Below are 40,694 nucleotides of genomic sequence, written 5' to 3'. Positions count from 1 at the left end.
CCTCGATATACTGCTGAAACCGCGCACGAAGCGCCTTCGGCAAAGGTGCTGACATGATCCGATCCTCCCAGGGAGAGGGAAGCACAATCAGCGTCTTCTGGGAATCCCCGGCGATTCAGGTTTTCATAGAAACGCTCTAACGGCTCACATGTTGGGATAGTTCGGGCCGTCGCCCCCCTGCGGCGTGACCCACTTGATGTTCTGGGGCGGGTCCTTGATGTCGCAGGTCTTGCAATGCACGCAGTTCTGGAAGTTGATCACGAACTCCGGCCCGTTTTCCTTCTCGACCACCTCGTAGACGCCGGCAGGGCAATAGCGCTGCGCCGGTTCGTTGAACTTCGGCAGGTTGTGCTCGATCGGTACGCTCGGATCCAACAGCCGCAGGTGACAGGGCTGGTTTTCTTCGTGGTTGGTCATCGAGTAGCTGACATTGGTCAGCCGGTCGAAGCTCAGCTTGCCGTCGGGCTTGGGGTAGTCGATCGTCTTGTGCTTGTCGGCAGGCTCGGTCGCCTCGGCATCGGTCTTGCCATGCCCCAGCGTGCCGAACAGCGAAAAGCCCAGCGTGTTGGTCCACATGTCCAGCCCGCCGAGGCTGAGGCTGGCCAGCAGCCCGTATTTCGACCACAGCGGCTTGACGTTGCGGACCTTCTCGAGGTCCTTGCCGATCGCGCCCTCGCGCACCTCGGTCTCGTAATCGTTCAGCTCGTCGCTGGCCCGGCCCGCCTCGATCGCGGCATGGGCCGCTTCGGCCGCGGCCATCCCCGACAGCATCGCGTTGTGGTTGCCCTTGATCCGCGGAACGTTGACCATGCCCACCGCACAGCCCAGCAGCGCCACGCCCGGTGCGACCATCTTCGGCATCGACTGATAGCCGCCCTCGGTGATCGCCCGGCCGCCATAGGCCACGCGCTTGCCGCCTTCCAGCAGTTCCTTGACCATCGGATGATGCTTGAACCGCTGGAACTCCATGTAGGGATACAGGTTCGGGTTCTTGTAATTCAGGTGAACCACGAACCCCACGTAGACCTGGTTGTTGTCGAGGTGGTAGATGAACGATCCGCCCCCGGCGTTCGACCCCAGTGGCCAGCCCATCGTGTGGGTCACGCTGCCGGGCTTGTGCTTGGCCGGGTCGATTTCCCAGATTTCCTTCATGCCGAGGCCGAATTTCTGCGGCTCCTTGCCTTTCGACAGGTCGTACTTGGCAATCACCTCCTTCGACAGGCTGCCGCGCACGCCTTCGCCAAGGAAAACATACTTGCCATGCAGTTCCATCCCCGGCTCGTAGGACGGGCCCGGCGTACCATCGGGGTTTCGCCCGAACTCGCCGGCCACCACGCCCTTCACCTCGCCATTCTCGCCATAGATCACTTCCGAGCACGCCATGCCCGGGAACACCTCGACGCCCAGCGCCTCGGCCTGCTCGGCCATCCAGCGGCAGACATTGCCCATCGAGACGACGTAGTTGCCGTGGTTGTTCATCAGCGGCGGCATCGGGAAGTTGGGGATGCGCACCTTGCCCGCCTCGCCCAGCATGAAGAAGTTGTCATCCTTCACCGGCACGTTCAGCGGCGCGCCCTTCTCCTTCCAGTCCGGGATCAGCTTGTTAAGCCCGCACGGGTCGAGCACGGCGCCCGACAGGATATGCGCGCCCACTTCCGACCCCTTCTCCAGCACCACCACCTCGCGCGAGGGGTCGAGCTGCTTCAGCCGGATCGCCGCGGACAGGCCCGCCGGGCCCGCCCCCACGATCACGACATCGTATTCCATGGCTTCGCGTTCGATCTCGGACATGTATCTTCCTTCCAAAGGCGCGGCACAGGGCCGCCGGAATTCGTTCCGCACGTGGTTATCGTCTCGGAAACACCCGCGTCAATTGGAACACGACGTTCCAGACGGGGAAAAACGGCAATATGCCGCGATTCCGCCAACGGAATGTAACCCGTTCAAGGATCGGCTATTGCAAAAACCTAGAGCATCGGGGCAATCTGTCGCGACATCTGAAAAGGGAAAAGGCCGGGGCCGACACGCGCGGCCCCGTCAGCATGAAGGGCATTCCGAATGGAAAAAATCCCGATGACACGCAAGGGTTACGAGGCCATCGAAGCCGAGCTGAAACAGCTCAAGTCGGTGGAACGCCCTGCCATCATCAAGGCGATCTCCGAGGCGCGCGAACATGGCGACCTGTCGGAGAATGCCGAGTATCATTCGGCCAAGGAGAAGCAATCCTTCATCGAAGGCCGGATCAAGGAACTGGAAGGCGCGATCAGCCTCTCGGACGTGATCGACCCCGCCAAGCTGTCCGGGCCGATCAAGTTCGGCGCGACCGTCACGCTGGTCGACGAGGACACCGACGAGGAAAAGACCTATCAGATTGTCGGCGAATACGAGGCGAGTATTGAAAAAGGCCTGCTGAACATCAAATCGCCCATTGCACGGGCCTTGATCGGCAAGGAAGAGGGCGACAGCGTCGAGGTGCACACGCCCGGTGGTGACAAGGCCTACGAAGTGCTAAAGATCGCCTATATCTAGCAGGTCCAGACCATGGCCGACCGTCAACAGACCCCGCCCACGCCGCTGGGGATCTACGACAAGTCACGCAGCGAACGGGTCTCGGGGGTCGAGGTGGCCGCCGCGGTACTCTCCGTCGTCTGGCTGGTTCTGGCGGCTGTCTTCTTTCTCTTCATGGATGCCGGGGCGCTGATCGGCGACGCTGGCGGTGCGGCGTGGTTCATCCTAGTGATGTTGCTGGTCTTCATGCCGGTGGCGATGATCTGGGTCGCCGCCACTGCCGCGCGCTCATCGAAGGTGATGCGCGAGGAAAGCCAGCGGTTGCAGGTCGCCATCGACGCCATGCGCCACGCCTACATCACGCAAAGCCAGAACCGGAACGCCGTCAGCGAACCGTCGGTGACCAAGAAACTCGAAGAGATCGCCGCCGCCCAGCGCAAGACCGAAACCGCGCTCGCCACCTTCTCCTCGACCCGCCACGCGCTTGCCCCGCCGCAGCCGCCGAAACAGATCGAGGCCGCCCCGCCCCAGGGCGAAGACCAGGTCGCCCTGCCCCTGGGCACCCCGGCCGAGGACATGCGGCCGCCGCTGGCCAGCTCCGATTTCATCCGCGCGCTGAACTTTCCCGAAACCGCCGAGGACAAGGAAGGCTTCGCCGCCCTGCGCCGCGCGCTCAAGGACCGGCCCACGGCACAGCTTATCCAGGCCGCGCAGGACGTGCTGACGCTGATGTCGCATGATGGCATCTACATGGACGACCTGCGCCCCGATCTCGCCCGCCCCGAGGTCTGGCGCCGGTTTGCCGCCGGCGAACGCGGCCGCTCCATCGCCCAGCTTGGCGGCATCCGCGACCGGTCCTCGCTTGCGCTGACGGCCGCGCGGATGAAGAGCGACCCGATCTTCCGCGACGCCGTCCACCACTTCCTGCGGATCTTCGACCGGATGATCTCGGCCTTCACCGAAACCGCCAGTGATTCCGATCTGACCGAGCTGTCGAACACCCGCACATCGCGCGCCTTCATGCTGCTCGGGCGGGTCACCGGTACCTTCGACTGAAGGCGCAAACCGGCGCCGCGTATCCTGATATTGCCAGCACCCGGTGTTCCGGGCATCATGCCCAACGGGCGAGGAGTGAGACCATGCGCAAGTTTCTTGTGGTTCTGGACGACAGCAGGGAGTGCCTGAACGCCATGCGCTTCGCGGCGATGCGGGCAGCCCATACCGGTGCGGGCGTCGAGGTTCTGGCGGTGATTCCTCCCGAGGAATTCAACCACTGGATCGGTGTGGGCGACATCATGCGCGAAGAGGCGCGCGAGCGCATCCACGCGCATTTCGAGGTCTTCGCCAAGTGGATGCGCGACAAGCAGGGGGTCGACCCAGAACTGGTCATCCGCGAGGGCGAACCGGTGACCGAGATCATGGCACAGGTGCAGGAAGACCCGGAAATCGGCGTTCTGGTCCTCGGTGCCGGCACCGACAAGAAAGGCCCCGGCCCGCTTGTCACGCAGCTTTCCAAGAACTCCGGCACGCTGACGATCCCGCTGACCATCGTCCCCGGCGACCTTTCGAAGGAGCGGCTGGAAGCCATCACCTGAGGGCAAGGCGGCGGGAAAACCCCGCGCACGGCCGGCAAGAGCGCCCGTGACACCGCGGCCAGCGGCGCATTTTTCTTGATTTACGCGTCACTTGGCGCAACTCTGACGGCATGACATTCCAATCCACACCGTTTCCCGCGCAACACGACCCCGCGCAGGTGGCGTTCCAGAGATCGGAACTCGGCATCATCCTGTCCCTTTATGGCCGCATGGTCGCCGCCGGCGAATGGCGGGACTACGGCATATCGTGCCTGCGCGAGGTGGCCGTGTTCTCGGTGTTCCGGCGCACGGCGGAAAACCCGCTATACCGCATCGAAAAACGCCCGCGCCTGCGCGGGCGGCAGGGGCAGTATGCGGTGATCGGCATGGACGGGCAGATCTTGAAGCGCGGGAGCGACCTGAAAACCGTTCTGCGGGTGCTCGAACGCAAGCTGATCCGGCCGGTGGAATAGGCCGAACCGGCGGGCCGACCCACGATTTAGAATCGTTCCAAACCTTGACAGGCGAAGCCATGGGGCGCATATCCGTTGCATCTATGGAAAGGCGTGACCCATGTTCATTCAGACCGAATCCACCCCGAACCCCGCGACGCTGAAATTCCTGCCCGGCCAGACCGTGCTGGATGCCGGCACCGCCGACTTCCCCACCTCGGAAACGGCAGGCAAGTCGCCGCTGGCCGAGCGCCTGTTCAAGGTGCAGGGTGTGACGGGTGTGTTCTTCGGCAATGATTTCGTCACCGTCACCAAGGCCGATGAGACCGAGTGGGACCACATGAAGCCCGCCATCCTCGGCGCTATCATGGAACATTTCCAATCGGGCAAGCCGGTGATGACGGGCGAGGCCGACGCCTCTTCCGGCCATGCCGACCATCACGGGGAAGATTCCGAGATCGTCGGCCAGATCAAGGAACTGCTCGACACCCGCGTCCGTCCGGCCGTGGCGCAGGACGGGGGTGACATCACCTTCCACGGGTTCGAACGCGGCGTGGTCTATCTGCACATGCAGGGCGCATGCGCGGGCTGCCCCTCGTCGACCATCACGCTGAAGATGGGCATCGAGAACCTGCTGCGCCATTACATCCCCGAGGTGACCGAGGTGCGCCCCGTTGGGATCTGACGCCCTCGTCCTGGGGTTCGACACATCGGCCGCGCATTGCGCGGCCGCTTTGCTGTCCGGCGACCGGGTTCTAAGTGTACGTGCCGAGGAAATGGGACGTGGGCAGGCGGAGAGGCTGATGCCCCTGCTGGAAGAGGTGCTTGGCGAAGGCGGTGTAGCCTGGCGCGATCTGTCCCGGATCGGCACCGGCGTGGGGCCGGGAAATTTCACCGGCATTCGCATTGCCGTCTCGGCCGCGCGAGGGCTGGCGCTCGCAATGGATATCCCCGCGATAGGCATTTCCACGTTCGATGCGGTCCGCCTGGCCACCGACGGGGGAGGTATTCCGGCTGTACCTGCCCCGCGCGACCAGGTCTACATCCGGCCGGACGGCTCAGAGCCACGCCTCGTTCCGGTGGAGGAGGCCCAGCGCCTCGGTCGGCTCGCCTACCCGCCGGAGCCCGGTCCACTGGCGCTGGCCATCGCCCGGGCGGCGGCCGCGGCCGATGTGCCGGCGCCCGCCCCTGCCCCGCTCTACATCCGGCCGGCCGACGCGGCCCCGCCGCGCGAGGCCCCGCCGCTCATCCTAGACGATGACGCCTGAAGAGATGGCCGCCTGCCACGCTCGTGCCTTTGCCGGCCACGGGCGGGCATGGTCGGCACGGGAGTTCGCCGACCTTCTCGACAGCCCGCACGTTTTTGCCGTGGGCGATGGGCGGGCCTTTGCCATTGGCCGCGCGGTCGCGGACGAGGCGGAATTGCTGACCATTGCGACCGATCCGGCGCGCCGCCGGCAGGGGCTGGGGCGCGAAACGCTGACCGCCTTCGAGATCGGCGCGGCCGAGCGTGGGGCAAGCCGGATCTTCCTTGAGGTCTCTGCCGGGAACGCGGCCGCCATCGCGCTTTACCGCTTCGCCGGATACGACGAGACCGGCCGGCGCAAGGGCTATTACCAGGGGCCGGACGGACGGGAGGATGCCGTGCTGCTGGAGAAGCAGCTCGACTGATCCCGGGTGCTGCCCCACGTCGCCCTGTCGGACGCCTCCCGCGGGAATTTTTTCGAGAAAGATGAACGTCGGGGCGCCTTCCGTCGGGCGCCATGGCGGCGGCAGGGGTTTGACGCGGGGGCAGGCCGTATCTTCTATTGACCCGAGACGGCAAACGCGGGCTTACTTGCCGCCATCACATCGCGACCGCGCACGCGAAGAGGCCGAACCGCCCGGCGTGTGCAGTCAGGTTCAGGGAGAGACAGAATGACGATGATGAAGCACATCCTTGGCGCGGCGGCGACGCTGGCCCTCGGCGCGGGCGCCGCACTGGCCGACCCGGCGCTGATCTTCGATCTGGGGGGCAAGTTCGACAAGTCGTTCAACGAAAGCGCCCATAACGGGGCACAACGCTGGGCAGAGGAAACCGGCGGCAGCTACAACGAGGTCGAACTGCAATCGGAAGCCCAGCGCGAACAGGCACTGCGCCGCTTCGCCGAGGCAGGCAACAACCCGATCGTCATGGTCGGCTTCGCCTTCGGCGAATCGCTGGGCGAGGTCGCGGCGGATTATCCGGACACCAAGTTCGCCATCATCGACATGGTGGTCGAAGAACCCAACGTACGCTCGGTTGTGTTCAACGAGCACCAGGGCAGCTACCTTGTCGGCATGATGGCCGCGCAGGCCAGCGGAAGCGGTACGGTGGGCTTCATCGGCGGGATGGACATTCCCCTGATCCGCAAATTCGCCTGCGGCTACGTGCAGGGCGTGAAGGCCGTGAACCCGGATGCCACCGTGATCCAGAACATGACCGGCACCACGCCCGCAGCCTGGAACGACCCGGTGAAGGGCTCGGAACTGACCAAGGCGCAGATCAGCCAGGGCGCCGACGTGATCTATCACGCCGCCGGGGGCACCGGCACAGGCGTGCTGCAGACGGCCGCCGACGAGGGTGTGCTCGGTATCGGCGTGGACAGCAACCAGAACCACCTGCATCCCGGCTCCGTCCTGACCTCGATGGTCAAGCGGGTCGACAACGCCGTGTACGAGGCGATGTCGGCGGGGCCGGAGATGGAAACCGGCATCGAGGTCATGGGCATCTCGAATGACGGCGTCAGCTATGCCATGGACGAGCACAACGAAAGCCTTGTTACCGACGAGATGAAGACAGCCGTCGACGAGGCCGCCGAGAAGATCGCCAGCGGCGAGCTCGAAGTGCATGACTACATGTCCGACAATACCTGCCCGGTCGAATAACCGAGCATGACAAGCGAGCACGATACGGGGCGGCAGGCATCTGCCGCCCCGGCCATTGAACTGAGGGGCATCTCGAAGGCCTTCGGCCCGGTTCAGGCGAACAAGGATATCTCGATCACCGTGGCGCCCGGCACGATCCACGGGATCATCGGCGAGAACGGGGCGGGCAAATCGACCCTGATGTCGATCCTCTACGGGTTCTACAAGGCTGACAGCGGCAAGATCTTCGTCAAGGGCCGCGAAACGCGTATCCCCGACAGCCAGGCCGCCATCGCGGCGGGCATCGGTATGGTGTTCCAGCACTTCAAGCTGGTCGAGAATTTTATCGTCCTGGAAAACGTGATCCTCGGCGCCGAGGACGGGCGGTTGCTGAAGCCCAGCATCGCCAAGGCGCGCAAATCGCTCGAAGAGCTGGCCGACGAATACGAACTGCACGTCAAACCCGATGCGCTGATCGAGGATATCGGCGTCGGCATGCAGCAGCGGGTCGAGATTCTCAAGGCGCTGTACCGGCAGGCCGATATCCTGATCCTCGACGAGCCGACAGGCGTGCTTACCCCCGCCGAGGCGGACCAGCTTTTCCGAATCCTCGCGCGGCTGAAGGAAGAGGGGAAGACGATCATCCTGATCACCCACAAGCTGCGCGAAATCATGGAAATCACCGACACCGTCAGCGTCATGCGCCGCGGCGAGATGGTGGAGACCGTCAAGACATCCGAAAGCAGTCCCGAGCAGCTGGCCGAGCTTATGGTGGGGCGCAAGGTCCTGTTGCGGGTCGAGAAATCTCCCGCCAGGCCAGGCAAGCCGGTGCTGGAGGTCGAAGGTCTGAAGGTCACCGACAGCCAGGGCGTGGAGCGGCTGCGCGGCATCGACCTGACCGTGCGGGCGGGCGAGATCGTGGGCCTGGCCGGCGTGGCCGGCAACGGTCAGTCGGAACTGCTGGAGGTGCTGGGCGGCATTCGCGAGGCGCGGGGCGAGATACGGGTGAACGGCCAGCCATTGACCCTGAGCGGCAGCGGGGCCAACGGGCGCGACAGGCGGGCCGCCGGCATCGGCCACGTTCCCGAGGATCGCCAGCGCGAAGGTCTGATCATGGATTATACCGCGTGGGAGAACATGATCTTCGGCTATCACCGCGACCCGGCGACCGGCGGCGGCGTGCTGATGAACAACGCCGCCATCATGGCCGAGGCCCGCGACAAGATGGGCCGCTTCGATGTGCGCCCGCCCGACGAGAAGCTGTCGGCCAAGAATTTCAGCGGCGGCAACCAGCAGAAGATCGACCTTGCCCGCGAGATCGAGCGCAACCCTGATCTCCTGCTGATCGGCCAGCCGACACGGGGCGTCGACATCGGCGCGATCGAGTTCATTCACAGCCAGATCATCCGCCTGCGCCACGAGGGCAAGGCGATCCTGCTTGTCAGCGTCGAACTGGACGAGATCATGGCTCTGTCGGACCGCATCGCCGTGATGTTCGATGGCCGGGTCATGGGCGAGCGGCGCCCAGACGAGACCGACGAGACGGAGCTGGGCCTGCTGATGGCCGGGATCGAAGGCAAGCCTGAGGATGCCTTCAGGGCCGTCGAGGAGGCGCAATTCGCCCAGGCCGCAGAGACCGAGGAGGAGAAGCATCATGGATAGGATGCCGGCCTGGGCCGATGCGGTGCTGGTGCCCCTTATTTCGATCATCCTGGCGGCGCTGATTTCGGCGCTGGTGATCCTCTTCATCGGTGAAGACCCGATCGCGGCGGTCAAGCTGATGGTGACGGGGGCGCTGGGGTCGACCTATGGCTGGGGCTACACGCTCTATTACGCGACGAACTTCCTGTTCACCGGGCTGGCCTTTGCCGTGGCGAGCCATGCGGGATTGTTCAACATCGGCTCGGAGGGGCAGGCGATGATCGGGGGCTTGGGCGTGGCGCTGGTCTGCCTGGCGATCCCGTGGCCGCACTGGGCGCTGGCCCTGCCCGCCGCCATTGTCGGCGGGGCGGTGTTCGGAGCGCTCTGGGCGCTGATCCCGGCGTGGCTTCAGGCCAAACGCGGCAGCCATATCGTGATCACCACCATCATGTTCAACTTCATCGCGGCCGCCGTGCTGAATTACATGCTGGTCAACATCCTGCGCCCCGCCGGCTCGATGGACCCGGCGACGGCGAAATTTCCCGAAGGCGCGCATTTGCCGACCCTGCACGACCTTCTGGCGCCCTTCGGCATCGCCTTCTCGAAATCGTCGCCCGCCAATATCAGCCTTGTGGTGGCGGTCGCTGCCTGCGTGCTGGTGTGGCTGTTGATCTGGCGCACCCGGCTGGGCTTCGAGATCCGGGCGCTGGGACATTCGCAAAGCGCCTCGCGCTATGCCGGGATTCCACCGGTGAGGATCGTGGTCATCGCGATGCTCATTTCCGGCGCGCTCTCCGGCTGCATGGCGATCAACAACGTGATGGGCGAGGCCGAACGGCTGATCCTGAACGCGACCGAAGGGGCGGGCTTCATCGGTATCGCCGTGGCCCTCATGGGGCGCAATCATCCGCTGGGCGTGTTTCTCGCGGCGATCCTGTTCGGATTTCTCTACCAGGGCGGAGCGGAGCTGGCCCTGTGGACAACGATCCCCCGAGAGCTGATCATCGTCATCCAGGCGCTGGTGATCCTGTTCACCGGCGCGCTCGACAACATGGTACGGATGCCGCTGGAACGGGTCTTCATGGCGATGCGCAGGCGGAGGCGGACATGATCGACCTTGCCCCTTACCTTCCCGGGTTCATCGCGGCCTATGCCATCCTGCTGGTCGGCGCGGCCTCTCCCGGCCCGGCCGTGGCGATGCTGTTGGGAATTTCCACGGTGCAGGGGCGCGGGCCCGCGCTGATTACCTGCGCGGGGATCGCCACGGGCAGCATGACGATCAACCTGTTGACCATGATCGGCATCGGGCTGCTGTTGTCGCAGGCGGCATGGGCCATGAACCTCTTGCGGCTTGTCGGCGCCGCCTACCTGCTCTGGCTGGCCTGGGGGGCGTTCCGCAAGGCGATAAATCCGCCGAAGGTGACTGTGGAGGCCGCGCCGGTACAATCTGCCGCCACGCTCTTCACCAAGGGTTACCTGTTGCAGGTGACCAACCCCAAGGCCATCGCCTTCTGGTTGGCCATTGCGGCAGTGGGCGCGGTGAACGGGGCACCCACGTCGGTGATCGCGGCATTCGTGGCCGGCGCCTTCGTCATTTCCTTCGCGATGCATGCGGCCTGGGCTTTGGTGCTCTCCTCGCGACCGGTGCGCGCGGCCTATGCCGGCGGGCGGCGGTGGATCGAGGCGGGGCTCGGCAGCTTTTTTACCTTCGCCGCGTTCAAGCTGGCCACGGCAGAGAGGTAGCGCGATGGATTTCATGACCGTCCTGCAGGTGCTCGACAGCACGGTCCGGCTAGCCACGCCGCTTCTGCTGGCCTGCCTTGCCGGGCTGTTCAGCGAGCGGGCGGGCATTTTCGACATCGGGCTGGAAGGCAAGATGCTGATTGCCGCGTTTTTCTCGGCGGCGGTCGCCTATGCCAGTGGATCGGTCTGGCTGGGCCTGCTGGCCGGGATCGGGTCGTCGATGCTGCTGTCCGGGCTGCACGGGCTGGCCTCGATCACCTTCCGGGGGAACCAGCTGATTTCCGGAGTGGCAATCAACTTCCTTGCGGCGGGCATGACGGTGCTGATCGCGCAGGACTGGTTTGCCGAGGGCGGGCGCACCCCGTCGCTCATCGGGGCCGCGCGGTTCGAGCCGATCACCCTGCCGCTGGCCGAGAGCCTGAGGGGCGTGCCGCTGCTCGGGCCGGTCTATGCCGAGCTGATCTCGGGCCACACGATCCTTGTCTATCTCGCGGTCTTCTGCGTTCCGGCGACGTGGTGGGTGCTGTTCCGCACCCGTTTCGGCCTGCGGCTTCGCGCGGTGGGGGAGAACCCGGCAGCGGTCGACACGGCCGGCATTTCGGTCGTGGGGATGCGTTTTGCGGCCGTCATGATCTGCGGCGTGCTCTGCGGCATCGCCGGGGCCTATCTCGCGACCGCCCTGCAGGCCGGGTTCGTCAAGGACATGACGGCGGGCCGGGGCTACATCGCGCTTGCCGCGTTGATCTTTGCCAAATGGCGGCCGTGGTACGCGCTGTGGGCCACCCTGCTGTTCGGCCTGCTTCAGGCGGTGGCCCTGCGCTATCAGAACATCGAAGTGGGCGGGCTGATCATCCCCGTGCAGCTCATGGATGCGCTGCCGTACATCCTGACGGTCATCATCCTTGCCGGGTTCGTGGGCCGGGCGATCCCGCCACGGGCCGGCGGCCAGCCCTATGTGAAGGAGCGTTAGTCGCTCTGGCGGTCCGCATCGGCCGTCAAAGCATACACAAGGCGGACCATCGGGACACAAATTGGTACGATGGTCGGCGCGTGGATGAACATCGGATACGTGCGGCGCCTGCTGATGCTTCTGATAGCGGAAGCCTGTCCCGAACTGAATGTCTTCGCGTATTGATGCCGGTCGACCTCTGTTCAGGCAGCCGGCGACCGTCAGATCGCGGGCGCATTTTCACGCAATTGTAAAGCCAGTTCACAACATGTGATCCGACCAGAAAGGCTTGCAACGGCGTGCCCGCTTGCAAAGAACAGGGACATGGGGCTAAGGGGCTTCATGCTGATATACCTTCCGATCGCCGAGGTCTCCGTCAACGCCTTCCTTCTGCTGGGGCTGGGCGGGCTGGTCGGTGTCCTGTCGGGTATGTTCGGCGTTGGTGGCGGCTTCCTGATGACGCCGCTTCTGTTCTTCATCGGTATTCCCCCCGCCGTCGCCGTGGCGACAGAGGCGAACCAGATCGTCGCCTCGTCCTTCTCGGGCGTATTGGCGCATTTGCGGCGAAAAACCGTCGACCTGCGCATGGGCACGGTGCTGCTGATCGGCGGTCTGATCGGGGCGGCACTCGGGGTGGTGGTGTTCAACTACCTGCGCTCGCTGGGCCAGGTCGATCTGCTGGTCCGGCTTTGCTATGTCGTCTTCCTGGGCGTGATCGGCGGGATGATGTTCTTCGAAAGCCTGCGCGCGATTCGGAAATCGCGCCGCGGCGGCGGGGCACCGGCCCGACGGAAGCATACATGGGTGCAGAAGCTGCCGTTCAAGATGCGGTTCCGCACCTCCGGCCTTTACATCAGCGTCATCCCCCCGGTGATCGTCGGCATCCTTGTCGGTATTCTCGCGGCCATCATGGGCGTCGGCGGCGGCTTCATCATGGTGCCGGCGATGATCTATATCCTCGGGATGCCCACCAAGGTGGTTGTCGGCACGTCGCTCTTCCAGATCATCTTCGTCACCGCCTTCACCACCATGCTGCACGCCACCACTAACTACACGGTCGACGTGGCGCTTGCGGTGCTGCTGCTGGTGGGCGGCGTCATCGGTGCGCAGATCGGCACCAGCATCGGCACCAAGATGAAGGCCGAGCAGCTGCGTATCCTGCTGGCCCTGATGGTGCTGGCCGTCTGCTTCAAGCTGGCCCTCGACCTTCTGTTGCAGCCGAGCGAGCTGTATTCCATCGGCGCGCTAGGGGGGCACTGACCGATGGCGCGGCTCCTGGTCATCCTCCTGCTCTTCGCCCTGCCCGCCCGGGCCGAGGAAGTCGTGCTCGGCCTCAGCCAGAGCGAAGTGGCGATCACCGCCAATTTCGACGGCTCGCACATCCTTGTCTTCGGGGCGGTGAAACGCGAGGTGCCGATCCCCGCGGGCCCGCCGCTTCAGGTGGTGGTCGCGGTCTCCGGACCCTCTAAGCCGGTTCTGGTCCGCCGCAAGGAACGGCGGTTCGGCATCTGGGTGAACACCGACAGCGTCCTGGTCGACAGCGCGCCCAGCTTCTACGCCGTCGCCACCAGCGGACCGTTCGAGGAGGTGCTGACCGATGTCGAGGACCTGCGCCACCGGGTATCCATCGAACGGGCGATCCGTTCTGTCGGGGCGGCGATGCATATCCGCGGGGCTCAGGATTTTGCCGATGCAGTGGTGCGCATCCGCGAACGCTCGGGGCTTTACAAGATCGTCGAGGATTCGGTGGCCGTCGATCAGCAGACGCTGTTCCGTACCGCCATCGACATGCCGGCGAACCTGACCGAGGGGGAATATTCCACCCGCATTTTCCTGACCCGGGAAGGCAGGGTGGTTTCGGTCTACGAGACCACCATCGACGTGCGCAAGGTGGGGCTGGAACGCTGGCTTTACAACATGTCCAGGAATCAGCCGCTGATCTACGGCCTGATGTCCTTGGCCATCGCCATTGCTGCCGGCTGGGGTGCTTCGGCGGGGTTCCGGATGCTGCGGCAGGGGTGATTTCCCGTCAGTACCGGAACAGGCGCCGCTGCCCTGCGTTTTTTCCCGGATGACGCCCCTACCCAACCGTGCTACCTCACTCCCATGAGCCAGATGCCCTCGAAGGACGAAATCCTCAAGTGGATTTCCGACAACCCGACCCTCACCTCGAAACGCGATATCGCCAAGGCTTTCGGGATCAAGGGCGCTGCGCGGATCGACCTGAAACGCGTGCTCAGGGAACTCGAGGACGAAGGCCATCTCGAGAAGCGCAAGAAGACCTATCGCGACCCCGACAAGCTGCCGCCGGTGAGCGTGCTTCAGGTGTCGGGCCAGACCAGTGACGGCGAGCTGCTGGCCAAGCCGCTGGAATGGCATGGCGAGGGGGTCGAGCCGGTCGTCCTGCTGATCCCGCGCGCGTCGGACCCGGCGCTGGGCGAAGGCGACCGTATCCTGGCGCGTTTGCAGGAGGTGAAGGGCGAGGATCACCATTACGACGCCCGCCTGATCCGCCGCATCGGAACCAACCCCCGCAAGATCCTCGGCGTGTTCCGCAAGGGGGCCGAGGGCGGGCGGATCGTGCCCATCGACAAGGGCGACGGCAAGGAATGGACGGTGGCGGCCGATGCGGCAGGCGGCGCCAAGGATGGCGAGCTGGTCGAGGCCGAACAGGCCGGGCCCAAGGGCCGGATGGGCCTGCTCAAGGCGCGCATCGTCGAACGGCTGGGCGATCCCTCTGCCCCCAAGGCCGTGTCGCTGATCGCCATTCACCAGCATGGTATTCCCGACGATTTTCCCGACGAGGTGATCACCGAGGCCGACAGCATGAAGCCCGCCGGCCTGTCGGGGCGCGAAGACCTGCGCGACATGCCGCTCGTCACCATCGACCCTTCGGACGCGCGCGACCATGACGATGCGGTCTGGGCCCATGCCGATGACGACCCGAAGAACGAGGGCGGCCACGTGCTATGGGTCGCCATCGCGGACGTGGCGCATTACGTGACCCCCGGTTCGGAACTGGACGCCGAGGCGCGCAAGCGGGGCAATTCCAGCTATTTTCCCGACCGCGTCGTGCCGATGCTGCCTGACCGTCTGTCAGGCGACCTGTGCAGCCTGCACGAAGGCGTGCCGCGCGCCTGTATCGCCGTGCGGATGCAGATCGACGCGAACGGGCAGAAGGTCGGCCACCGCTTCGTGCGGGGGCTGATGCGCTCCGCTGCCTCGCTGAGCTACGAGGAAGTGCAGCGGGCGATGGACGGGGAGCCCAGCGACAAGTGCGGCCCGCTGATGGACGAGGTGATCAAGCCGCTCTACGCCGCCCACGCCGCCTTGCAAACGGCCCGCAATACCCGCCAGCCGCTCGACCTCGACCTGCCGGAACGCAAGGTCGTACTGAGCAACGAGGGCAAGGTGCTGTCGGTCAATTTCGCCGACCGGCTGGATGCCCACAAGCTGATCGAGGAATTCATGGTGCTGGCCAACGTGGCCGCCGCCGAGACCCTAATCGCCAAGAAATCCCCCCTGCTCTTCCGCGTCCACGAAGAGCCGCCGCCCGAAAAACTCGACACCCTGCGCGAGGTGGCCGAGGCCGCCGGGCTGGTGCTGGCGAAGGGTCAGGTGCTGCGCACGTCACACCTGAACCAGCTTCTGCACGCCGCCGAGGGCACTGACCATTCCGATGTGATCAACATGTCGACCCTTCGCGCCATGACCCAGGCCTATTACAATCCGTCGAATTTCGGTCATTTCGGGCTGGCACTGCAGGCCTATGCGCATTTCACTTCGCCGATCCGGCGCTATGCCGACCTCGTGGTACACCGGGGGCTGATCTCGGCCCATGGCTGGGGCGATGACGGGCTGAGCCGGGCCGACGAGGAGCGGCTGCAGAGCACCGCCGAGCATATCAGCGAAACCGAGCGCCGCTCGATGACCGCCGAGCGGGACACGAACGACCGCTACCTTGCCGCCTACCTGTCGGAACGGGTGGGCGAGGAGTTCACCGGCCGGGTCAGCGGCGTGGCCCGGTTCGGCGCCTTCGTTCGGCTGGACGAGACCGGCGCCGACGGGCTGATCCCGGTGCGCGCGCTGGGGCGGGAGTTCTTCCATTTCGATCGGGATGCCGGTACGCTGATGGGGGCCGATACCGGCCTCACTATCGGGCTCGGCCAGAGGGTTACCGTGCGCCTGTCCGAGGCGGCGCCGGTGACGGGGGGCATCGCCCTCGACCTAATCAGCATCGACGGCAAGACCGTGCAGCAGGGCCAATCGGCCAAGCGCGGCAAGTCCCGCGGCAAACCGGTCAAGCGCAAACCGGCACGTGCCGCGAAGAAGGACGCCAAGGTTAAGCGGAAGGTCAAGCGCAGCCGGCGTTAGACCGTGAGGATCAGCCAGCCGATATAGACCACGTAGGCCGTGACCAGCGCGGCCCCTTCGCGCCGCCCGACGCGCCAACCGGTGCGCGCGAAGACCAGGAACACCACGGTCGCGGCCAGCATGACCCAGATGTCGAACCCGGCGATGCTTTCGGGCACGGCAAGGGGCGACACGATGGCGGTGATGCCCAGAATGCCGAGAATGTTGAAGATATTGCTGCCGACGACGTTGCCGAAGGCCACGTCACCCTGCCCCTTGCGCGCCGCGATGACAGAGGTGACGAGTTCGGGCATCGACGTGCCGATGGCGACAATGGTCAGGCCGATCACCTCCTCCGGCATGCCGAACCGTTGGGCCAGCCCGATGGCCCCGTCTACCAGGAACCGCGCGCCAAGCAGGGTCGCGGCCAGACCGGCGAACAGGATCAGCCCCGCGCGCCAGATGGTTCCACGGGGTACGGCAAGAACGTCCGCCTCGTTCTCGTACATTCCTGCCGCGGCGGTGTGGCGGCGGCGTTCGATGACGATCGTCGCGATCAGATAGGCCAGAAGTGCGCCGACGAAGACCGTTCCGGCCAGCCGACCCACGTTGCCGGCGAACACGACACCGACGCAGGCGAGCGATGCCAGCAACAAGACCGATCCGTCGCGGCGAAGCACCTCGGGCGCGACGCCAATGGGGGCGATCAGGGCGCCGATGCCGAGGATCAGAAGGATATTCCCGCTGTTGCTGCCGACGATGTTGCCGATGGCGATGCCGGGCGAGCCGGCAAAGGCCGCCTGAAGGCTGGTGACAAGCTCCGGCGCCGAGGTGCCGAAGCCCACGATGGTCAGACCGATCAGAAGGGGCGAAACGCCGAACCCCCGCGCCAGCGCCACGGCGCCGCGCACCAGCATGTCGCCACCGACCAGCAGCGCGACCAGTCCGGCCAGAACGAGGACAATGTCCATTCCCGTGCTCCCTTGCGTCTTGGCGCCCGGAGACTGGGCGTTCAGACTCGGCACATGCGCCTGCAGCGGGCGCCTTTCAAGGGGAGGCGGCGGCGATATTTCGACGGCGCCGGCGCTGTCAGAGGTGATAGGTCAGCGCATGCCGAACTAGGTGTGCCAATCTCTCGGGTTCGACCTGGGACGGTGTGTCGAACAGCACCGCGCGATCTCCGTCGAGCCTGTCCCATGCCGGAAAGGTTTCGCCGTAGGTCGAGATGATCGTGATCTGGCAAGGGGCGAAGAGCGCGAACCGCGCTTCCTTGTGAAGGCCGATCCGAAGGGTGGTTCCAGTCCTCGGTCGCCGGGGCAGATAGGCGGGCTGACCCCATTTGAGCGTCTCGTCGAGCGGCCCGACCTCGGGCAAGCGGCTGGCCACCGCCAGGATCAGGCCGCGCAATGCCAGAACGCCCTTGCGCGCCTCGGGCGGATAACCGTCGATGACATCGCGCACCGGGTCGGGGATGCCGTCGAGGCTCATGAAGGGTAAAGTGCGGCCGCGGCACGGTCGAGATACGCACCGATGCGATCGTCGTCACGGACCAGCGCCTTCAGCTCCGTTTCGCAAGGCAGCGCGCGGATCATGTCGAGCACCGGCACAACGGCCGCATCGGCGGAACTGGGCGCCGGGCCAAAAAGATAGTCGGTGTTTCCGAGCGTCTCGCGAATGGCCTTGAGGTCTCGCGCCATGCGGTCCAGACGGTCGGCCTCGGAAAACTGGCCGGTGCCCTGCATCTCGAGCATGCGGCGGGTGCGTTTGCGGGCGGTCCCGGCAATCGTGCCACGCAACGGCACCGGCAGCGCGCCGAAGAAATGGTCGCGCAGCACCTCCCAGCATTCGTCGCGCAGCCAGCGGTCGTGCACCAGGCCATAGCGCAACCCGTCCTCGACCATCCGCACGAGCGCGTGGCTGTGCGCCCGCTCGCCGGCGGTCAGGGCATCGTCGAAGGCAGCGCCACGTTCCTCCAGCCAGAGCTGGATACGGCCGCTGTCGGGGATCAGTGCTTCGGCCGTCTTCAGCACCGGCAGGCGGCCATAGGGCATTTTCGACGGATCGGTCGTGAAGCTCGGCTCCCAGTCCTGCCCGGACATGTCGAGCAGGCACATCGCCTTCAGGCAAAACGGGCTGAAGCTCGGGTGCCGGTCGTCGCCGGGAAAGGAAAGCAGGGTCAGCATGGGCGCTCTGAAACAGTCAGGATCATCTGGACGCTATCACCCATTAATGACAGTATCTGTCAGGAGTTCCAGCGATACTGACGCAATGAGCCGCACCGACAGATTGTTCCAGCTTATGCAGGCGCTGCGCAGCGTTCCGCCGCCGGCGACGGCGGCGCAACTGGCCACCATGCTCGACGTCACACCGCGCACCATCTATCGCGATATCGACGCCCTGCGCGGGCTGGGCGCGGTGATCGATGGCGCGTCGGGCTTCGGCTACACGCTGATCGAGGATGCCGCGCTGCCGCCGCTCAGCTTCGATACTGACGAGTTGGAGGCGCTGGTGCTGGGGCTGCGCGAGGTCGATCAGGTGGGTGACCCGGTGCTGGCCGCCGCCGCCCGCTCGGCGCTGGCCAAGCTGGGCGCACGGCTGCCGGCCAGCCAGGCGCATCGCCTGAAACACGCCGTCCTGACGGCGCAGCGCTTCACCCCCCTGCCCGAGCCCGGCATCGACGTGAGTCTGTTGCGGCAGGCCACGTGGGACGAGCGCACGATCCGCTTCGACTATACCGATGCCGAGGGACGCGGGACACAGCGCGAGGTCGATCCGCTGTCGGTGATCTACATGCAGGCGTCGCACTGTTTGCTGGCGTGGTGCCACCTGCGCAACGACTTCCGCGCCTTCCGGCTGGACCGGATGCGCGAACTGTCGCTTACCGGGGCGTCGTTCCGACCCCGCCGTGTGCCGATGCTGCGCGCCTATCTCGCCGAAATGAGCACGCATGCAAAGGAACGGGCGGCGGGATAGGCCTTCGGACCGCTCCGCGATGGACAGCACGCTTTCGCAAAAGGCGTCTTCGCGTTACGATACGGCAAAACACCCAGGAAAAGGGTCAGGCATGAGCAGCGGATTGATAACGGGAATAATTGCGGCGTTGGCGACGGCCGGGATGGCCTTGGCATCGCCGGTCGACACGTCCTTGCGGCCCAAGGCGCGGCCCGACGGCAGCACCGAGGCCGATGCGGTGCCGGCGGTCGCGGATACGCAGGCCACGGTCTATGCCGGGCTGGCCCGCAGCATCCGGCCGCTCGCGCGGCCGAACGATCTCGACACGGCCGAAGGCGCCCCGGCGGCCACGTCGAACCCCGCGTTCGACAGGTGGGTGCGCGGCTTCCGCGGCCGGGCGCTGGCACAGGGGATCAGCCCGCGCGTCTTCGACGCGGCTTTTCAGAATGTGCGCTATACCCCCGACGTGATCGCGAAGGACCGCAACCAGACGGAATTCAAGAGCAATATCTGGGATTACCTCGATAATGCGGCGGCCCCGCCGAAGGTCGAGGAAGGCCAGCAGGCGATGCGCCGCCACGACAGCACCCTGAGCCGGGTTGAACAGCGCTACGGCGTCGAAAAGGAGGTCGTCGCGGCGGTCTGGGGGCTGGAAAGCCGGTATGGCACCCGGATGGGGACCTATCCGATGATCGACGCCCTGGCGACGCTTGCATTCGACGGGCGGCGGGGCAGCTTCTTCGAGAAGCAGTTGGTAACCGCTCTGAAGATCGTGCAATCGGGCGACGTGACCCAGGGCGACTTCAAGGGGTCCTGGGCCGGGGCGATGGGGCACACGCAGTTCATCCCGACCTCCTACATGGCCTACGCGGTCGATTTCGACGGCGACGGCAGGCGCGATGTCTGGTCGGACGATCCCGGTGACGCGCTGGCATCGACTGCCGCCTACCTGCGCCGGTTCGGGTGGATCTCGGGCCAGCCCTGGGGTGTCGAGGTGCGGGTACCCCGCGGCCTGGGCAACACGGGCGGTCAGCGGATGCCGTCGCAATGGGCACAGCTTGGCGTGGTGGGCATGGATGGCCAGCCGGTGCGCGATTATGGCAGCGCGTCGCTGCTGATGCCCGCGGGGCGGAACGGGGCCGCCTTCCTCGTCTTCAAGAACTTCTCGGTCATCAAGCGCTACAACAACTCCGACGCCTATGCGCTTGGCGTCGGTCACCTGTCGGACCGCCTGAAGGGCGGACCGCCGATCCAGGGGGCCTGGCCGCGCGGATACGAGCCCCTGTCCTTCACCGAAAAGATGGAGTTGCAGCGCCAGCTCAAACAGCGTGGTTACGATCTCGAGAAGATCGACGGCCTGATCGGGCCGAACACGCGCTCTGCCATCGCGGCCTACCAGCGCTCGGCCGGCATGACCGCGGACGGCAACCCGTCTCAGGAAGTGCTCAAACGCCTGAAGGGTGGGTAGGCGGGGTCAGATCCGCAGGAACGGCTGCGCGATCCGCGGCAGCCAGCTGTTGAAGCGAAGCGGCGCGTCGGTGGCGGCGAGGCAGATGCAATCCTCACCGATATCGGCAATCGGCGTGTGATCGAGGTCTTCATTGGCGACCTCGATATCGCCAGGGCCGAAATGGTCGACCTTGTCCTCGAAAGCGCCCCGGAGCACCAGCGTCAGCTCGGTGCCCCTGTGGCCGTGGTCCGGCACGGCGGCCCCGGCGGGGATATACAACAGCCGCGCGGTCGCCTCCCCTTTCGTGGGCAGGATCGCCTGTTTGACACCCATGCCCACCGGCCGCCAGCGCACCGCATCGAGATCGCCGCCGACATAGGCGCGCACCGGCGCGGGCAGCACGCCGCCATCGGCGGTCACATTCCGTTCGACAGGCTGCGCTTCAGCCAGGTCGATCTTCGCCAGTGTCGCGCCAAGGCTGTCGGCCGACATCTCGGCCGCATCGCAATTCGCCATCAGAGCGCCGCCGACGGTATCGAACGCCCCCAGCCGGGCCCGGCATTCGTCGCACATGGAGATATGGGCCGCCACGGCCAGGCTGAACGCCTCGGGCAGCGTGCCGGCAGAATAAGCCATCAGCAGAGCGTCGGTCAGGTGATGTTTGATCGTGTCGTGTGTCATCGTCTTCTACTTCATCGCGTGGCGCAGTCGGTCCAGCGCCAGCCTTATCCTCGATTTGATCGTGCCGAGCGGCAGCCCGGTTTCCTCGGCGATTTCACGGTGGCTCAGGTCGCCGAAATACGCCTTCTCGATCAGGTCCCTCTGTTTTGCCGGAAGCGCGGCAACCGCCTGTTCCAGCTTCTCGCTCTCCTGTTGCAGGGCCAGGCTGTCCTCCTGGTCCGGCTCTTCCTCGGGGCCCCATGGAAGGTCTTCCGGTTCGGGCCGCTTCATCTTGCGCAGCGCATCGATCTTCCGATTCCGCGCGATGGTGAAAATCCAGGTCGCCGCGCTGGCACGGGAGGGGTCGAACAGGTGGGCCTTCTGCCAGACGGCGGCCATCACCTCCTGCGTGCATTCCTCGGCCATGGCCGCATCGGCGCCAGAGCGCATCAGGAACGCCTTCACCCGCGGCGCGAAATGGCGGAACAGGGCGGCGAAGGCAGCCCTGTCGCGCGTCTCGCGGATGCGCAGGATGCATGCCGACCATTCCAGCCCTGGGTGTTCTTTCTCTTCCTTCACTTTCACCGGTTCCACTACCGTCCTCTGGCGTCCCCGGGGAATAGCACGCCCGATCACGACGGGCGAGACTATCGGTTCTTCCAACGGTGCGGATTGACTGTACATGGTCAATCTACGGACGTCCCGGCGCGGCGGATCACCGCCGAGAAATAATTTTCCGTTTTCATCCGATCCCCGACCGGCTGCGTAGAACCCTCAAGAACAACGAAACAAGGTATTGGGGAACGGATGCCGTTTGAGAGTGGCGCGATGACGCGCAGACGAGTTGCCGTGGTCGGAGCAGGCATATCGGGCATGGGCGCGGCCTATGCCCTTTCGCAATCGCAGGACGTGACCCTGTTCGAGGCAGAGCCACGGCTGGGCGGTCACGCCCGCACGGTCATGGCCGGCAAGAACGGCGATCAGCCGGTCGACACCGGCTTCATCGTCTTCAACCATGCCAACTATCCCAAGCTGACCCGCCTTTTCGATGACCTTGGCGTGCCGGTCACGGAAAGCGACATGAGCTTCGGCGCCTCGGTGCGCGGCGGCGCGGTGGAATACGGCCTTGCCGGGGCGGCGGCGTTCTTTGCCCAGAAACGGAACGTGCTGAACCCGTGGTTCCTGTCGCTTCTGCGCGATATCTTCCGCTTCAATGCGCGCGCGCTGGATACAGTGGGCGCTTGCCCCGACCTCTCGATCAACGAGTTTCTGCACCATGTCGGAACGGGCCGCTGGTTCCGCGAGTATTACCTCCTGCCGCTGACCGGTGCGATTTGGTCGACCCCGACGCAGCAGGTGGGCGCCTTTCCGGCAAAGGCGATGGTCCGGTTCCTGAAGAACCACGGCCTTCTGTCCTATGACGGGCAGCACCAGTGGTACACGGTCAAGGGCGGCTCGGTGCAGTATGTGGAGCGGGTCAATGCCGCGTTGCTGCGGCAGGGCGCAATCATCCGGCCCGGCTGCCCGGTGCAGGGGGTGCGGCGCGATGCGACCGGCGTTTTCGTGAAGACCCGTCGCGAGGATTGGGAGCATTTCGACGATATCGTTTTTGCCACCCATTCCGACGACAGCCTCGCCCTGCTGAATGATCCCACGCCCGAGGAAAAGGCCGCGCTCGGCGCGGTGCGCTACCAGCCGAACGACGTTGTCCTGCACGCCGATGCCAGCGTGATGCCACGCCGCCGCCCGGTCTGGTCCTCGTGGAACTATTCCGAAAGCCCAGCAACGCGCGACGGCCAGATCGACATCACCTACTGGATGAACCGCCTGCAGCCGATCCCGGCGGATGACCCGCATTTCGTGACGCTGAACTCCAACCGCCCGATCCGGGAGGAGCTGATCTATGACCAGGTCACCCTGCGCCATCCGGTCTATGACCTTGCCGCCTTCGACGCGCAGGCCAAGCTGCGGGCGATGAACGGGGCGCGCAACACGTGGTATTGCGGCGCGTGGATGCGCGACGGCTTTCACGAGGACGGGCTGGCCTCGGGGCTCGAGGTGGCCGACGCGATCGTTGCAAAGAACGCGATCCCGATGGCGGCGGAATGAACCGGGTCGACCATATCGCCGGCCACACGTGGCACGGGCGCAAAGGCGCGGTCGAAAACGCCTTCCGCTACGGGATCGACTACGTGCTGCTCGATGCCGAGGGCGCGCCGGAGGCGCCCCGGCTGTTCGGGCGCAACCGGGCCGGGCTGGCGTCGGTCTGGGACAGCGATCATGGCGGGCCGCCAAAACATGGGCGCGGCCCGGCATGGGTGCGCGAGGTGCTCGAGACGCACGGGCTGGGCAGCCCCGCGCGCATCGAACTTCTCGCGCAGCCCCGCATCCTCGGCCACGTCTTCAACCCGGTGGCGTTCTGGCTCTGCCGCAACGGAGAGGGCAACGTGCCCGTGGTCATCGCCGAGGTCACCAACACCTATGGCGATCGCCATTGCTATCTCTGTCATCGCGAGGATCTTGCCCCGATCGGCGCGCAGGATCGTCTGACAGCCCGCAAGGTCCTGCACGTGTCGCCATTCCAGCGAGTCGAGGGGACATACGAGTTCCGCTTCGACCTGCGCCCCGATCACATTGGGATCTGGATCGATTTCTCCGGCGGCAATGGCGGCGTCACGGCGACTCTGGTGGGCAAGCGGCAACGCCTGAGCAACTGGAGCCTGATCCGGGCCTGCCTTCGGCGGCCCTTCGGCTCTCGCCGGGTTCTGGCGCTGATCCACTGGCAGGCACTGAAGTTGTGGTGGAAGGGCGCGCAGTTCCGCCCGCGCCCCGAACCGCCGAGGCACGAGGTCAGCCGGTGAATACCGCGCCGCGCCTGCCTGCCTTCGGCCTGTTTGCCGCCATGCTCGCCGCGGCCGGGCTGCCGCTCTATATCCACGCGCCGAAATTCTATGTCGACGAGCATGGCGTGTCGCTGGCCGCGCTTGGAACGGTGCTGTTCGCGCTGCGGCTGATTGACGTGTTGCAGGATCCGCTGCTGGGCCGTCTGGCGTCGCGGCTTCAGAACCGGCGGGCCGTTTCGGTGGCCGTCGCCGTTATCACCATGGCCGCCGCGATGCTGGGCCTTTTCGCAGTTGCACCGCCCTTCGCACCGCTCGCCTGGTTCGCGCTCATGCTGACGCTGATCTTCTCCAGCTTCAGCTACCTGACCATCTGCTTCTATGCCGAAGGTGTGTCCTCCGCCGCCCGATTGAGCGGCCAGGGCCACCTGCAACTCGCCCGCTGGCGGGAAACCGGCGCGCTTCTGGGCATCTGCGCCGCATCGGTCGCGCCGGTGCTGATCGGGGGATATGGCGGGTTCGCTGTCGCCTTCGCCCTGCTGGCCGCGGTGGCGATCCGGGCGATGCACCGGGAATGGCGCGGCGCGGCGGTTGGCGGCACCACGGGGTTTCTCACCGTCCTGCGCGACCCGGTGGCCCGTAGGCTGTTGCTGGTGGCGCTGTTCAACGCCGCCCCGGTCGCGGTCAGCTCGACCCTCTTCCTGTTCTACGTGGAAAGCCGCCTTCAGGCGCCCGGCTGGGAAGGCCCGTTCCTGTTGCTGTTCTTCCTGTCCGCCGCTCTGGCCGCACCCTTCTGGGGCAAGCTGGCCGAGACGGCGGGCGCAAGACGGGTTCTGCTGATCGGCATGCTGCTTTCGATCCTCTCCTTCGGCAGTGCGATCTGGCTGGGCGCAGGCGATACGTTGGCCTTCGGCCTGATCTGTCTTGCCTCGGGCGCGGCGCTCGGGGCCGACATGACGCTGCTGCCTGCCCTCTTCGCCCGGCGCATGGCCGAGATATCGCCGGGCGCGAGCGAGGCGTTCGGCCTGTGGTCCTTCGTGTCGAAATTCACGTTGGCCTTCGCGGCGGTCACGCTCCTGCCACTCCTCGAAGCGGGCGGTTTCACCGCCGGCGGAGAAAACGTTGCCAGCGCGCTCTGGCTGCTCAGCCTGCTTTACGGGGCAGTTCCCTGCGTTCTGAAGCTGCTGGCGATCGGGCTGTTGGCAACGACGGACTTCGGGGAACGGGAGGTTGCGGCATGACGCCTGTCACCTGCTTCCTTCTCGGGGTCATCGCGGCGCTGGCGGGCGTTCTGCTCTTCAACCGGGCCACGGGTTTCGCGGCACAGCGCACGGCCGATTACGCCGGGCAGGAGCCGGCCTTCGACCTGCGCACGCATCTTAGCGGACCGATCAAGTGCGAGGGCGTGATCTATGGGCCGACCGGCCGCGTCGCCTCTCGTTTCGTGGGGGATTTCGAGGCGACCTGGGAGGGCAGCCGGGGCGTGATGACCGAGTATTTCCTGTATGACAGCGGCACCACCCAGACCCGCCAGTGGCGGCTGCAACTGGGCAATGACGGCCGCATCAGGGCCGAGGCCGACGACGTGATCGGAACCGGCCGCGGGCAACAAGAGGGGCCCAGTGTGAATCTCAATTACACGATCCGCCTTCCGCGCGAGGCCGGGGGCCACGTGCTGAACGTGACCGACTGGATGTACCTTGCGCCAAACGGGGTGATCGTGAACCGCAGCCAGTTCCGCAAGTTCGGGATCAAGGTGGCGGAACTGGTGGCAACAATGCGAAGGGTAGACACGGTTTGACCGAATTTTCTGGCAAGACATACTGGCTGGTCGGCGCCAGCGAAGGGCTGGGCGAGGCGCTGGCCCACAAGCTCAGCATCGAGGGGGCGAGCCTGATCCTGTCCGCGCGCAACCACGAACGGCTGGAGGAGGTGGCGGCCGCCCTGCCCGGCCGCGCCCGGGTGGTGACGATTGATGTCAGCGACGAGGACAGCGTGCGCAACGCCGCGCAGGAGGTCGGGCAAGTCGACGGGCTGGTCTATCTGGCCGGTGTCTACTGGCCCATGCCGGCGACCGAGTGGAATACCGAGCATGGCATCAAGATGGCCGACATCAACTTCACCGGCGCCTTCCGCGTGCTGGGGCAGGTCGTGCCCAAGATGGTCGAGCGGGATCACGGTCACATCGTTCTGACCGGCTCGCTGTCCGGCTTTCGCGGCCTGCCCGGCGCGGTGGGCTATGCCCCGTCGAAGGCCGGGGTGATGGCGCTGGCCCAGTCGATGCGGGCCGACCTGTGGCGCACGGGCGTGCGGGTGCAACTGGCCAACCCCGGCTTCATCAAGACCCGGCTCACCGACAAGAACGATTTTCGCATGCCGTTCCTGATGTCCCCGGAGCAGGCGGCGACCGAGGTGATCACCCTGATGCGCGACGAGAGCGCCTTTGACCGGCATTTTCCCGCCGCCTTCAGCTGGGTGTTCCGGCTGTCACGGTTCCTGCCGAACTGGGCCTACTACCGGCTGTTTGCGTGAGATCAAGGACTCCCGCTAAGCTGACAGGCGATGATCCTCGCCATATGCGTGAACGGGAGTGGAACCATGCTTGATATCAGCAGCTACAAGATCGCCCAGGTGATCCTGATGGCGCGCGAACTTGGCCGCGCCGAGGGCGAGCTTCGGGCCTTCATCGACCGCCTGACGGAGGAGGAACAGGCCAGCCTTGTTGCCGTGATGTGGATCGGCCGGGGCAGCTTCGGCGCCGACGAGTTGGAGGAGGCGAAAACCACCGCGATGAACGAGGCGACGACACCGACCGCCGATTACCTCCTCGGCTCGCCGCACCTGTCGGATCATCTCGAGAACGGGCTCGACGAGCTTGGCATTTCGGTCATCGACGACGAGGACGACCTCGTGCGGGGCGGCTGAGGCGGCAGAAACGCCTTTGGAACGATGCCGGTCCGTACTAGGCTTCTCGGGACACGCCCCAAGCCAGGCCCGGCCCATGACCGACCTTTCCCTGCCCGCCGCCCTGCGGATCATCGAAACCGCGCTGTCCGGCACCCGCTCGGGCCCGAAACGGCGAACTGGTTTCACGGTGTGCGCGAGGTGGCCCTGGCCCGCTCGGGCCTGCCGCTGACCGCGAGCAAGGGTGGCGTTTTCGTAAGGGATGCGGGCGGCAAGGTGCTCGGCGCGGTCGGCGTGGCGGGCGAGGCCGGGGACTACGACGAGGCCTTTGCCGTGGCCGGGATCGAGGCGGCCGGTTTCGTGGCGGATGCCGGGTGAGCGGCGTGGGTGATCTCGAACAGCCGATAGACTCCGTCATGCTTGCCGAGGGCCTTCGATGGGAGGACGGCTGGTTCGCGGTCGGAGCCGTCGACGCCGACACGCTGGCGATCGGGGAGCCGGCCTATCACCAGAAGAACTGGAGCTACCTGATCACCGATGGCGGCGAGAGCCTGCTGTTCGACACGGGCTCCGGCCGGCGCCCCATCGGGCCGCTCGTCGCCCGGCATGCCGCCGCGTCGACCCAGGCCTTCCCCTCGCACATGCATTTCGACCATCTGGGCGGCGTCAACGTCTTCGGCCCGGTCATCGTCGTCGACCTGCCCATGCTTCGGGCGATGGCGCCCGATGACATGCTGACCCCTTCGGCGGAGGCATATCTGGGCCATTACGAGAACCTCTCGGCACCCAGCTTTCCCGTCGGTCACTGGGCCGGCATCGGCGAGGTTCTTCAAGTGGGACTGCGCCACCTGCACGTGCTGCACACCCCCGGCCATTCGCCCGACTCGGTGTCGCTGTGGGAGCCGGCGCGGAACCGCCTGTATGCCGCGGATTTCGTCTATCGCGGGGCGCTCTATGCCCAGACGCCCGGCGCGTCCCTTCCGGCCTACCGGGCGACGCTGGAAACGCTGCTCGGCAGCCTGCCGGGGGATATCGAAATCCTGGGCGCGCATGGCCAGAGCGAGGGCGGCAGCGATGACATGCCCAGGCTGGGTTACGCCGATCTTTCGGCGCTGCACGACGCCGTGTGCGCCCTCCTTTCGGGCGAACCGAAAACGGGCGAGCGTACCGTCAACCCGCGCATGAGGTTGCTCTATTCCGAGGCCAGCTTCACCGGCTGAGCCCGGTCACATGTGATTGACCACCTGCAGATGCTGCGCCAGCCGGTCCACCTCGCCCAGGAACCGCAGCACCAGCCGCGGATCATGCGGGGCAGGCGACACGCCGGCGGGGATCTCGCGGTTCAGCACCGCCTCGATCGCCAGCGACACCGGGATCGAGACAAGCCGCGCCATCGCCGTGCCGCGCTCGTCGCCCCAGGCATCCATCACGAAGGTCTTGTGCCAGACGGTCACGCCCTCGCGCTCGGCCTTGAGCGAGACGCAAAGCACAACGCGGTCGGGCTCGCCCTCGTCATAGGCGTGCTCGTTCCAGAACTGCTCGGACATTTCGCGCAGCCGCTCATCGCCGGCCTTGCCTTCCAGCGTCTCGACCTCGGCGAAGATATCCTTCCACGCGTCGGCCCAACCGTTGAGCCGCAGCGTGCCGCGCACGAATTCCTTTACCCGCCATGACGGGTCGAAGCGGTAGTCCTCGATGAAGGGCACGCTGTCACGGTTCGGATAGACCTCGAAGGTTTCCGGCGTGGGCAGCGGCGCGTCGTAGCTGGAGATTGCATCCCACGGCCGGGCAACCTGCAACTCGGTGAAGTTCCGGATCGAACGGGAGGGCGAGCGCAGTGCCTTGAGCACGCCGAGGGGCGACCAGCTGAACTTGTAGCGGAACGCGTTGGCGTGTTTCGGGATGCCGCCGCAATAGGAGGTGAAGGACAGGTCGTTTTCGGGCGCGTATTCGCCCGACCCGCGGTAATCGGTCACGAGGTGATGCGCCATCAGGTGGTCGATGCCGGGGTCGAGCCCGACCTCGTTGACACAGCACACCCCGCGCACCAGCGCCTTGGCATGCAGCTCCCGCATCTCGGGCGCGATGTAGGAGGAGGAGACGAAATGCGCTCCGTGGTTGATGCACATCTCGGCAATCGGCACGTGCCAGTCGCCCGGCAGCATCGAGACGACCAGGTCGCCTTCCTCGGTTTCGGACGAAAGCTGATCGAAATCGAAGGCGGCGATGTTGTCGGTCAGGTCGCCTACCGCCTCGCGGGCCTTGTCGATCGTCCGGTTCCAGACCTTGACGGGATGCCCGTTCTCGATCAGCCGCCTCAGGCCGGGGATGGCGGAAAGACCGGTGCCGCACCAATGTATTGTCATGTTTCAGACCTCCTTCAGATGGGTCCGGAACGTGGCCTCGGCCCGGCCCCAGACGTTTTCTTGCAAATTGTCCAATGCCTTGAGCGAGGGCAAGAGCTGTTCGGCAAAGTCTTCCGACGATTCCAGCGGCAGAAGCGAGGGCAGGTTGTCGATCGCCATCACGTCGAGCGGTGGGGCGTCATGCACCCGGACGGCCGGCGCGGCCCAAGTGGTGGCCTCGTCGTAGACGGGCACCGGGTTGTAATCGCTGTCGGGGTCGCAGGCGATGTCGCCCACGACCGAAAGCCTGCGATCCGCCGTCAGCGCCGATTGCGGCACGAAAACGGGCGTGCCGGGGCGCGCGAGGATGCAGTTGAAGAACAGGTCGTGGTCCAGGATTTCCGGGAACGGCCCGCCCGAGGCGGTTTCCTCCATGTCCCAGCGGGTTGGGGTGATACCCATCGCCTCGCACAGGTCCGCGGCCCCGGTGCCGACCCGGCCCAGCGCGCCGATCACGATGGCGGTGGGTCGCGTGTCCCCCGCGCTGTCGAGATCCGCTGCGAGGTCGGAGAGAAGCGCGCCCTTGTCCCGCCACGTGCTGACCGGCGGGCAGAGGTCGCCCTGTTTCTGTGCCGCCCATGCCTTGAGCGACACCGCCGCCCCGGCATAACCCGCCCAGTAGCCGAATGCGGCTACGCGCCGGCCGCTCTCATCCACGAGGTATTCAAGGTCATAGAGCGTCCCGCCCCCCGCCTTGAACCGCTCCAACAGGCGGCGGCCGGAATGCTGCCCCTTGAAGGCATGGCCGAACATGATGTGCCGGTGAGGCAGCGGCGTGCCGTCATCGGGCAATTCCTTGAGCCCGAAGATGATCGCGTCGTCCGGCGCGTCGGGCCAGCTTCTCTCCGGCGCCACCTCGCAGCCGGCTTCGACATACCCGTCGATCGGCAGGATGCGCGTGGCGCTTTCCTCGACCGTCACACGAAACCCTTGGGCGATCAGTTCCGCCGCGCCGGCGGGCGTGATGCCGACACGTTCCTCGTTTTCCCGCTGCTCGGCGCGGACCCATAGATGCGTCATTCTCGAAATTCCTCAGACAAAGGTGCGGGCATGGGCCCGGTCCGGCGCGTCCAGATGCGGCGTGGCGTTGAACGTGCCCACCATCAGCATGTCATGCACGTAATGCAGCCGGTGCATTGAACTGTTCATGATCTGCAGCATCATCTTGGCCATGCCGCTGTTTTCCAGCCCCAGCGCGTGGCGCATCGCCATGCCGATCACCCCGCCGGACGTCACGATCAGGATGCGCCCGTTGCCGCCGCAGAGTTCGTCGACCACCGCCGTGACGCGTTCGGAAAACTGCGGATAGGTCTCTGGCACCGTTGTCAGGCGGCCCTCGGTCCAGTGGGTGATGACCTGCGGCAGGTGGATGGCGAACTCGGTCGGGTCGCGCGGCGCGGGAATGCCGTGCTGGGCCTCCATCGCCGTGGCCATGGCGAAATAGCTCAGCTCGTCGAGCCGCGCATCCTGTTTGGTGATGTCGAACCCCATCTCCAGCGCCGTTTCGGTCTGGCGCGACAGGGTGCCGGTGATCACGGCGTCGAAATGCGGGTTCGTGTCGCGCAGATGCGTACCCAGCCACCTTGCCTGCTCCCGTCCGAGATCGGACAGCCTGTCATAGCTCTCGTCATCGGTGGCATGGCTGTTCGCCTGCCCGTGCCGCACAAGGATTATTTCCGCCACCTGCATCCTCTCTCGTCGTTCCGCACGTTCTTAGCGGCGATCCGGCGAAGGGAAAAGCAGGTGGCGGAAATTCGTGGTCTTGTCCCGGGCCGATTACTTCGCAAGCGACTGTGCGTAGGCCTCGAGCTGGTCGGCAACGGTGCCCCAGCCGTCGAAGAAGCCCATGTCTTCATGGGTCTTGCGCGACTCCTCCGATCTGTGCCGGGCGATGGCGGTGTAGGTCGTCGCGCCGTTGCCGGCTTCCTCGAACAGGACGATGCCGGTCATGAACGGGTCGGGCGCCGGCTTCCAGCCCTCGGTATACGCGTCGGTGAAAACCAGCTTTTCCTGATCGACCACCTCGAGGAAAACTCCCTTGTTGTCCATCTTGTTGCCTTCGACCTCGAAGACGGTGTTGAACCGGCCGCCGACGCGCAGGTCGATCTCGCAATCGGTCACCTTGTGGGGCCTGGGCACGAAAAACTGCTTGATGTGCTCGGGCGTTGTCCAGCATTCCCAGAGCAGCGCGCGCGGCGCCTTCAGGGTTCTGGTAAAGCTGAGGTCAGTCTTCGGGTCGAGGGTCGTCATGTTCGCGTTTCCTTGCAAGTTGAGTGACGTAATCGTCAAACTGGTCGAGCCGCCCCTCCCACAGGGCGCGCTGTTCCTCCAGCCAGCCGGTGACCGGCAGGAAGGCATCGGGCATCAACCTGCAAATGCGGGTGCGGCCCTGTTTCTCGGTCATGATCAGCCGGGCGGCTTCCAGCTTTCGCAAGTGGCCCATGAAGGACGGCAACGCCATGTCGTGCGGCGCCGCCAACTCGCTGACGCTGGCCGGGCCGCGCGCCAGCCGCGAGAGGATTTCGCGGCGGGTCGGGTCGCCCAGCGCAGTGAAGACAGCATCGAGTTTCGCATCATACTTAGCCATAAAGCTTAGTAAATGGAGCTGCGATTCCCGTCAAGCTAAAACTTAGCCGTTCGCCTAAACATGCCCCAATTCGTTGACGATCAGAAACTTCGGTTCCGCCCCGTGGCGCAAATCCGTTGCGAGGTGTCGGGATTGTCGGACTCGAATTCGCGCGTACATGTTCTATCATGCGCGACAAAGGAGACGCCCCATGTCCGAGACGATCAAGATCACGCTGGATGGCAAGGAAATCGAAGCCCAGGCCGGCCAGACGATCTGGGAAGTGGCCCATGGCCGCGGGCTGGTAATTCCGCACCTGTGCCACAAGCCGGCGCCGGGCTATCGCCCCGACGGCAACTGCCGGGCCTGCATGGTCGAGGTCGAGGGCGAGCGCACGCTTGTCGCCTCCTGCATCCGCGAGGCGAAGGACGGCATGAACGTCACCACCAATTCCGCCCGGGCCGAGAACGCCCGCAAGCTGGTGGTCGAAATGCTGTTGGCCGACCAGCCCGAGCAGGAAGAGGCGCATGACAAGTCGAGCCACCTGTGGGACATGGCGAAGCTTCAGGGCGTCACCGAAAGCCGTTTTCCGAAGCTCGAAAAGGATCGCGTGCCGCTGCTCGATGACAGCCACGTGGCGATGCGCGTCAACCTCGATGCCTGCATCCAGTGCAACCTGTGCGTCCGCGCCTGCCGCGAGGTCCAGGTCAACGACGTGATCGGCATGGCGGGCCGCGGGCACGATGCCTACCCCGTCTTCGACTTCGACGACCCGATGGGCGAATCCACCTGCGTGGCCTGCGGCGAATGCGTGCAGGCCTGCCCGACCGGCGCGTTGATGGAAGCCACCGTTCTCGACGAGGCACAGGTCGGCGACAGCGCCGATTACGACGAGGAAGTTCAAAGCGTCTGCCCATTCTGCGGCGTCGGCTGCCAGGTCAGCCTGAAGGTCAAGGACGGCAAGGTGAAATACGTCGACGGCATCAACGGCCCGGCGAACGAAGGGCGGCTGTGCGTGAAGGGCCGGTTCGGCTTCGACTACATCCACCACCCGCATCGCCTGACCAAGCCGCTGGTCCGGCGCGAGGATGCGCCCGAAAAGGGGCTGAACGTCGACCCGTCGAACTGGCAGGAATTCTTCCGCGAGGCCGACTGGGACGAGGCGATGAGCTTTGCCGCCGGCGGCCTGAAGAAGCTGAAGGATACGCATGGCGAAAAGTCGGTCGCGGGCTTCGGCAGCGCCAAGTGCACCAATGAAGAGGCCTATCTCTTCCAGAAGTTCATCCGCCAGGGCTTTGGCCACAACAACGTCGACCATTGCACCCGGCTGTGTCACGCCTCCTCGGTTGCGGCGCTGATGGAGAATGTCGGTTCCGGCGCCGTGACCGCGACGTTCAACGAGATCGAGAATGCCGACGTGGCCATCGTCATCGGCGCCAACCCGATCGAGAACCACCCCGTCGCCGCGACCTATTTCAAACAGTTCACCAAGCGCGGCGGCAAGCTGATCGTGATGGACCCCCGCGGCGTGGGGCTGCGCCGGTTTGCCACCCACATGCTGCAGTTCAAGCCGGGCGCCGACGTGTCGATGCTCAACGCGATCATGCACGTGATCGTCGAGGAAAAGCTCTACGACCAGCAATATATCGAGGCCTTCACCGAGAACTGGGAGGCCGAGAAGGAGCACCTCGCCCAGTTCCCGCCCGAGAAGATGGAAGCGCTCTGCGGCATTCCCGCCGAGACGCTGCGCGAGGTCGCCCGCGACTTCGCCACTGCCAAGCGCGGGATGATCTTCTGGGGCATGGGCATCTCGCAGCATATCCACGGCACCGACAATTCGCGCTGCCTGATTTCTCTGGCGCTGATGTGCGGCCATGTGGGCCGGCCCGGCACCGGGCTGCACCCGCTGCGCGGCCAGAACAACGTGCAGGGCGCCTCGGATGCGGGGCTCATTCCGATGTTCCTGCCCGATTACCAGCCGGTCACAGACGATGGCGTGCGCAAGGCCTTTACCGAGGTCTGGGAATCGGGCGATTTCTCGAGCGAGAAGGGCCTGACCGTCACCGAGATCATGGATGACGTCCATGCCGGTAACACCCGAGGGATGTACATCCTGGGCGAGAACCCGGCCATGTCGGATCCGGATGTCGAGCATGCCCGCGACGCGCTGGCCAAGCTCGATCACCTCGTGGTGCAGGATATCTTCCTGACCGAAACGGCGAACTATGCCGACGTGATCCTGCCCGCCTCGGCCTTCTACGAGAAGTCGGGCACCGTCACCAACACCAACCGGCAGGTGCAGATGGGCCGCCCCGCCGTGTCGCCCCCGGGCGAGGCGCGCGAGGACTGGATGATCACCGTCGAACTGGCGCAGCGCCTCGGGCTCGACTGGCGCTATGACAGCCCGGCGGATGTGTTCGCCGAGATGAAGCTGAACATGAAGTCCTTCGACAACATCACCTGGGACCGGCTGGCGAACGAGAACGCGGTGACCTATCCGTCGCTCTCGCCCGAGGATCCGGGGCAGCCCATCGTCTTCGGCGACGGCTTTCCGCGCAGCGAGGGCCGCGCGCGCTTTACCCCGGCCAGCGTCATCCCGCCGGACGACGTGCCGGACGCGGAGTATCCGATGGTCCTGACCACCGGCCGGCAGCTCGAACACTGGCATACCGGGTCGATGACCCGCCGCGCCTCGGTGCTTGACGCGGTCGAGCCCGAGGCAAACTGCTCGCTGCACCCCTCGACCCTGCGCAAGCTTGGGGTGGAGCCGGGCGACATGCTGCGGCTGACCACCAAGCGCGGCAGCATCGAGGTCATGGCCCGCGCCGACCTCGCCATCGCGCCCGACATGGTGTTCCTGCCCTTTGCCTATGTCGAGGCGGCGGCGAATATCCTGACGAACCCGGCGCTCGACCCCTACGGCAAGATCCCCGAGTTCAAGTATTCGGCGGTGAAGGTCGAGGCCATCGATCCGGAGCAGGTGGCGGCGGAGTAACGCGAACCGGCGCCGCCCCGCTTGCTGCAAGCGCTGGTCCATGAGTATTTTTGGAACAGTGAAAATGCGGGGAGTGTGCGATGATCGACGTCGATCCTGAAAGATTCCTGTCGGAGCTGCACGAGCTTCGGCAGTTCGGCGCCGCCGGTGTGGGCAAGGGCGTCGTGCGCCCGGCCTATTCCGAGGCGGACGTGGCGGCGCGCGAATGGCTGAAGGGCCGGATCGAGGCGGCGGGGCTCGAGCCGCGGGTCGATCCGATGGGGTCGGTATTCGGTCTGGCCGAGGGTCAGAGCCTGCTGGTCGGAAGCCATACCGACAGCCAACCCGAGGGCGGCTGGCTTGACGGGGCTCTTGGCACGATGGCGGGGCTGGAGATCGCCCGCGCCGCGAAGGAGGCCGGCGGGCCGCCGGTGTCCTGCGTGTCCTTCCAGGACGAGGAAGGCCGGTTCGGCGTGACCACCGGCAGCACCGTCTGGTCCGGGGCGATGTCGCTGGAGGAGGCGGACAAGCTGACCGACCGGGAGGGCGTCACGCTGGCCGAGGCGCGGGCGTCGATGGCGCATCTTGCGGGCGGGTTCGTCGAGCCGTCGCGCTTCAACGGCTTCCTCGAGATGCATATCGAGCAGGGCCCCTGGCTGGAACAGGCGGGCGAGGCGGTGGGCGTGGTCAGCGGCATCGTCGGCATCCGGGACATGCGGATCACGCTCACCGGCCAGCAGAACCACGCCGGCACCACGCCCATGCACCTGCGCCGCGACGCGTTTCAAGGCCTCTCGGCCTTCAACCAGCGGATCAACGGCCGTTTCCGCAACGTGGTGACGCCACAGACCGTCTGGACCATCGGACATGTCCGGCTGCACCCCGACGCCCATTCCATCGTGCCGGGGCAGTGCGTGTTTTCGATGCAATGGCGGGATGGCGACGGGGACCGGCTGCTTCGGATGGAAGAGATCATCCGCGCCACGGCGGAGGAGGTGGCGCAGGACTTCGGCCTGGGGCTGGACTTCGGCCCGATGCTGGGGCTGGAGCCGGTCGAGATGGCCCCGCATCTGCGCAAGGCGTTGCAGGAGAGCGCCGAGACGCAAGCGCCGGGACGGTGGCGCGACATGCCGTCGGGCGCGCTGCATGATGCGACGAACGTGGCCAAGCTGATGCCGGCGGGGATGCTGTTCGTGCCATCCATCGGCGGCATCAGCCATGCCTTCGCGGAGGACACCGACGAGGGCGACCTGGTGACCGGGCTGAAGGTTCTGGCGGGCGCGGTGGCGCGGCTGGGGCAGGCGCGCTAGGGCTTTGCCCCGCCAGAGATGCAAAGGGGACGGGAGAGGGAGACCCGGAATGGATATCATCGGGCTTGTGTATTACGGGGCCATCTGTGGCGTGCTGGGCGGTGTCAGCCCGAGGATCGGCGACGCGCCGGTGCGCGTGGCGCTGGGGATCGGCGTGGGCATCGCGGCGGCGGGCCTGCTGCCCTATCTTCGGCAGATGGCCGGCTGAGGCTCAGCCCCAGTCGACATCGCCGAGGAAGATGTACCCCGCCCCGTAGATCGTCTTGATCAGGCGGGGGTTCTTGGGGTCTTCGCGCAGCTTGGTGCGCAGGCGAGAGATACGCACATCCATCGCCCGGTCGAAGCTGTCGCCGGCCGCGCCGCCCAGCGCCTCCTGCATGGCCTGCCGGGAGATCAGCCGCTTGGGGCGTTCGAGGAAGAGGCGCAGCACCTCGCCTTCGGCGTGGGAGAAGGGCGTTTCGGCGCCGGTCTCGTCCTCCAGCGCGTAGCGGTCGAAATGCGCCGTCCAGCCGTTGAACCGGGCGGTATCGCCGGTTTGCGGCGTCGGTGTGTCGCGGCGCAGCCGGGCGCGGATGCGGGCCACCACCTCGGCCGGGTCGAAGGGCTTGATGATGTAGTCGTCGGCCCCCAGTTCGAGCCCGGTGACCCGGTCCTGCACCTGGGCGCGGCCGGAGATGATGATGACGGTCGCCCCCTGCTCCAGCGCCAGCCGGTGCACCAGGGTCAGCCCGTCGCGGTCGGGCAGCGACAGGTCGACGAGGCAGACATCGGGTTTCGTCTGGCGGATCGCCGCCTCGAATTCGGTCGCGCGGGCAAAGGCCATGGTACGGAACCCCGCCTCTTCCAGCGCGTCCGAGAGCATCGAGCGGATCGCGGGCTCGTCGTCGAGGATGGTGACCAGCGGCGCGCTCATGCGGCGGCCCCGGTGGCCAGAAGCGCCTCGAGCTCGGCGCCGGCGAAGGGCTTGCGCAGGACCGGCGCGCGGTCGCGGGCGGCACGGTGCAGCGGGTCGTCGGGCGGCAGGGAGGTCATCAGGTAGGCCGGGCAATGCCCCTCGGGCAGCGCGTCGAGAAGGTCGAGCCCGGTCTGGTCGCCCTCGAGCGAGATATCCGACAAGAGCGCCGAGATCTCCGGCAGTTCCGCCAGCAGCGACAGGGCCTCGCCCGCGCTCGAGGCCTCGATCACCATGTGACCGGCCTCGCGCAGCATCTCGCGAATCGTGTCGCGCAGGTCGGGGCTGTCCTCGACCAGAAGCACCAGCCCGGGCGCCGCCCCGCCCTCGGCCACGCGCAGGGGCAGGCGGATGGCGACACGCCCGCCGGTATCGGTGTTCGACAGGTGCACCCGGCCCCCCGCCAGCTTGGTCATGTCATAGACCATCGCCAGTCCCAGCCCCGACCCTTCGCCACCCTTCGTCGTGAAGAACGGCGCCAGCGCGTGTTGCAGGGCCTGTTCGGAGAAGCCGGGGCCGGTATCCTCGACCGTGAATTCGAGCCACGTCTCGCGCACGCTGCGCGCCGTCAGGGTGATCCGGCCCGAGCGGCCACAGGCGTCGCGGGCATTGATCACGAGGTTGAGCAGCGAGTCCTGCAACATGCCCGTATCGAGGCTGTAGGCCGGCGCATCGGTCAGGTTGTTGATCGACAGCTCCACCCCCTCCGGCAGGGTCGACAGCGCCAGCGTTTCCAGATCGGCCAGGAAGCGCGGCAGGTTTGTGGGCCGGGCGATGTGTTCGCGCGGGCCGGTCATATCGGCGATCCGGTTGAGCAGCCCGCCACCGCGGCGGGCCGCCGAGATGGTGGCGGCGATCAGGCCGCTGGCCTCTTCCGGCAGGTCCATGCGTTGCAGCTTGGACTGCATGCCGAGGATGATGGTCAGCAGGTTCGAGAAGTCGTGCGCCATGCCGCTGGTCAGCTGCGCCGCCATCTCGCGCCGGCGCGTCTGTTGCAGTGCGGCGCGGGTCTGGGCCTCTTCGGTGACATCCATCGACAGCAGGTAGACGCCGCCCTGCGTCTCGTCTGGCGTGAAGGCCGTGCGGATGCGGCGGGAACTGGGCTCGTGGGTGAACTCGAAGACCGAAGCCTCGCCCGCGAAGGCCGCGTCGAGCTTTTCGCGGATCATGCCATAGGCCGCGCGGTCGAGCGCCTCGTCGATGGGCAGGCCGATGATGTCGGATTTCGAGCCGGGCAGCACGGCGCTGAGCCGGCGGTTGGAATAGGTGTAGCGCCGGTCGCCGCCGACATGGGCGATATGGGCGGGCATCATCTCGGTCGTGAGTCTTGTGCGGGCCTCGGATTCGGTGAGCTGGCGCTGCGCCTCTTCCAGCGCGGTGATGGTGGCCTGCAGGCGGCGGTTGGTGGCGGCCAGCTCCTCGGAATAGCCCATGAGCTGGCCCGACAGCTCCTCCGACCGGGCGCGCAGGAGGGCCTCCTGCTGCTTGACGCGGGTGATGTCGGTGTAGACGGCCACCCAGCCGCCCTGCGGCAGCGGCGAGCCCTCGACCGAGATCATCCGTCCGTTCGAGCGGGTCCGCTCCATGTAGTGCGGCTTGAAGGCCATGGCGGTCTCGACCCGCGCCTGGATGGCCTGCTCGACATCGTCGACCGGGCCGTATTCGCCCCGTGTCACCAGATGGCGAATGGTGTCCTCGAAGGCGGCGCCGGGGGTGACCAGCGCGTCGGGCAGGTTGAACATGTCGCGGAACCGCTGGTTGCAGGTTACGAGGCGCAGGTCGCGGTCATAGATCGTCAGGGCCTGCTGGATCAGGTTCAGGCCCGCCATCGTCATCATCTCGGTCTGGAGCTGGTCAGCCATCGCGCGCGGCCCATTCCAGCGCCTCTTCCAGCCGGTCATCGCCCCAGAAGAGTTCCTCGCCGATGGTGAAGCTTGGTGCGCCGAAGATGCCGCGGCGCCCGGCCTCTTCCGTCGCCAGCCGCAGGGCGTGCTTGTTCTCGTCGCCTTGGGCCGCGTCGACTATGCCATCCGGGAGTTTCGCCATCTCGGCGCAGGCAGCGATCACGTCGGGCTCGGGGATGTCCTGGGCCTCGGAAAACTCCATCAGATAGACGTTCTGGCAGAACGCCACCTTCGCCGCGCCCTCGGGCGCCGCCTGGGCCACGCGGGCGGCGAGCAGGCTGTTTTGCGGGAAGGGATCGGGGCGGTGGAACCCCAGCCCCAGCCTGTCGGCCCGGCGGGCCATGTCGCGCCACATGTAGTTGCCCTTGGCGTGATAGATGTTGAACGGCGAGGTCTTCCAGCCCTGGCTGTTGAAGATCGGACCCAGCAGGAATGGGCGCCAGACCACGTCGATGCCGGCCGCCTGGGCAAGGCCGGGCAGGCGCATCGCGCTGAGATAGGAATAGGTCGAGGCGAATTCGAACCAGAATTCCAGCCTGGGGCGTGCCATGCGGTCCTCCTTCCGCGGCGGGTTGCTGGGGACGCTGCAGGTTTCCGGCGGCGGTCAGGTGGTGTCAAGCCTTCCCGCGCGGCCTGTTACAATTCGTAAGATTTGCGAAATCTTCAGGAAAAAGTTGACGGCAACGGTTGGGGGACCGCTTTATTGGGGAATGAATCGCCCCAAAGGCGATCTGTTCGCTTTGCGGACATAGGGAGGAGAAAACTTGGGTAAGTCGTCAGAGGCGGCGGATGGGCTTCGGTCCATTCCGGCGCTATTGCAGCGAAACGCAAGCCAGTTCGCACATCGCCCCGCGTATCGGGAAAAGGAATTCGGCATCTGGCAAAGCTGGACATGGGCCGAAACCGAGAAGGAGATCGAGGCGCTGGCCCTGGGCCTGCTGACCCTCGGGGTGAACGAGGGCGACTTCATCGCCATTGCCGGGCGCAACCGGCCGCATTTCTACTGGTCGATGGTGGCCGCGCAATCGGTGGGGGCCATTCCCGTGCCGGTCTACCAGGATGCCGCGGCCGACGAGATGGCCTATGTGCTGGAACATTGCGGCGCGCGGTTTGCCATCGTCGAGGACCAGGAGCAGGTCGACAAGATCATCGACATCCAGGACAAGCTGCACCAGTTCGAGCACATGATCTATGTCGATCCGCGGGGCCTGCGGAAATACGACCACAGCAAGCTGCACCAGTATGCCCGCGTGCAGGAACAGGGCCGGGCGGCGCGCGAGGACCATATCGACACGCTGAAGGCGCGGCGCGAGAAGCTGGATTATGCCAGCACCTGCGTGATGCTCTATACCTCCGGCACCACGGGCAAGCCCAAGGGCGTGGTGCTGTCGAACCGCAACATCATCGAGGCGTCGAAATCCTCGGCCGAGTTCGACCACCTGCGCAAGGAGGACGAGGTGCTGGCCTACCTGCCGATGGCATGGGTGGGCGATTACATCTTCTCGATCGGGCAGGCCTATTGGTGCGCGTTCTGCGTGAACTGCCCGGAAAGCGCCGATACGATGCAGACCGATCTGCGCGAGATCGGGCCGACCTATTACTTCGCCCCGCCGCGGGTGTTCGAGACGCAGCTCACCAACGTGATGATCCGGATGGAGGATGCCAGCCGGC

General features: G+C 65.9%; 43 protein-coding genes. 29 read left to right on the top strand and 14 right to left on the bottom strand.

Annotated features, from left to right (window positions below; genetic code table 11):
* Positions 1-144: 144 nt before the first annotated feature.
* The gene (locus RLN94_RS01545; RefSeq protein WP_350125661.1) at positions 145-1,791 is read right to left on the bottom strand and encodes an electron transfer flavoprotein-ubiquinone oxidoreductase; all 1,647 of its coding nucleotides are present in this window, start codon (positions 1,789-1,791) and stop codon (positions 145-147) included.
* A gap of 267 nt (positions 1,792-2,058) precedes the next feature.
* On the opposite strand from RLN94_RS01545, the gene greA reads away from it, so the two are divergent.
* The 15 genes from greA to rnr all read left to right on the top strand — a co-directional run bounded on the left by greA (position 2,059) and on the right by rnr (position 16,127).
* The gene (greA, locus tag RLN94_RS01540; RefSeq protein ID WP_300894957.1) at positions 2,059-2,529 is read left to right on the top strand and encodes a transcription elongation factor GreA; all 471 of its coding nucleotides are present in this window, start codon (positions 2,059-2,061) and stop codon (positions 2,527-2,529) included.
* 12 nt (positions 2,530-2,541) lie between these two features.
* On the top strand, positions 2,542-3,564 hold the full coding sequence (locus RLN94_RS01535; protein ID WP_350125665.1) for a hypothetical protein: 1,023 nt from the start codon (positions 2,542-2,544) through the stop codon (positions 3,562-3,564).
* Positions 3,565-3,647: 83 nt separating this feature from the next.
* Complete coding sequence (locus RLN94_RS01530) at positions 3,648-4,103, top strand: universal stress protein (RefSeq protein WP_350125668.1); 456 nt, start codon at positions 3,648-3,650, stop codon at positions 4,101-4,103.
* Between the two features lie 110 nt (positions 4,104-4,213).
* Positions 4,214-4,555, top strand: coding sequence for a DUF2794 domain-containing protein (locus RLN94_RS01525; RefSeq protein ID WP_350125671.1), 342 nt, complete (start codon positions 4,214-4,216; stop codon positions 4,553-4,555).
* 100 nt (positions 4,556-4,655) lie between these two features.
* Positions 4,656-5,219, top strand: coding sequence for a NifU family protein (locus RLN94_RS01520; protein ID WP_350125674.1), 564 nt, complete (start codon positions 4,656-4,658; stop codon positions 5,217-5,219).
* Positions 5,209-5,802 carry a tRNA (adenosine(37)-N6)-threonylcarbamoyltransferase complex dimerization subunit type 1 TsaB gene (tsaB, locus tag RLN94_RS01515; RefSeq protein ID WP_350125677.1) on the top strand — a complete coding sequence of 198 codons (594 nt, stop codon included), beginning with the start codon at positions 5,209-5,211 and terminating at the stop codon, positions 5,800-5,802. Before RLN94_RS01520 ends, tsaB begins: the two co-directional genes overlap by 11 nt.
* Positions 5,792-6,205: a GNAT family N-acetyltransferase gene (locus RLN94_RS01510; protein ID WP_350125680.1), complete on the top strand. Its 414-nt coding sequence runs from the start codon at positions 5,792-5,794 to the stop codon at positions 6,203-6,205. Before tsaB ends, RLN94_RS01510 begins: the two co-directional genes overlap by 11 nt.
* Before the next feature lie 246 nt (positions 6,206-6,451).
* Positions 6,452-7,441, top strand: a complete 990-nt coding sequence (locus RLN94_RS01505; protein WP_350125683.1) for a BMP family lipoprotein — start codon at positions 6,452-6,454, stop codon at positions 7,439-7,441.
* A gap of 6 nt (positions 7,442-7,447) precedes the next feature.
* Positions 7,448-9,082, top strand: a complete 1,635-nt coding sequence (locus RLN94_RS01500; protein ID WP_350168438.1) for an ABC transporter ATP-binding protein — start codon at positions 7,448-7,450, stop codon at positions 9,080-9,082.
* Positions 9,075-10,172, top strand: a complete 1,098-nt coding sequence (locus tag RLN94_RS01495; protein WP_350125691.1) for an ABC transporter permease — start codon at positions 9,075-9,077, stop codon at positions 10,170-10,172. Before RLN94_RS01500 ends, RLN94_RS01495 begins: the two co-directional genes overlap by 8 nt.
* Complete coding sequence (locus tag RLN94_RS01490) at positions 10,169-10,804, top strand: LysE family translocator (protein WP_350125694.1); 636 nt, start codon at positions 10,169-10,171, stop codon at positions 10,802-10,804. The genes RLN94_RS01495 and RLN94_RS01490 overlap by 4 nt, the downstream gene beginning before the upstream one ends.
* A 4-nt stretch (positions 10,805-10,808) precedes the next feature.
* Positions 10,809-11,774, top strand: a complete 966-nt coding sequence (locus RLN94_RS01485; protein WP_350125697.1) for an ABC transporter permease — start codon at positions 10,809-10,811, stop codon at positions 11,772-11,774.
* A gap of 321 nt (positions 11,775-12,095) precedes the next feature.
* On the top strand, positions 12,096-13,013 hold the full coding sequence (locus tag RLN94_RS01480) for a sulfite exporter TauE/SafE family protein (protein WP_350125700.1): 918 nt from the start codon (positions 12,096-12,098) through the stop codon (positions 13,011-13,013).
* A 3-nt stretch (positions 13,014-13,016) separates the two neighbouring features.
* Entirely contained in the window at positions 13,017-13,775 is a 759-nt protein-coding gene (locus RLN94_RS01475) for a TIGR02186 family protein (RefSeq protein WP_350125703.1), read from the top strand.
* Between the two features lie 84 nt (positions 13,776-13,859).
* Positions 13,860-16,127 (top strand): ribonuclease R, encoded by a 2,268-nt coding sequence (gene rnr, locus RLN94_RS01470; RefSeq protein ID WP_350125706.1) that lies wholly within the window; start codon positions 13,860-13,862, stop codon positions 16,125-16,127.
* On the opposite strand, the gene RLN94_RS01465 is transcribed toward rnr, so the two are convergent.
* The 3 genes from RLN94_RS01465 to RLN94_RS01455 all read right to left on the bottom strand — a co-directional run bounded on the left by RLN94_RS01465 (position 16,124) and on the right by RLN94_RS01455 (position 18,289).
* Positions 16,124-17,077: a calcium/sodium antiporter gene (locus RLN94_RS01465; protein ID WP_350125709.1), complete on the bottom strand. Its 954-nt coding sequence runs from the start codon at positions 17,075-17,077 to the stop codon at positions 16,124-16,126. The genes rnr and RLN94_RS01465 overlap by 4 nt on opposite strands.
* A gap of 118 nt (positions 17,078-17,195) precedes the next feature.
* Positions 17,196-17,594, bottom strand: a complete 399-nt coding sequence (locus RLN94_RS01460) for a DUF1801 domain-containing protein (RefSeq protein ID WP_350125712.1) — start codon at positions 17,592-17,594, stop codon at positions 17,196-17,198.
* Entirely contained in the window at positions 17,591-18,289 is a 699-nt protein-coding gene (locus RLN94_RS01455) for a Tom37 metaxin N-terminal-like domain-containing protein (RefSeq protein WP_350125715.1), read from the bottom strand. The genes RLN94_RS01460 and RLN94_RS01455 overlap by 4 nt, the downstream gene beginning before the upstream one ends.
* 85 nt (positions 18,290-18,374) lie before the next feature.
* Here RLN94_RS01455 and RLN94_RS01450 point away from each other — a divergent pair, with 85 nt between their 5' ends.
* Positions 18,375-19,079, top strand: a complete 705-nt coding sequence (locus RLN94_RS01450; RefSeq protein WP_350125718.1) for a helix-turn-helix transcriptional regulator — start codon at positions 18,375-18,377, stop codon at positions 19,077-19,079.
* 142 nt (positions 19,080-19,221) lie between these two features.
* Complete coding sequence (locus RLN94_RS01445) at positions 19,222-20,526, top strand: lytic murein transglycosylase (protein ID WP_350168433.1); 1,305 nt, start codon at positions 19,222-19,224, stop codon at positions 20,524-20,526.
* 6 nt (positions 20,527-20,532) lie between these two features.
* On the opposite strand, the gene RLN94_RS01440 is transcribed toward RLN94_RS01445, so the two are convergent.
* Together RLN94_RS01440 and RLN94_RS01435 are read right to left on the bottom strand one after the other, a co-directional pair.
* Entirely contained in the window at positions 20,533-21,189 is a 657-nt protein-coding gene (locus RLN94_RS01440; RefSeq protein WP_350125724.1) for a ChrR family anti-sigma-E factor, read from the bottom strand.
* A 6-nt stretch (positions 21,190-21,195) separates the two neighbouring features.
* A complete protein-coding gene (locus tag RLN94_RS01435; protein WP_502949393.1) occupies positions 21,196-21,747 on the bottom strand; it encodes a sigma-70 family RNA polymerase sigma factor in 552 nt (183 codons plus the stop codon).
* Between the two features lie 228 nt (positions 21,748-21,975).
* Between RLN94_RS01435 and RLN94_RS01430 the strand changes: the two genes are divergently transcribed.
* The 8 genes from RLN94_RS01430 to RLN94_RS01395 all read left to right on the top strand — a co-directional run bounded on the left by RLN94_RS01430 (position 21,976) and on the right by RLN94_RS01395 (position 28,132).
* Positions 21,976-23,277 carry an NAD(P)/FAD-dependent oxidoreductase gene (locus RLN94_RS01430; RefSeq protein ID WP_350125730.1) on the top strand — a complete coding sequence of 434 codons (1,302 nt, stop codon included), beginning with the start codon at positions 21,976-21,978 and terminating at the stop codon, positions 23,275-23,277.
* Positions 23,274-24,029, top strand: a complete 756-nt coding sequence (locus RLN94_RS01425; RefSeq protein ID WP_350125733.1) for a DUF1365 domain-containing protein — start codon at positions 23,274-23,276, stop codon at positions 24,027-24,029. Before RLN94_RS01430 ends, RLN94_RS01425 begins: the two co-directional genes overlap by 4 nt.
* The gene (locus RLN94_RS01420; protein ID WP_350125736.1) at positions 24,026-25,249 is read left to right on the top strand and encodes an MFS transporter; all 1,224 of its coding nucleotides are present in this window, start codon (positions 24,026-24,028) and stop codon (positions 25,247-25,249) included. The genes RLN94_RS01425 and RLN94_RS01420 overlap by 4 nt, the downstream gene beginning before the upstream one ends.
* Positions 25,246-25,809, top strand: a complete 564-nt coding sequence (locus RLN94_RS01415) for a DUF3833 domain-containing protein (protein ID WP_350125739.1) — start codon at positions 25,246-25,248, stop codon at positions 25,807-25,809. The genes RLN94_RS01420 and RLN94_RS01415 overlap by 4 nt, the downstream gene beginning before the upstream one ends.
* On the top strand, positions 25,806-26,540 hold the full coding sequence (locus tag RLN94_RS01410; protein WP_350125742.1) for an SDR family NAD(P)-dependent oxidoreductase: 735 nt from the start codon (positions 25,806-25,808) through the stop codon (positions 26,538-26,540). The genes RLN94_RS01415 and RLN94_RS01410 overlap by 4 nt, the downstream gene beginning before the upstream one ends.
* Positions 26,541-26,606: 66 nt before the next feature.
* Positions 26,607-26,933, top strand: a complete 327-nt coding sequence (locus tag RLN94_RS01405) for a DUF3775 domain-containing protein (protein WP_350125745.1) — start codon at positions 26,607-26,609, stop codon at positions 26,931-26,933.
* Positions 26,934-27,104: 171 nt separating this feature from the next.
* On the top strand, positions 27,105-27,290 hold the full coding sequence (locus RLN94_RS01400) for a heme-binding protein (RefSeq protein WP_350125748.1): 186 nt from the start codon (positions 27,105-27,107) through the stop codon (positions 27,288-27,290).
* A gap of 5 nt (positions 27,291-27,295) precedes the next feature.
* Positions 27,296-28,132: an MBL fold metallo-hydrolase gene (locus RLN94_RS01395; protein WP_350125751.1), complete on the top strand. Its 837-nt coding sequence runs from the start codon at positions 27,296-27,298 to the stop codon at positions 28,130-28,132.
* Between the two features lie 6 nt (positions 28,133-28,138).
* On the opposite strand, the gene RLN94_RS01390 is transcribed toward RLN94_RS01395, so the two are convergent.
* From RLN94_RS01390 to RLN94_RS01370, 5 genes are all read right to left on the bottom strand, one after another.
* On the bottom strand, positions 28,139-29,278 hold the full coding sequence (locus RLN94_RS01390) for a saccharopine dehydrogenase family protein (RefSeq protein ID WP_350125754.1): 1,140 nt from the start codon (positions 29,276-29,278) through the stop codon (positions 28,139-28,141).
* 3 nt (positions 29,279-29,281) lie between these two features.
* Complete coding sequence (locus RLN94_RS01385) at positions 29,282-30,337, bottom strand: saccharopine dehydrogenase (RefSeq protein ID WP_350125757.1); 1,056 nt, start codon at positions 30,335-30,337, stop codon at positions 29,282-29,284.
* A 12-nt stretch (positions 30,338-30,349) separates the two neighbouring features.
* Positions 30,350-31,006, bottom strand: coding sequence for a histidine phosphatase family protein (locus RLN94_RS01380; protein WP_350168428.1), 657 nt, complete (start codon positions 31,004-31,006; stop codon positions 30,350-30,352).
* Between the two features lie 87 nt (positions 31,007-31,093).
* Positions 31,094-31,567 carry an SRPBCC family protein gene (locus RLN94_RS01375; protein WP_350125763.1) on the bottom strand — a complete coding sequence of 158 codons (474 nt, stop codon included), beginning with the start codon at positions 31,565-31,567 and terminating at the stop codon, positions 31,094-31,096.
* The gene (locus RLN94_RS01370; RefSeq protein ID WP_350125766.1) at positions 31,542-31,904 is read right to left on the bottom strand and encodes an ArsR/SmtB family transcription factor; all 363 of its coding nucleotides are present in this window, start codon (positions 31,902-31,904) and stop codon (positions 31,542-31,544) included. Before RLN94_RS01370 ends, RLN94_RS01375 begins: the two co-directional genes overlap by 26 nt.
* 190 nt (positions 31,905-32,094) lie before the next feature.
* Between RLN94_RS01370 and fdhF the strand changes: the two genes are divergently transcribed.
* The 3 genes from fdhF to RLN94_RS01355 all read left to right on the top strand — a co-directional run bounded on the left by fdhF (position 32,095) and on the right by RLN94_RS01355 (position 36,375).
* Positions 32,095-34,878, top strand: a complete 2,784-nt coding sequence (fdhF, locus tag RLN94_RS01365; RefSeq protein ID WP_350168426.1) for a formate dehydrogenase subunit alpha — start codon at positions 32,095-32,097, stop codon at positions 34,876-34,878.
* A gap of 80 nt (positions 34,879-34,958) precedes the next feature.
* A complete protein-coding gene (locus tag RLN94_RS01360) occupies positions 34,959-36,167 on the top strand; it encodes a hydantoinase/carbamoylase family amidase (RefSeq protein ID WP_350125772.1) in 1,209 nt (402 codons plus the stop codon).
* 49 nt (positions 36,168-36,216) lie between these two features.
* Positions 36,217-36,375: a hypothetical protein gene (locus tag RLN94_RS01355; protein WP_350125775.1), complete on the top strand. Its 159-nt coding sequence runs from the start codon at positions 36,217-36,219 to the stop codon at positions 36,373-36,375.
* 3 nt (positions 36,376-36,378) lie between these two features.
* Here the strand turns inward: RLN94_RS01355 and RLN94_RS01350 are convergent, their stop codons facing one another.
* Genes RLN94_RS01350 through RLN94_RS01340 form a run of 3 tightly spaced genes read right to left on the bottom strand, consistent with a single transcriptional unit; the run spans position 36,379 to position 39,573 of the window.
* Positions 36,379-37,080 carry a response regulator transcription factor gene (locus RLN94_RS01350; protein WP_350158565.1) on the bottom strand — a complete coding sequence of 234 codons (702 nt, stop codon included), beginning with the start codon at positions 37,078-37,080 and terminating at the stop codon, positions 36,379-36,381.
* Positions 37,077-38,981, bottom strand: a complete 1,905-nt coding sequence (locus RLN94_RS01345; RefSeq protein WP_350125781.1) for a hybrid sensor histidine kinase/response regulator — start codon at positions 38,979-38,981, stop codon at positions 37,077-37,079. Before RLN94_RS01345 ends, RLN94_RS01350 begins: the two co-directional genes overlap by 4 nt.
* Positions 38,974-39,573 carry a 2-hydroxychromene-2-carboxylate isomerase gene (locus tag RLN94_RS01340; protein ID WP_350125784.1) on the bottom strand — a complete coding sequence of 200 codons (600 nt, stop codon included), beginning with the start codon at positions 39,571-39,573 and terminating at the stop codon, positions 38,974-38,976. The genes RLN94_RS01345 and RLN94_RS01340 overlap by 8 nt, the downstream gene beginning before the upstream one ends.
* A gap of 214 nt (positions 39,574-39,787) precedes the next feature.
* Between RLN94_RS01340 and RLN94_RS01335 the strand changes: the two genes are divergently transcribed.
* Positions 39,788-40,694, top strand: a 907-nt coding sequence (locus RLN94_RS01335; protein WP_350168423.1) for an AMP-binding protein, incomplete at its 3' end; no start/stop codon positions are given.

The organism is Roseovarius sp., from assembly GCF_040223625.1.
Taxonomy (GTDB): Bacteria; Pseudomonadota; Alphaproteobacteria; order Rhodobacterales; family Rhodobacteraceae; genus Roseovarius.
This window is presented reverse-complemented; position numbering and strand designations above follow the sequence as displayed.

What these genes read in the sequence shown, in the direction of transcription:
- RLN94_RS01530 (WP_350125668.1), top strand. Translation starts at nt 3,648, where the DNA reads ATGCGCAAGTTTCTTGTGGTTCTGGACGACAGCAGGGAGTGCCTGAAC.
- fdhF (WP_350168426.1), top strand. Translation starts at nt 32,095, where the DNA reads ATGTCCGAGACGATCAAGATCACGCTGGATGGCAAGGAAATCGAAGCC.
- RLN94_RS01460 (WP_350125712.1), bottom strand. Translation starts at nt 17,594, where the DNA reads ATGAGCCTCGACGGCATCCCCGACCCGGTGCGCGATGTCATCGACGGT.
- RLN94_RS01415 (WP_350125739.1), top strand. Translation starts at nt 25,246, where the DNA reads ATGACGCCTGTCACCTGCTTCCTTCTCGGGGTCATCGCGGCGCTGGCG.
- RLN94_RS01385 (WP_350125757.1), bottom strand. Translation starts at nt 30,337, where the DNA reads ATGACGCATCTATGGGTCCGCGCCGAGCAGCGGGAAAACGAGGAACGT.
- RLN94_RS01360 (WP_350125772.1), top strand. Translation starts at nt 34,959, where the DNA reads ATGATCGACGTCGATCCTGAAAGATTCCTGTCGGAGCTGCACGAGCTT.
- RLN94_RS01505 (WP_350125683.1), top strand. Translation starts at nt 6,452, where the DNA reads ATGACGATGATGAAGCACATCCTTGGCGCGGCGGCGACGCTGGCCCTC.
- RLN94_RS01375 (WP_350125763.1), bottom strand. Translation starts at nt 31,567, where the DNA reads ATGACGACCCTCGACCCGAAGACTGACCTCAGCTTTACCAGAACCCTG.
- RLN94_RS01520 (WP_350125674.1), top strand. Translation starts at nt 4,656, where the DNA reads ATGTTCATTCAGACCGAATCCACCCCGAACCCCGCGACGCTGAAATTC.
- RLN94_RS01500 (WP_350168438.1), top strand. Translation starts at nt 7,448, where the DNA reads ATGACAAGCGAGCACGATACGGGGCGGCAGGCATCTGCCGCCCCGGCC.
- RLN94_RS01480 (WP_350125700.1), top strand. Translation starts at nt 12,096, where the DNA reads ATGCTGATATACCTTCCGATCGCCGAGGTCTCCGTCAACGCCTTCCTT.
- RLN94_RS01450 (WP_350125718.1), top strand. Translation starts at nt 18,375, where the DNA reads ATGAGCCGCACCGACAGATTGTTCCAGCTTATGCAGGCGCTGCGCAGC.
- RLN94_RS01490 (WP_350125694.1), top strand. Translation starts at nt 10,169, where the DNA reads ATGATCGACCTTGCCCCTTACCTTCCCGGGTTCATCGCGGCCTATGCC.
- RLN94_RS01345 (WP_350125781.1), bottom strand. Translation starts at nt 38,981, where the DNA reads ATGGCTGACCAGCTCCAGACCGAGATGATGACGATGGCGGGCCTGAAC.
- RLN94_RS01405 (WP_350125745.1), top strand. Translation starts at nt 26,607, where the DNA reads ATGCTTGATATCAGCAGCTACAAGATCGCCCAGGTGATCCTGATGGCG.
- RLN94_RS01485 (WP_350125697.1), top strand. Translation starts at nt 10,809, where the DNA reads ATGGATTTCATGACCGTCCTGCAGGTGCTCGACAGCACGGTCCGGCTA.
- RLN94_RS01535 (WP_350125665.1), top strand. Translation starts at nt 2,542, where the DNA reads ATGGCCGACCGTCAACAGACCCCGCCCACGCCGCTGGGGATCTACGAC.
- RLN94_RS01380 (WP_350168428.1), bottom strand. Translation starts at nt 31,006, where the DNA reads ATGCAGGTGGCGGAAATAATCCTTGTGCGGCACGGGCAGGCGAACAGC.
- RLN94_RS01455 (WP_350125715.1), bottom strand. Translation starts at nt 18,289, where the DNA reads ATGCTGACCCTGCTTTCCTTTCCCGGCGACGACCGGCACCCGAGCTTC.
- rnr (WP_350125706.1), top strand. Translation starts at nt 13,860, where the DNA reads ATGAGCCAGATGCCCTCGAAGGACGAAATCCTCAAGTGGATTTCCGAC.
- RLN94_RS01370 (WP_350125766.1), bottom strand. Translation starts at nt 31,904, where the DNA reads ATGGCTAAGTATGATGCGAAACTCGATGCTGTCTTCACTGCGCTGGGC.
- greA (WP_300894957.1), top strand. Translation starts at nt 2,059, where the DNA reads ATGGAAAAAATCCCGATGACACGCAAGGGTTACGAGGCCATCGAAGCC.
- RLN94_RS01430 (WP_350125730.1), top strand. Translation starts at nt 21,976, where the DNA reads ATGCCGTTTGAGAGTGGCGCGATGACGCGCAGACGAGTTGCCGTGGTC.
- RLN94_RS01355 (WP_350125775.1), top strand. Translation starts at nt 36,217, where the DNA reads ATGGATATCATCGGGCTTGTGTATTACGGGGCCATCTGTGGCGTGCTG.
- RLN94_RS01545 (WP_350125661.1), bottom strand. Translation starts at nt 1,791, where the DNA reads ATGTCCGAGATCGAACGCGAAGCCATGGAATACGATGTCGTGATCGTG.
- RLN94_RS01525 (WP_350125671.1), top strand. Translation starts at nt 4,214, where the DNA reads ATGACATTCCAATCCACACCGTTTCCCGCGCAACACGACCCCGCGCAG.
- RLN94_RS01350 (WP_350158565.1), bottom strand. Translation starts at nt 37,080, where the DNA reads ATGAGCGCGCCGCTGGTCACCATCCTCGACGACGAGCCCGCGATCCGC.
- RLN94_RS01495 (WP_350125691.1), top strand. Translation starts at nt 9,075, where the DNA reads ATGGATAGGATGCCGGCCTGGGCCGATGCGGTGCTGGTGCCCCTTATT.
- RLN94_RS01465 (WP_350125709.1), bottom strand. Translation starts at nt 17,077, where the DNA reads ATGGACATTGTCCTCGTTCTGGCCGGACTGGTCGCGCTGCTGGTCGGT.
- RLN94_RS01425 (WP_350125733.1), top strand. Translation starts at nt 23,274, where the DNA reads ATGAACCGGGTCGACCATATCGCCGGCCACACGTGGCACGGGCGCAAA.
- RLN94_RS01390 (WP_350125754.1), bottom strand. Translation starts at nt 29,278, where the DNA reads ATGACAATACATTGGTGCGGCACCGGTCTTTCCGCCATCCCCGGCCTG.
- RLN94_RS01445 (WP_350168433.1), top strand. Translation starts at nt 19,222, where the DNA reads ATGGCCTTGGCATCGCCGGTCGACACGTCCTTGCGGCCCAAGGCGCGG.
- RLN94_RS01510 (WP_350125680.1), top strand. Translation starts at nt 5,792, where the DNA reads ATGACGCCTGAAGAGATGGCCGCCTGCCACGCTCGTGCCTTTGCCGGC.
- RLN94_RS01475 (WP_350125703.1), top strand. Translation starts at nt 13,017, where the DNA reads ATGGCGCGGCTCCTGGTCATCCTCCTGCTCTTCGCCCTGCCCGCCCGG.
- RLN94_RS01440 (WP_350125724.1), bottom strand. Translation starts at nt 21,189, where the DNA reads ATGACACACGACACGATCAAACATCACCTGACCGACGCTCTGCTGATG.
- RLN94_RS01340 (WP_350125784.1), bottom strand. Translation starts at nt 39,573, where the DNA reads ATGGCACGCCCCAGGCTGGAATTCTGGTTCGAATTCGCCTCGACCTAT.